This window comes from [Mycobacterium] manitobense (genome assembly GCF_025821665.1).
In the GTDB taxonomy this organism is placed as follows: domain Bacteria; phylum Actinomycetota; class Actinomycetes; order Mycobacteriales; family Mycobacteriaceae; genus Mycobacterium; species Mycobacterium arseniciresistens.
Map to the genome: position 1 here is coordinate 1 of NZ_JACKSJ010000186.1, position 55,838 is coordinate 55,838.

A 55,838-nucleotide genomic window follows, 5' to 3' on the forward strand; every position below is an offset into this window, starting at 1 on the left:
GCCGCACCTTGCCCACGATCTGGGTCCACATGTGCAGCGATCTGCGCGTCGGCTCCCAGTCGTCGACGCGTAGTGCCGGCCAGCCCTCACCCGATCGGACATCTGTCATTCGAACCTCCCTCTATGTTGTGAAACCGAACAGGTGCCCGGCATCGCCAGAGTCCGGCCAACGCGGCGTCGGCGTACGGGCTGTCGACTTCACCGAACACGAAGTCCGGCGGCAATGCTGTGCTTCACCGTTCTCGTCACGAAGTCGATGATGGCGTTCAGGGCATCAGACGCCGGCACCGCGGCGAACGGCTGGTGGTCGATGACAGCTCCTTGTGTATACGTAAAGCGTTGAGGGACAGGTCATTCAGTGCAACGGGAGCGCCCTGCCATTTCGAGGGGCGGTGGATAAAACAATACGGTCCGGTCCGGTTCGCGTCAATACGGACCGTTGAAAGCGGATTCAGGGGCACGGCTCGGCAGCGTGGAGACTCAACTGCGCACTACCGCAGGCGAACACCATAGAAGGCGATCTTCAACAGGGCGTCGACGTGGCTTGGCTCGATCGGCATCGCGTGAAACAGCCGGTACTCGATGACGCCGTAGAGCACTTCGCGCAGGGTTTCCACGTCGGTGTCGGCTCGTATCTCGCCGCGCTCCTGGGCCAGGGCGATTCGTGCGCTGAACGCCGTGACGTTGGGTTCGATGATCTGGTCGAAGAGTGCCTGCAGCAGATCGGGGTCGGACTGGCCGGCGGCGATCAGGCCTCGGTATGCCGGTCCGAACCCGGTGGTCGCGATCACCTCCACGATCCCAGTCAGCTGTGTCCGGAGATCGGCGACGAGATCCCCGGTGTCGGGGAACGCGACCACCGGGTCAAGACTCTTAGTCGCAGCTTCGAGGACCACCGCACCCTTGGAGGGCCACCACCGGTAGATCGTCTGCTTGCTCACGCACGCCCGCCTGGCGATCGCCTCGATCGAGATGTTGTCGTACCCCAGTTCGGCGATCATCGCGATGGACGCCTCGAGGATGGCGCGACGAGAGTTTTCGTTGCGGTTCGCGGGCATGTCGAAACCCTAGCGAGATACCGGTGGTTTCAATACGCAACGGACCGTATTGACGCGAAACGGACCGGACCGTACTGTTACGACCCGAGGCCTGGGGGCGTGCAGATTCCTTGGTAGCGAAACCTGTTGGTTCGCAACGCCTGGAGGAGAGCTCAGAGGGCGATCGGACCGCGCAGCCCGTCGGGTCCGCTCAGCCGTCGTCGGCGGTGCGCTTCGGCCCGCGCCCGACTCGCCCGGAAGGACCGGAATGGCATTCCTCAAGCGCATCAACGCTGTACGCGCGGCAGACGCACGTACTTCGAAAGGGCGCCCCGATACGACACGCCGACTGTCTGGCTGGCAGCCGTTGCGCATCATCCGCGAGAACACCCGCGCCTATTTCGCGATGAATGGCTGCATGTACGGACTGTTCTTCGCCGGCTTCGGTGCCGGGCTCTTGTTCCCTGCGCTCAGTGAGGCACAGCAGACGCGATTGGAGGATGACGGCACAGCCGAGTTGGTGCAATCGCTCATCGCCAATCCCTGGCTGTTCGCACTGGTGATTCTCGCGGTCAACACGGTGAAGATGTGCGTGCTGACGATCGTTCTGCCGTCGATGATCGTGCCTTTCGCCGGCATCGCACTGCTCGCGTACTGGGCCGCCTCGACGGGGGTGACCCTCGTGCCCGCGAGCGACATCGGCTGGGTGGCTCTCATTCCTCACTCCGTGACGGTGGTGATCGAGTTCCAGGCATACATTCTCGTCTTGCTCGGCGTGTACCTGCTCGGCAAGTGCTGGATCCGACCGGGAGCCGTTGGCGCCCAGAACCGTCGGGAAGGCTACGTCAAGGTCTGCGACGACTCGGTTGGTTGTCTCTACCTGCCGCCATCCTGCTCATCGTCGGCGCGGTATACGAGGCGTTCTCGCTGCGATACTTCGTACACCCGCTGGCTCAGTGGTTGTTGTGAGCCAGAGTTGCCGCCGGATCAGGTGCGGTGCTCCAACAGGCGCAGCGGGCCATTCACCACCTGAACGTCGCAATGTAGAGGAGACTGCCAGCAATGATGCCTTCCTCGAACCCCGACCTGGCAGGACGGATGGCCGAGCTGGCACGCGCGTTGGCAGGCCCCAGCGGGATCGAGGCAGTGCTTGCGGGAGTCGCCGGCGCGGCCATTGAGCTGATACCCGATGTCGATGTCGCAGCGACGCTGCTCATCGGCAAAGGGCACACCTTCGAGACACTGCCGGCAGACAGCGAGTTCGCGGACAAACTTCACGAGCTGCAGATGACGTTCGACGAGGGTCCCTGCGTGCAAGCGGCACTCGACGACGTCATCGTGCGCACCGATGACTTCCGCAACGAGACACGGTGGCCGCAGTACGCACCGGCGTGCGTGGACCTCGGCATCCTCAGCGGCCTGTCTTTCAAGCTGTACACCGCCGACCGCACCGCCGGTGCTCTGAACCTGTTCAGCTTCCGTCCACACGCCTGGACCACCGAGGCGGAGACGATCGGGACCATCCTCGCCGCCCACGCGGCCGCCGCGATTCTCGCCAACCGGCAGAGCGAACAGCTGCGGTCCGCGTTGTCGACCCGGGACCGGATCGGTCAGGCCAAGGGCATCATCATGGAGCGTTACAAGCTCGACGACGTGGCGGCCTTCGAGATGATGCGCCGGCTCTCCCAGGAGAGCAATGTGAAGCTCGCCGACATCGCGCAGCAGGTCATCGACTCTCGCGAATGACGGCACCGACGCACAGTCATCTCACAGCTGCAGCTTGTGACGACGACCACGTTGCGGGTACCCAGTCGGCATGATCGACGACTCCCGCCCCGCCGCCATCCGTGAACAGGCCCAGCAGCATGCTGAACATGCCCGCCGCAAGATGGCCGAGCGGCGCAGCGGCGACGACGGAGGAATCAGCGGCTGGCTCAGCGAGCGCGCCGGTCAGTGGGATCTGGGCGGCCAGGACGAGGCCACCATGCAGCGCCAGAAGTACCTGTGGAACTTCCTTGTTGATCACTGGTTCCGGATGGAGTTCGACGGCTGGGAGAACCTGCCCGACCCGCCGGTGCTGCTCGTGGGCATCCACTCGGGCGCCCCGTTCGTCTGGGATGCCTGGACCGTCGGGGTCCAGTGGTGGCGCCGCTTCGGTCAGGAGCGACCACTGCACGGAACTGCCCACGACGCACTGATGGCGATACCAGTGATTGGCCGGTACTTCCGCGCTATGGGGGTGCTGCCCGCCGCGCCCGACTCGATGGCCACCGCACTGGCCGAGGGTCGCGACGTGGCGGTGTGGCCCGGCGGCGAGGTGGATTCGCTGCGACCGTGGACCGAGCGTGACGTCGCGAATCTGGCGGGCCGGGCCGGGTTCGTCCGGATGGCGATCAAGGCAGGAGTGCCGATCGTGCCGATCGCGACGGTCGGCGGGGCCGATGCCATGCCGGTGCTGATTCGCGGCGATGGCCTGTCGCGGGCGCTACGGCTGGACAAACTGTTGCGCCTCAAGGTGTTTCCGGTGGCGGTGTCGTTGCCATGGGGTATCGCACCCGCGGCCCTGCCTCAGCTGCCGCTGCCGGCGAAGATCCGCACCCGGTTGATGCCCGCCGTGGAGGTCGATCACGATCCGGCCCGCGCCGAGGATGACGACTACGTCGAGCAGAAGTACCACGAGGTGGAGGACAGCATTCAGCGCGGCATGTCGGCGCTGGCACGCAAACGGGCGCTACCGCTGTTCGGCTGACGACTGGTCGGCCCACCGACCTCAGCGCCGCCTCAACAGGGTTGTGCGTCAACTACATTGGCACGACTTAGTAGACGCAGGCCTGCCGGATCAGGGCTGCCGTCTGCGCCGGCTGCGACATGTAGACGGCGTGGCTCGCGGCGACTTCGACGGCGACGGCACCGGCCCGCCGTGCCATGGCCCGCTGGGCTGACGGTGCGATCATCTGGTCGCGCGTGGCGATCAGGAACGAGCTTCGCCTGCTTCGCCAGGCAGGACTGGTGATCGGTTGTTCCATGGCTGCCAACGCGAATGGGACCTGCGCGTCGGCCAGGAAGGAGGCGTCAGCGGCGGGCAGGTCAGCGCCGAAAGACCGGTGAAAACCTGAGCGGTCCTGAAACAGAAAGCCGCCGCGATCTGACACGAGCGGCGACCCTGGCGCGTCCGGGTCGCCGTTGAGAGTCCTCACCGACTCACCCTCGTCTGGCGCGAAGGCCGCCACGTAAACCAGGGCAGCGACGTTCGGGTGGGAACCCGCCGCGGTGATCACCGCTCCGCCGTAGGAATGCCCCACCAGCAGAACCGGTCCGCTCTGCGCGTCGATGATGTGTCGCGTCGCGGCCGCGTCGCCGTCCAATGACAGCGTTGGATTCTGGACAACGGCGACGTGGAATCCGTCCTGTGTGAGGAGGTCGTACACCGGCCGCCAGGTGGATCCGTCGACGAAAGCGCCGTGCACGAGAACGACGTTCCTCAGTGCCGAGCCGGCGACCATGGCGACCTCCTGTTGCAACCGTCGTCAATGCTTCTGGTGGGGTGTCGGCCGCTCAACCGAGCGGGTCGTCGGCCTTGAGCTGCTGCCCGGACTTGGCGATGAAGACGACGAGAAGTTTCGCCTGTTCAGTCGTGCTCGTGTTCTCGGTGGCCAAGTGGTGAGCGCCCGGCTGCTCGGACCAGTTCTCTCCCTCGTGGTACACCTGCGCGGGCCCGCCCTCGAGCTGGCTGCTCACCGACCCCTCGAGCACATAGGCGTAGACGAAAGCACCGCCGTGTCGGTGAGGCACCGCGCGGGCGGCTGGCGGGAAGGTCACGATCGCCGAAGTGAAGGTCTTGCCCGCGTCGCCGGGGAGCGGTTGTTCGAAGATCGGAGCCAGTGTCTCCGACGGGTGTGCCGGAGGAGCGGCCTGAGGTGCCGCCGACGGCCCGCAGCAGGTGACCAGGGCAGCGACTGCGCCGGCGAGCGCGAGATGCACGAGATGTTTTGTCCTCATCGATGTTTCCTTCCGTCGGTCGCTATCTGGATGATCGTCCGACCGTGGGTGCGTCGACGGCGGGCGAACGCGTCGGCCGTCCCCTCGAGGGGATGGACGGCGCCCACCACGATCTCGAGCCGCGCCGTCCGCACTCGCTGGGCGAGGTCCGCCAGCTGCGCACGGTCGGGTTCGACCACGAAGAACACGGTGCGCCCTTCTGCCGGCTGCACCGTCGGCGGCGTCGCGACGGTCACGAGCGTGCCGCCGGGACGTAGCATTGCCGCCGACTTCTCGAGGACTTCGCCGCCGATGACGTCGAACACCACGTCGACGGGGCCGATGCCTTCCAGGGGTTCCGTGCCCAGGTCCAGGAACGCGTGTGCACCGAGGCGGAGCACCACATCGCGGTCGTCGGTCCGTCCGGTGCCGATCACTTGGGCACCCACCTCGCGCGCGAGTTGAATGGCGATCGAGCCCACTGCACCGCCGGCGCCGTGCACCACAACGGTCTGGCCGGCGGTGAGGCCGGCATGGACGAATAGGCCCTGGTACGCAGTCAGACCCGAGATCGGCAGAGCTGCGGCCACGGTGTGGTCGATGTCGGCAGCGAGGGGGGCGAGGTTGCGAGCCTCGACTGCCGTGTATTCGGCCAGCGTGCCGTTACGAGCCCAGTCGGTGAGGCCGAAGACCCGTTGGCCGACGGTCAGGCCGGTGGTGCCGTAGCCCAGCTCGACGACGACTCCGGACAGTTCGTGCCCGGGAACGCTGGGCGTGCGGTCACGGCCCGCCCGGTCGGTCCAGGTGCTGGGCCACTCGAGCTCGCCAGGAGTGAAGCCGGCGGCGTGGACACGCACGATGACGTCGTTCTCCGCCGCATGCGGATAGGGCAGATCGGTCAGAGTGAGCCCGCCGACGCCCGCGTCACGGTCTCCTGTCGTGATGGCTTGCATGTCGGTCCTTTCAGACAGCCTCTCGAACGTTCGCGACCGTCTCCACGGTCGTCCGCCCAGGAGGAAGCCGGTTGGTACAGCGGATAGATCGGCGATGGAGCACTGGTGGATGCCATCAGCAACACGGTTGCGGGACGAGCATGCCGAAGGAGACGCCTCGTCCGAGGCGACCCCGGCATGGGGAAACGTGGCTTCGTCATCGCCGTGGCCCCGACTGCCTGTTCTCGTCAGCTCGGCCAGGCCGAGCCGAGGATGCGCTCGACACTGCTCGTGCGCCGAAAACCGGGGATGAAGTGCTCCAGCACGTCGGAATTCACCGTGCCGTTGGTCGTCTGCGGCCGATGTTTCAACCCGTCGAAATAGGCACTCAAGAACTCGTTTTTGAAGTCCCCCCGGGGGTGAACGGCGATGATCTGGGCCACCTGGTCGGTGTTCAACGCCTCGAGGCCGAAGCCGGCGACGTCGGTCAGCACACCGAAGTGGGTGGCGGCGATTTCTGGGCCCATCCGCCCCGGGATCCCTGGTGTCGTGTGCAGTGCGATGGCCGTCCACACGGTTTCGGCAGCTGCAGTGGAGAATCCGCGTTCGAGCATGAACGCGCGCCCATGGTCGGCTCCATCGACCTCGAAACGCTGTTCCGCATTGGAGAAGGGCGTCATGAGACCGGTGTCGTGGAACACGGCGGCCAAGTAGAGCAGCTCGGGGTTCGGTGTCATTCCCAGCCGCAGAGCCTGGATTTGCCCGAAGAAGTACACCCGGAGGGAGTGGTGATAGATGAGCGGGCTGGTCGTCGACTTGAGGAAACGAGTGGCTTCGGCGACCGCGGCGGTCTCGGGCACCTCGACACCAGCGATGTTCTCTGACATGACTTCTTCCTTTCGCCGTGTGCGCTTGATTCCATGCTGGTCTCGCCATACGCTCTGCGCCGGTTCTTTCCTGCCAGGAATCCCTCAATTGCGGACGTCGAGGAAGCGGTATGCCCCGGGAGAGGGGAGGACGGCGCGGCCGCGAGTCCGAGGCTCGAGCGGCGCGGGACCCGGAGCCGATCAGGTGGCGAAGACGGTGCGCACGACGGACTCGTCGCGCCCTCGACAGCTCAAGACGCCGTGTTCGCCGTGAGGGTGGATGCCTCGCGCCACAGACGCGCCGCGTTGTCGCTGGCGAGCGCGTAGTTCGCGACCCCGCCGGCAGCGCCGAGATCCTCGGCGCGTTCGGCGACCACCTCGGCTTCGTTGTTGTTCTCGAAGTACCGTCCGCCGATGCCGTCGACGAGCGGCGACGCCGCCAGCAACACCGATGTCGACGCGCCCTGCTCGACGGTCTTCTGGAACTCCTCGGGAGTGCGCAACCCGCCGGTGTGCTTCTGCAGGCCCGTTGCGATCGCGCCCGGATTCAGTGCATTGGCGACGATTCCGTCATCCGCCCACCGCGCCGTCAGCTCCACCGCCAGCAGTACGGTGGCCGTCTTCGACTGACCGTAGGCGGTCATCGGATCGTAGGGTCGAAACCGGTAGTGCAGGTCGTCGAAGACCACCGGTGAGAACAGATGCCCGGTCGAACTGACCGACACCACACGCGCTCCGCCTGCCGAGGCGAGAGGACCCCGCAACGCCACGACGAGCGCGAAATGGCCGAGGAAATTGCTCGCGAACTGCATCTCACAGCCCAGGGCACTGCGCTGCAGCTCGGGCAGGGCCATCACGCCGGCGTTGTTCACCAGGATGTGCAGCGGACCGTTCCATGCCTGCGCGAACGACGCGACCGACGCGAGATCGGACAGGTCGAGCGGCGCCGCCTCGATGGCGTCGTTGCCTGTGGCACCTCGTAATTCTTCGGCGACTTTCCGGCCCGCGTCGAGTCGGCGGACCCCGAGCACGACCTCGGCGCCGGCCGCGGCCAAGGCGCGGGCGGTCTCCACGCCCAACCCGCTGGTCGCACCCGTGACGACCGCCCGCTTGCCGCTGAGGTCGACACCGGCAATCACGTCCGCGGTCGTCGACTCGAAACCGAATGGCGTCATTAGCTGCCGCATCTTCCGAGATCCTCCTGTGTCAGTTGCCGTCTCGATTCGCCGCCCCGGTGGCCAGCGCTCGCGGCATGAAGTCGCGGATGTACCCGCTGATCTCCTCGCCGTGGGTTTCCAGCGCGAAGTGGCCGGCGTCGAGAAGGTGGAATTCGCCGTCGGGGAAGTCGCGACGGAACGCCTCCGCGCCGGCAGCTCCGAAGATCTCGTCGTTCTTGCCCCAGGTGACCAGCAGCGGGGGTTGGTGGGTGCGGAAGTACTCCTGGAACGCCGGGTAGCCGTCGAGGTTGAACTGGTAGTCCCAGAACAGCTGCAACTGGATGGCGTCGTTGTCCTTGCGGTCCAGCCCGAGCTGGTCGAGCTGCCAGGTCTCGGGCGCGATCCGATCGAGACGGTCGACGGGTACGCCGTGGGTGTACTGCCAGTATGTGGTTTCGGGGGTGAACTTCTCGCGCACGCCGTCTTCGTTGGCGGCGCGGTCCTTGGCGTGGGCGAACAGGATGTCCCAGAACGGCGTGAAGCCCTCGACGTAGGCATTGCCGCTCTGGGTGATCAGTGCGGTGATCCGTTCGGGGCGGCGGCTGGCGATCCGCAGGCCGATCGGGGCGCCGTAGTCGTGGATGTAGAGGGCGAAGCGGTCGAGGCCGAGATGAGTGATCAAACCTTCGGTGATCTCGGTGAGGCGGTCGAAGCTGTACGTGAACTGGGTCGTCGTCGGCATCGCCGAACGGCCGAATCCGATGTGATCGGGCGCCACCAGGTGGTACGAATCTGCCAGGGAGTCGATCAGGTTGCGGAACATGTGCGAGCTGGACGGAAAGCCGTGCAGCAGAACCAATGTCGGGTTTTTCGGGTCGCCGGCCTCGCGGTAGAACACCTCGAGTCCCTCGATCGTCGCCGTGTTGTACCGGGTGGCAAAAGCAGTCAAAGGAGATCACCTGTTCGGAGGCTGCCGACGCGTGCTCACGGTCGGCAGGGCAGTGGGCATGGTGTGGGTCGGCGCTGCCGACCCACTGGAGCCGACCACGGAACCAGGCCGGCGCGAATCCGGGATGGACCCCAGTGATTTCCCACATCGCTGCCACGATCCGCTGGTCAGCTCTAGTCTTTGCCTTGAGTAGAGCGCCGCAGGAGTGGCCGTGTCATCGTCTCCACCGAGCGGTAGGCGTGGAGAAGACAGTGACCGACGATCGGATCGACCCTGCGGGCGTCACCCGTCCGAGCCTCGTCGGGCGTGCCGACGAGTGCTCGATGCTCGACAAGATCGCGACCGACGTTCTGGACGGCTTCAGCGGCTCGCTGGTGTTCATCGGCGAACCCGGCGTCGGTAAGACCCGGTTGTTGCAGTACGTGGCGGACGCAGCGACCGACGTGTCGATCCTGTGGATCGTCGGAGCGCAATCAGAACTGCGGCTGGGCTTCGCCGCCCTGCATCGGCTCGTGCTGCCCTATCTCGATCGTCTGGACCGGCTGACCGGCCCGCACCGCAATGCGCTGGAGGTGACGTTCGGCCTCACCGGCGGCCCGCCGCCGAGCCGTTTCCTGGTGAGCCTGGCCGCATTGGCGCTGCTGTCCGACGTCGCCGCCGAACACCCGGTGGTCTGCCTGATCGACGACGCCCAGTGGCTGGACCAGGAATCGCTGAATGTCCTGGGATTCATCGCGCGGCGCCTGTACGCCGACCCCATCGCGATGGTGTTCAGTGCCCGTGAGCATGCCGGAGACCTGACGCCGCTGGACGGAATGCCGACCCGGCGGATCGAGGCACTGGATCCGGCGTCGTCGCACGCCATCCTCGATGAGGCGGTGTCCGGACCGCTCGATCCACGAGTGTCGGCGCGTGTGATCGACGAGACCGGCGGCAACCCGCTGGCGATGCTGGAGCTGCTCGGGGAACTCACCGCCGAACAGCTGGCCGGGCGGTTCCCACTACCGCGTCGCCTGCCGGTCGGACGGCGGGTGGATGTGCACTTCCTGGCGCAGGTCGCCACGCTGTCACCGGAGGCACGCACCCTTCTGCTCGTCGCCGCGGCCTGCGCCGACGAGAAGCCATCGACGGTGTGGCGAGCCGGCGCGCTGCTGGGGGTGGCCGCAGCGGCAGCGAATCATGCTGTGCAGCAGGGAATCATGTCCCTTGAGCCGCGCATCGCGTTCCGTCACCCGCTCATCCGGTCGGCGGTGTATGACGGTGCGACACCCGAGGAGCGTCAGCACGTGCACAACGCGCTGGCCACGGTGGCTCATCGTGACGGTGATGACGACCAGGCGGCGTGGCACCGGGCGGCCGCCGTGACGACTCCCGACGAGGCGATAGCCGCTGATTTGCAGGCCTCGGCGGAGCGGGCGCAGCGCCGGGGTGGTTACACCATGCAGGCCGCGTTCTTGACGCGCGCCGCTGAGCTGTCACCCGACGCCCGAGGCGCTGCACTGCGCTACCTGGCCGCCGCGCAGGCCTACCTGGCGGCCGGCGACGGCCGGCTCGCCGAGGCCTTGCTGGACCTGGCGATTCCTGGGCTCGATGACGCAGGCGGAGACGTCGCGGTGCTGCGGCTGCGCGCAGCGATCTCGGTGTTCTTCTCCCGTCACAGGGACGCCCCCGCCGTGTTGTTGGACGCGGCGACGAGGGTGGAACCGGCCGACGTGTCACAGATCCGGCAGATCCTGTTCGATGCCATGCAAGCCGCGATCGTCGCCCGCCAGTACACCGTCGGCACCACTCTCGACGAGGTGGCGCGCAGGGTGCTGGGCGCCAGCCGCGACCCGCGAAGACCCCCGAGCGGCAACGACTTACTCCTCGATGGTTTCGCCACTCGAATCGCCAGAGGTTACGCCGATGCCGTCCCGTTGCTGCGGGCTGCGGTGGCGATGATGTTCACCGACGAGACGGTCGCGCACGTCGACATCCCGTCGACCATTCTGGGATGGTTCGCCGCCGACGACGTGTGGGACGAGCAAGGCCGTCAGGCGATGTTCGAACGCGCCCAGGAAATGGAGCGCCGCGCAGGCGCCTTGGGAGCGATGCGGATCACTCTGGCCGGACTCTCGACGTGCCAGGTGTGGGCAGGAGAAATGAAGGATGCCGAGAACAGCTATGGCGAGGCCGCCGAGATATCGGCGTTGATCGGTGTGCCGCCCCCCGCGACGACCGGGGTGCTCCTGGAGGTGCGCGCCTGGCAGGGCCGAGAGAGCGAGAGCCGCGCGGTGGCATCGTCGACCGCGGACTGGGGACGTCAGAAGGGCGCGGCAGTCCTGGAGATCTTCGCGTTGATGGGACTGACCATCTTGGAACTCGGGCTGGGCCGGTACCCGGAGGCGCTTGGATGGGCCTTGCAGATATTTCACGACGATCCGCCAGGATTCGGCAACCGGGTGCTGCCCGAGGTCGTGGAGGCCGGCGTGCGCGGCGGAGACCGAGCCGCCGCTGAGGCAGCGCTGGCGCGGCTGACCGAACGCGCCACCGCCTCGGCCACCCCGTGGGCTCTGGGTGTCCTGGCGCGATCGAGGGCGTTGATGGCCGGCGACGCTGACGCTGAGATGTTCTACCTCGAGGCCATCGAACAGCTGACGGGCACCGCGGTGCGCACCGAACTCGCGCGGGCGCATCTGCTCTACGGCGAGTGGCTGCGCCGCAGGAAACGTCGCCGCGACGCGGAGGTACAGCTGCGGACGGCGTACGACATGTTCACCGCGATGGGTGCCACCGCGTTCGCCGGCCGCACGGGTGCGGAGCGGCGAGCCGCCGGCCAGGCAACGGCCGACGCGCCACGAGCGCACGACCCGTTCGGTCTCACACCTCAGGAGGCTCAGGTGGCACGCCAGGCAAGTGCCGGCGCAACCAACGCCGAGATCGCCAGCCGACTGTTCGTCACGACCTCCACCGTCGAGTACCACCTCAGCAAGGTCTTCCGGAAACTGGGCGTGACGTCCCGCCGCCAACTGGCGTCCATCCTCTCCGGGGACGGGCGTCCCGGCCGGCTATGAGGTTAGGGCCTCATGTGACGGGTCAGAGGCCCAGATCGCTGAGGCCGGGGTGGCCTTCCGGTCGAGGGCCGAGAAGCGGCCAGTGGAATTTGCGGTCATCGTTCGTGATCGGCAGATCGTTGATGCTCGCGTGCCGCGTCCTCATCAGGCCGTCGGGGTCGAACTCCCAGTTCTCATTGCCGTAGGCGCGGAACCATTGACCCGTCGCGTCGTGGTGTTCGTAGGCGAACCTGACCGCGATCCTGTCGCCGTCGTACGCCCAGAGTTCCTTGATCAGACGGTATTCGAGTTCCGCGGCCCACTTCGACGTCAAGAATTCGACGATCTGCTCACGACCGCGCAGGAAGGTCGAACGGTTGCGCCACCGGCTCTCTACCGAGTATGCCTCGGCGACCAGGTGAGGATTTCGTGTGTTCCAACCGTTTTCAGCACTGCGCACCTTCTGGACGGCGCTCTCGCGATCGAACGGAGGTAGTGGGGGTCTCATCGGCTCAGGGTTTCACATCCGAATTCACGCAGCACCCACGGCGGGCAACCCTCCACACGGACGCGATACGTGTGCCGACCCCAGACGCTGCCGAGGGCATCGGCGCGCAGCGCCTCCCAGCCCAACGACAGCCTTTCTCCCTCCTCCATCCATGGGAGTCAACGCACGTGAGATCCATCGGGCAACTGATTTTCGGCATCGTCCGGCTGTCGCCCCTTCGCCGCGCGGCCTTGGCCCGATAGCATGCAGATGTGCGCCTGAGCCGAGGTGAACGTGAGCAGGTACTCGCGGCGGTCGCCGACGAGCGCCGGTCAATCGCCGGACTTCTTCACGGCCTCGATGCCGAACAACTGGCCGCACCGAGTCTGTGTGCCGGTTGGGATGTGAAAACGGTTGCTGCGCATCTTGTCAGCGACTTCAAGGACGGCTTCCGTGGGTTCTTGATCAGTGGCGTTCGCCACGGCAACCTCGACCGCGGGATCGACGCGCTGGCTCGCCGTCGAGCGCGTGCCTCGGCCGTCGACATCGCACAGACCCTCGAACGAGAGGCCGATCATCCGCTGAGCCCACCCATTGCCGGGCCGTTGTCGGGTCTGGCCGACGTGTTGGTGCACGGCGGTGACATGCGCATCCCCCTGGGTATCGAGCATCAACCAGATCCTCTGCTGGTGGCCCGCGCCATCGACTTCCTGACGGGACCAACGCAGATCGGCTTCTTCCCCCGGCGTCGCCTTCGCGGTATCGCCCTTCACGACGAGGACACCGGCCGAACCTGGGGTGACGGCGCTGCGGTCCGAGGGCCCGGCGTCGCGGTGATGCTGGCGATCTGCGGGCGAACCGTGGCATTCGACAACGTGACCGGAGCCGGCGTATCCGATCTGCGGTCGCGTCTTGACTGACCGGCGACGACTCCGGCCACGCGGGGTGGCGTGACGAGCTACCGACAGAGGGGCGCGAGAATGAGTGGCCTGCTGCTGCAGCGTGGTCGGCGGTTCGCCCGATGACGACCCCTGCACGAGAGCCGTACACGTACCTGCTCGCGCTCAATCCGGGCGGCCAGTCACTCGTCAGAGTCGATGTGTCCGACGGCTCGGTGACCGAATTGGTCGGCGGTCTGTCCGCGTTTCCCGACGGAATCGTGGTCGACCGGCGCCGTCAGCTCGTCTACTGGACGAACATGGGCGCGCCGACGCTGCCTGCCGGCCGCGCTCCATCGCAGGAGAGTGATCTCGACTTCTACGCCCGCAACGGCTCGATCGAACGGGCCGCACTGGACGGGTCCGGGCGGATGTGGCTTCTTCCGGAAGGAAGCTTCGTGACCGGCAAGCAGCTGGCCGCGGCATGGTCCCGAGGGCGCCTCTACTGGGCGGACCGGGAGGGCGCAGCGGTGCGGAGCGCCGACCTCGACGGCACCGGCATGCGTGATGAAGTCCTTACTGCGCGGACGGATTCCGAACGTCGCGTCGCACGAAATCAGTGTGTGGGGATCGCGGTCGACGAACAGCGCGGGCACCTCTACTGGACGCAGAAGGGGCCGTCCGACGGCGGCGACGGCCGCATTCTGCGAACGCGCCTGGACATGCCCTCTCAGGAGAGGGCCGTCGGTCGCGAGGTCGAGGTGCTCTTTGCCGGGTTACCCGAACCCATCGATCTCGAGATCGACTCCGGCGCTGGACTTCTCTATTGGACTGATCGCGGCGCGCCGCCGTCGGGGAACACCCTCAACAGAGCTGAACTTCCCGATGAAGGCCGGGTCGGTGGCACCGTGGATATCGTGTCCTCGGGATTCCGCGAGGCGATCGGGTTGGCGGTGGATTCCGACGCCGGCATCGCCTACGTCAGCGACCTCTACGGCGACATTCGCGCCGTTCCCCTCGGTGAGGGCGGCGAACGCTTGGTGACGCACGTCGCGGGTGGTCTCACGGGGCTGGCCGGCGTCCATGCCCCGCGCTAGTGGTTCCATACTGGACCGACTCCGGTGCAAGCACATTCGAGACTCGACCTGGCCCCGAGGGTAGAAGATGTCCCGGTGCCTGGCGCCACGACGGTCGACGAATTCGTTCGCCTCATGGTCCGAATGAGTCGCCGCACGATGGGGTCGGCGTCAGGTGAGGCCGCGTAGCATCGAACGACCCTCTCTGACGAAGGATGCATGGTGCGATACCGCGATCAGCCCACCGTCGAAGTGACACAGATCGTGTCCTGCGACCCCGAGACCGCATGGCATTACGTCACCGACATCGAACTTCCCGTGGGTCGTTCGGCTGAACTCCAGCGCGTCGAGTGGCTCGACGGTGCCGACCACGTCGAAGTCGGGGCTCGCTTCCGTGGGTGCAGCCAGCACGACGCCCTCGGCGACTGGCAGACCATCTGCGAAGTCGCCGAAGTCGAGCCCGGCCGGCGCTGGACCTGGAACGTCCACGGCGCCGAGGGTGTCACCGCCACGTGGGGCTTCGAAGTCGAGCCTTCCAGCCGGGGCGCCATCGTGCGCCAGTGGGCGAGGATGGGTCCGGGTCCTTCCGGGCTGAGTTTCGCGATTCTCGCCACGCCGGACAAAGAAGCCAGGATCGTCGCCCGCCGACTGCAGGAGTGGCAGCAGAACATGAGTGCCAACCTCGCCTGGCTCGCCGAGCAAGTCGGCACTGGCGACGACGACCAGCGCAAAGCGGCGAATTCGCTGTGAAGATCGGCCTCGCGGTCGAGCCTCGCTTGCCGGGCGCCGCGGAATTCGCGGCCGAGGTCGAGCAGCTCGGCGTGGACTCCCTGTGGGTGCCCGAAGTGTGGGGATACGACGCCCTCACCGGACTGGCCTACCTTGCCGCGCACACCGAACGCATCGGACTCGGCACCTTCGTCGTCCAGCTCGGTTCGCGCAGTCCAGCGCTGCTGGCCACCTCGGCGCTGAGCCTGCAGGAACTGTCTGCGGGCCGTTTCATGCTCGGTGTCGGAACCTCCGGGCCGCGGGTCATGGAGGGATGGCACGGCGTCCGGTTCCACAAGCCCGTCCAAACCACCCGCGAAACAATCGAAATCCTCCGGATCATCAGTCGCGGCGATCGGTTGGAACACCCCGGTGAGATCTACCCCCTGCCGCTGCCCAACAGCAGCGGCGCCGCTCTACGGCCACTCGTGGCGCCTCGTCACGTCCCCGTCTACATCGCCGCCATGGGTCCGCGGAACCTTCGGTTGACCGGTGAGGTCGCCGACGGCTGGCTCGGGAACGCTTTCATCCCCGAAGCCGCCGAAGTCTTCCTCAGGCCGCTGCGGGAGGGCGCAGACGCTGTGGGCCGCGCACTCAGTGACATCGATCTCGTGGCGCCGGTCGCCCTCGAATTCCATCGCGACACAACGGCAGTCGAAGCCGCCGCCCGCCGCCACGCCGACGGCTACGCATTCACCATCGGCGCCATGGGGGACCGCGGCCGCAACTTCTACAACGACGCGTTCAACCGCCTCGGCTACGAACGCGAGGTCACCCGCGTCATCGAACTCTGGCAGGCGGGGCGACACGACGAAGCCCGTGCTGCCGTCCCCATCGACCTCGGCCGCCTCACCAACCTCCTCGGAACACCGGAGGCCATCGCCGAGCGCATCGCCGCATACCGTGATGCATCCATCACGACCCTGTTGGTCAAGCTCGAGGGCGACCACGAACACCAGTTGTCCACGCTGAAACGTCTGATGCGGATCGTGTAGCCGGGCGGGTTAGCTGCACTAGGTATTTAACGCCAAGGGACATTGATTCGGGGCTCTGAGCTGCGTCTTCAGCTGCTCGACTCGTGAATCTGAAAATCAGAGGTTTCGCTGCCCGTCCGCGGGGAATCAATGGGTCTGCGAGCCGGGGGGCGAGCAGCACGCTCGGGGTCATAAGGCTCCACCATCAAAACAACTGGAGGAGTACGCACATGCGCAGGACGATCGTCATCGGCACCACCACTTTGACCCTTCTGTTCGGGGGGGCCGGCGTCGCCCAGGCAACTGAACTGAACTCACCGGCACCCGCGACCACCACCACGGTGGCGCAGCAGGCTGAGGAAGAGGACGGCGACAACACCGGTCTGTGGGGCCTTGCCGGGCTGCTCGGCCTGATCGGGCTCGCGGGCCTCAAGCGCCGCAAGGACGCCGACTTCCCGACCACGCGGGGAACCGTCGCCGGCCCCGGGAATCCGCGCGCATAACAAGCGGGTGGCCGCCCCCGCCGGTGCAGCACCGGCGGGGGCGCCGTCTCGTCAGTGAAATCCGTTGCGACACAGACTCGGCGAGAGCCTGAGACGCCGTGGGGCCGACCTGGTGACCGACGCGGTGGGCCGGCACGGTTACCGTCGCTGATATGGAATCAGTCTCAGTCATCACCGGCGGCGCCGGCGGCATGGGCCTGGCCACGGCCAAGCTCCTAGGACGGCAGCACCGGATCGTCCTCTGCGACGTCCGCGACAACCGCCTCGATGCTGCGACCGTCGCGCTCGACGACCTCGGCATCACCGCGACCGCGGTGCACTGCGACGTCACCGACGCGGACGCGGTGGCGGCGCTGCTGAAGAGCGCGGGCGATCTCGGTCCGATCGCTTCGGTGGTGCACACGGCAGGCGTGAGCCCCAGCATGGGCGACGCCGACTACGTCATGACGACGAACGCGATCGGCACGGTCAACGTCAACGAAGCATTCTTCGGCGTCGCCGGCGAGGGCGCTGCGATCGTCAACGTGGCGTCGATGGCCGCACACATGTTGCCCGACAGCCTGATTCCCAGCGGACATTTCCCGTTGGCGGTCGCCGACCGGGACGCGTTCCTGGCCGAGATGGAGACGGCGTGCAGCATCGCGCCCGAGGAGGCGCGGTCCGGACTGGCCTATGGGCTGAGCAAGAGCTTCGTCAAGTGGTACAGCGCCGCGCAGGCCGAACGGTTCAACGGCCGCGGGCTGCGCATCGTCTCGGTGTCTCCGGGTTCGACCGACACCGAGATGGGCAGGCTCGAGGAGAAGGCCGGCGCGGGTGCAATGGTCGCCGACGCCGCCGTCCCGCGCTGGGGCACCGCGGAGGATATGGCGGAACTGCTGGCCTTCTGTGTGAGCGACAGGGCGGGCTACCTCACCGGTACCGACATCCTCAACGACGGCGGCGTGATCGCCTCGATGACCGAGCGGGCCAGGCGGAATGCCGCATCCGGCCAGGTGTCGACGTAGCTCTGTCATTGACTTTGCGCTCAGATCGCGAAACTCGCGATATCGGCGATCTGAGGACAAAGTCGACGCCGAACAGGTCGAGCCCGCCGCCGCCGGTAGCATTCGTCCCGGCGAGGGGGTGGGCATGGCAGACGCGGACCGACCGGGCGTTCTGATGCAGATCCACGAGTACTTCATGGCGCTGACCACAGCCGGACGGCTCATCCTCCTGATATCCGTCATCGCGGCGGTGGGCCTGCTGGGCTTCTCGCTGGTGCAATGCTCGAACAAGATGGCATACGAGGACTGTGTCGACAGCCGGCGCGCCGAATACGGCATCGAGGGTGGTGGAGGCGTGATCGCGACCCTCATCGAAGAGGACTGCCGCAAGATCACCAGCTGACCGGCGACGGGCACTGTTAACGCCTCCGGGTGGCAGGGCGATAGACAGTGTGGGGGGTAACGACAGGGTCCGTACCACCCGATCTGCGGTGGTGGACCGCATTCCTGCACGACGCGTGCGTTGTCTTCACGACACGGCTTCGCGCGAAGGAAAGGAAAAAACATGCAGAAATTCAAGAGAATCGCGGTCACCTCGATCGCTGCGGGCGCCATGGGCGTCACCGCGCTGGGGCTCGGCGCGGGCCTGGCTCAGGCCGAGCACGACGACTATTGGGTGCCGGTCCCCGGTATCCCGCACGTGGACTTCAAGGCGCCACCGGGACACATCGGCCAGGTGACGGGTATCCCGCCGGGCCAGTTCAAGAAGCTGCCCGGCCCCTTCAACGGGGTCCCGCCCGGTCACTGGGACGACGTCCGTCTCCCGCACTACCCGGGATATTTCGGCCGCTAGCAGGCCATCGTCAGTTCGTCGAGGGTTCGCCCGCGTCGGGAGCGATCGTCAAGGTCACGGGCTTGCCGTCGCGGAGCACCTCGAGCGGGGCGTCCTTCCCGACCTCGAGCTGGCGCACGGCGACGATGAACGAGTTCAGGTCGGTGATCTCGCGATCGCCGAGCTTGACGGCGATGTCGTTCTGCTTCAGCCCGGCCCGCTCCGCAGCGCTGCCGGACTTCACCTTCTGTATCTGTGCGCCGCCCTCGGCCTCGTCGCCGACCGTCTTGGCTTCGACTCCGATGGTGGGGTGGGCGATGAAGCCGTCGCGCATCAGCGCCGAGGCGACGCGCGCGACCTCGTTGACCGGGATGGCGAAGCCGAGACCGCTGGAGCTGCCTGACGGCGACTTCGCGGCGGAGTTGATGCCGATCACCTCGCCGTCCATGTTGATCAGCGGTCCGCCGGAGTTGCCCTGGTTGATCGACGCGTCGGTCTGCACGGCGGCGATCACCGTGGACTCGTCGCCGGACTCGTCCCGCGGTACCGCGACGGCACGATCCAGCGCGCTGATGATGCCCTGGGTGTCGGTGCTGCGCAGACCGAGGGGCGCACCGGCGGCGATGACTTCCTGACCCACCCGCAGGGCGTCTGAATTTCCCAGCCGCGCGACGGTCAGATTGTCGACGTTGTCGACCTTCAGCACCGCCAGGTCGGTGTCGGGGTCGTGGCCGACGAGGTTCGCCGGCACCGTCTTGCCGTCGTTGAAGATCACCGTCAGCTTGGTTTCCTTGGGCTTGCGGGCGGCCTCGGCGACGACGTGGCTGTTGGTGATGATGTAACCGCGGCCGTCGACGACCACTCCCGAGCCCTGTGATCCGCGCGAGTCGCCCATCGCCTCGATGGTCACCACGGAATCGGCGACCGCCGCGGCCACTCGCGCGAAGCGGCCCTCGGGTGCCTCGTCCGGGTCGCTCTGGGACAGCTCGACCTTGGGGGTGGTGAACGCCTCGATGACCGACGTCGTCTTGCTGCCGATCCAGCCTCCGAGCAGTCCGGAGAGAATCGCCAGGACGGCGACGACGACCAGCGCGAACCGCGATACCTGCCCGCTGAACAACAGGTCCCGAACACCGAGCTTGGGCCCGCGGACCTCCGGCGGAGCCGGTGGGGGCGGCGGTGCGGCAGCGGGAGTGGCCTCGTCGTACGCAGGCTGGACCGCCACCGCCTCGGATGCATCGTCGGACCGGCCGTCATCGGCGTCGGCGCGTCCGAACGCGGCGGCCAGCACCGGCTCGGGCGACTGGTTCGTCGGGGTGTCGGGACCGTCGGCAGGCGTCCGGTCCGGACCGGCGAATGCGCCCTCGACCCCGTCGGGTCGCCCGAACACACGTCGGGTGGCCGGATCGGGGTCCGAAGGCGAGCCGGAGCGCGCCGTCGTGCCGTTCGCGGCGGACTGGTCCTCATCGGTCACGCGTGCTTCACCTTCTTCCTGAACGCGGCGCAGCCCAGCCTACCGACGTCGCGGTCCCGGCCCGGACACGCAGTTCGGCGGCGGGCCGACGGCATCGATCGTGTTAAGAAATATTGCGGACTCTGCACCCAAATTAGAATTGCTGAGGTGAACGTCGACGGCCAGCAGCTCGCCGCCCTCGCCGCCGTGGTGGAACTCGGCAGCTTCGACGCGGCCGCCCGCCGCCTGCACGTCACGCCGTCCGCGGTCAGCCAACGCATCAAGGCTCTCGAACAGCGCGTCGGCCAGGTGCTCGTCGTCCGGGAGAAGCCGTGCCGGCCCACCCCGTCGGCGGTGCCGCTGCTGCGGTTGGCGGCCCAGACGGCGATGCTGGAGGCCGAGGCGCTCAGCGAGATGGGCGGTGGTTCGCGCGCGCCGCGGGTCGCGATCGCGGTGAACGCGGACTCGATGTCGACGTGGTTCGCCGCGGCGCTCGCCCGGATGCCCGACGTCCTGCTCGACATCACGATCGAGGACCAGGACCACTCCGCGAAGCTCTTGCGCGAGGGGGCGGCGATGGGTGCGGTGACCACCGAGCGCGCCGCGGTGCCGGGGTGCCGCAGCGTGCCACTGGGGGTGATGCGCTACGTCCCGGTCGCGTCGCCGGGCTACCACGCGCGGCATCTCGGCGCCGGATTCACCGCCGAGGCTGCCGCTGCGGCGCCGTCACTGGCGTGGAATCGTGACGATGCGCTGCAGGACTTGTTGCTGCGCAAGGTGTTCCGGCGGAACATCGCCCGCCCCGTGCACTTCGTGCCGACGGCGGACGGCTTCGGTGCCGCGGTCCGCGCCGACCTCGGGTGGGGCATGTACCCGGAGCAACTGGCCGCGGCCGACCTCGCGGACGGGTCGTTCGTCCGGATCGCCGACGTGCACCTGGACGTGCCGTTGTTCTGGCAGTGCTGGAAGCTCGACAGCCCACTCGTGGCCGCGGTGACCGCCGCGGTCCGGTCAGCGGCCGATAGCCTGCGTTAGCGGGTGCTCAACCACGCGGACAGCTTGTCGTACACCCGGGGATGGTTCAGCAGGTCGAAGTGGTGCAGGCCGGTCAGGACCAGGCCGTCGTGCTCCTCGAACGGGATCCGTCGGGTCCGGCCACGCCCCGAGGCGCTCGACGGGCGCACCAGGTGGTCGCCGAGCACCGCGCCGACGGCGGCGGGAGCGACGGACGTGGCCACGAAGTGATACCTCGAGTGCGGCAGGAACGGCACCTCGGCGCAGCGGTCGCGCAGGAACTCGTCGGGATCCGCGTCGCACCAGTCGGTGTCGGTGAGGGCGCCGAAACGCAGGTCCTTGATGCCGTCGCTGCGGAGATTGAGGAACTCGGCAACGGGCCGGGTCTCCCCGAGCTTCGCCAGCAGCCAGGACGCGACATGGACGCTCTTCTCCAGGTCCGCGCCCAGGTGCGGCGAGCCAAGGCAGACCACCTGCCGCACCGCCCGCGTCCACCCGTGGTCCGCGCGGTCCCCGTAGTGGCAGGCGCTGCGCACCACCAGTCCACCCATGGAGTGGCCGACCAGACTGATGTCGCGCACCGGCACGGGCCACGCCTCGACGAGCCGGGTGAGCAGCTCGTCGAGCTGCCTGCCGTTGGTCGAGATGTGCAACCCGGTGTTGTACCGGATGTCGACCGGCGTGAAGCCGAGGTCGTCGTGCAGGCGTTCGCCGTAGGGCCGCGGGTCGGCGTCCTCGACGGGACGGGGCGGACGCCGCCACGACGCCTCGGTCTGGCACAGCCCGTGCACGAAGACCACGATGCGGTCGGTCGGCTGAGCGAATGCCGCGGCGACGTCGTCGGGTGTCGGCTCGACCCGCCGGCCGCCGGCGCGCACCGACAGCGGCGCGGCGAACTGGTTGCCGCGCTCGGCGAGCTCGTCGCCGTAGATCCCGTTGAGCGCGGCGATCAACTCGGCCACCCCCGCGCGTTCGTCGAGGGGTGGGTCGTCGTCGAAGGCGATGCCGGCCGCCGTGAAGGAGCCGATCGCCGGCGGCAGCCGATGCCACGCCGCGTCGATGGTGTTGTAGACGGCGCCCGCGATGACGTCGTGGACCGCCTCGACGGGTCGGGCCACCGGGCCGATCGAGCCGAAAACCCGCCCGGCGATGCCGGTGTGCACGCCCCGCACCACGCTGTTGAGGACCGTCAGCCCTTCGGTGACGACGCCACCGAGCGCCTCCATGTCTGCCGTACGCATGTCCTGGTTGTACCCGTCCTGTCCGGCGATGTGCGGGTGAAGCGGCGGGATGTGATGCGACGCCTCGGTCGGACCTCGGTGCGCCTCGCGGCACAGTGGGACCTCGGTGTGACCATCGGCATATCCGCTGCGTATTCGCTTCCGCCCGACCCCGATGTCCAACACACTGACAGAGGAGGGTGACGATGTCAGAGGTGGCGGAGGATGCGGCGGGGTCCGGTGAGGCCCTTGATTCCGGCGACGTGGCGGTGCTGAGGCCGGGCGACACCTGTTGGCGCACCGGCCACGCGGACCGGTTGGCCCGCATCGTCGACGGCGCCGACTACCTGCGCCACGTCAAGGCGGCCATGCTGGGTGCGCAACGCCGGATCATGGTGATCGGCTGGGATCTCGACTACCGCACCTTCTTCGAGCGGGAGCCGACGCTGCCCGGACCCAACAAGCTTGGACCCTTCCTGCACTGGCTCGTCTGGCGGCGGCCGGAGCTCGAGGTGTACCTGCTGCGGTCCAACCTGCGGCTACTGCCGGCGTTCGACGCGTTCTGGTACGGCGTGACGCCGGTGTCCCTGCTCAACAGAGTCACGTCGCGGCGCATGCACTTCGCGGTTGACGGCGCCCACCCGACCGGCGCGGTCCACCACCAGAAGATCGTGGTGGTCGACGACGCCATCTCATTCTGCGGTGGTATCGACCTGACACTCGGGCGGTGGGACACCCGGGCCCACGCCCAGGACGACCCGACGCGCTCCATGGCGGGCGACAGCTACGGGCCGCGCCACGAGGTCGCCGCCGCGGTGGACGGCGATGCCGCGGGAGTCCTCGCCGAGCAGGCCCGGCAGCGCTGGCAGGCGGCGACCGGCACGACGCTCGAACCGGTGCCGTCGGACCGGTCGATCTGGCCGGCGCAGTTGCGGCCGATGCTGCGCGACGTCGAGGTGGCCGTCGCCCGCACCCAGCCGGCACTGCCCGAGCGCGACGAGGTACGCGAGGTCGAGGCGCTCAACCTGGCCGCGATCGCCGCCGCTCGCGACGTCATCTACCTGGAGAACCAGTACCTGGCCGCCCGCAGTCTCACCGAGGCGCTGGCCGCCCGCCTGTCCGAAGCCGACGGCCCCGAAGTGGTCATCATCCTGCCGCGCAGCGCGGAGAGCCGGCTCGAACAGGAGTCGATGGACAGCGCCCGGGAACGGATGCTCCGCGTGCTGTGGGCCGCCGACGAGCACGACCGCCTCGGTGTCTACTGGCCGATGGCCCCTGGCGGCGTGTCGACCTACGTGCACTCCAAGGTGATGGTGATCGACGACCGGCTGCTGCGCATCGGGTCGTCGAACCTCAACAACCGTTCGCTGGGCTTCGACAGCGAATGCGACGTGGCGATCGAGGCGATCCCCGGTGACCCGACAGGCGATCGCATCCGCCGCGAGATCCTGTACACCCGAGACGATCTCGTGGCCGAACACCTCGGCTACTCGGTCGAGGCGTTCCGCGCCGAGCTGAGCAGGTGCGGTTCGTTCCGCGCCGCGGTCGACGCGTCGCGCACCAGCGGTCGGTCACTGCGCAGCTTCAGCCGCCTCATGGTGTCCGCCGATGTGGGCCCGTTCGCCGAGAACGATCTGATGGATCCGGACCACGTTCCGCCGTCACTCACCGAGAGTGCGCGCACGCTGGCCGGTCAGGTGGCGTTGTGGCCGTTGCGCAAGGTGCTCCGGCGCGATTGACGGCCGGCGGTCAGTGCTTCTCGCGCTTGCCGAACGGCAGCACGTGCACGATCGCGACCACGACGGCGCCGACCACGAGGCCGATCACCGCCGAGGCGGCGGTGTTGACCAGCCAGGCGAGCACACCGCCGACACCCGCGACGGCGTGGTGGACGGCCTCCTCGGCGTGGTGGACCAGTCCGTAGGGCGCGTGCCAGCCGAGCGTGTCGGTGCCGACGAGCAGGATGTGCCCACCCACCCACAGCATCGCGACCGTGCCGATCAGCGCCAGCGCACCGAGCAGTTTCGGCATGAACGCGACCAGGCCACGGCCGATGCGCTGCGCGAACTTCGACGAGCGCTGCGCCAGTGCCAGCCCGACGTCGTCCATCTTCACGATCCCGGCGACGACGCCGTACACCGCGGCGGTGATCACCACGGCGACGACGGCCAGGATGACCAGGCGCGGCCAGAACGACTGGTCGGCCACCTCGTTGAGCGCGATCACCATGATCTCGGCGGACAGGATGAAGTCGGTGCGGATCGCCCCCGTCACCATGAACTTCTCGGCGTCCTCACCGGCGGCGGCGACGGGTGCGGCGTGGTCGTCGTGTCCCCGGATGCGCCCCCAGACCTTCTCGGCGCCCTCGAAGCACAGGTAGGTCGCACCGAGCATCAGGATCGGGGTCAGCAACTGCGGCAGGAACTGGCTGAGCAGCAGCGCCGCGGGCAGGATGAACAGCAGCTTGTTGCGCAGCGACCCGATCGCGATGCGCTTGATGATCGGCAGTTCCCGCTCGGCCGCCAGACCGTGCACGTACTGCGGTGTCACCGCGGTGTCGTCGACGACGACGCCTGCGGCCTTGACGGTGGCGCGACCGGCGGCCGCGCCGATGTCGTCGATCGATGCCGCCGCGAGGCGGGCGAGCACGGCCACGTCGTCGAGGAGGGCGAACAGACCGGCGCTCATCGGGTCTCCGTCATGGTGAGCAGGTTACCGGCCACGGTCGCGTTCAACCGTCCCGATTACACACCGGCGAGATGCTCGATCCAGTCGCGGGCGAAGTACAGCAGGAATCCGGCCGCGACCACCCACAGCAGCGGGCTGACCTCGCGCGCCTTGCCGACCGCCGAGCGCAGCACCACCCAGGCGATGAAGCCGACACCGATGCCGTTCGCGATCGAGTAGCTGAACGGCATCGTCGCCACGGTCAACACCACGGGCAGTGCCACCGAGAACTCCGACAGGTCGATGTGGCGAAGGTGCGAGACCATCATCGCGCCGACGACCACCAGCGCCGCCGCGGCGACCTCGGTCGGCACGATCGAGGCCAGTGGGGTGATGAACATGGCGGCGAGGAACAGCGCGCCGGTGATCAGGTTCGCGAGCCCGGTGCGCGCGCCCTCCTCGATACCGGCGCCGGACTCGATGAACACCGTGTTCGACGATGCCGACGTCGCACCGCCGACCGCCGCGCCGGCGCCCTCGACGATCAGCGCCGACCGCAGCCGTGGGAAGGTGCCGTCCTCGTCGGCGAGGCCCGCCGCCCGGGACAGGCCGGTGAACGTGCCCATCGCGTCGAAGAAGTTGGTGAAGACCAGGGTGAACACCAGCATCAGCGCGGCGAGCACGCCGATCCGGCCGAAGCTGTCCAGGCTGAACGCGCCGACCAGCGACAGGTCGGGCAGGGCGAAGGGCGATCCTGACAGCGTCGGCACCGACAGGCTCCAGCCGCCGGGTCGCTCGGTGGCCTTGCCGAGCTCCCAGATGGCCTCGACCGCGACGGCCACCAGCGTGCCGGCGACGAGTCCGATGAGGATGCCCCCGCGCACCCGCCGGGCCACCAGCACACCGGTCACCAGCAGCGTGACCACGAAGATGACCGTCGGGACGGTGTTGATCGAGCCGACGCCGCCGAAGCCGAGGCCCACCGGCGGGGACGGCGACCCGGTGGAGCCGATGAAGCCCGCGTCGACCACACCGATGAACAGGATGAACAACCCGATGCCGGCCGTGATCGCCAGCTTGAGCTCCATTGGCACCGCGTCGAACACCAGCCTGCGCAGGCCGGTCGCGGCGAGCACCACGATGATGAGGCCGTTGATGACGACCAGGCCCATCGCCTCGGGCCAGGTGAGTTCCCCGACGACGGTGGTCGCCAGGAACGAGTTGATGCCCAGCCCGGCGGCGAAGGCGAACGGCATCCGGGCGATGACGCCGAACAGGATCGTCATCACGCCGGCGGCCAGCGACGTCGTCGCCGACACCTGGTCGAACTCCAGACTGCCGCCGGTGACGTCCTCCGAACTCGACAGGATGATCGGATTCAGCACGATGATGTAGGCCATCGCGATGAACGTGACGACACCGCCGCGGATCTCGGTGCCGACCGTGGACCCACGCTCCGAGATCTCGAAGAAGCGGTCGAGACGATTCATTGCTCGACCCTAAGGCGATCAGGCGCTGCCGTCCTGTTCATCGGGTCCCTTCGTACCGTCGGTGCAACGGTAGACCACTAGGGTGAGGGAAGACCGTTCGACGGAGAAGAGGTCCGATGATCAAGGTGATGGACGGCGTACGCGTCCTCGAGGTCGCACAGTTCACGTTCGTTCCGGCGGCCGGCGCCATCCTCGCCGACTGGGGCGCCGACGTGATCAAGGTGGAGCATCCGGTGCGCGGCGACACCCAGCGCGGTTTCATCAACATGGGCGGCTTCCAACTGGACCCCAACCGCCACCCGCTGATCGAGCACCCGAACCGCGGCAAGCGCAGCGTCGGCATCGACGTCTCCACACCGGGCGGCCAGGAGGTGCTCTACGAGATCGCCAAGACCGCCGATGTGTTCCTGACCAACTACATGCCCGCGCAGCGCCAGAAGAACAAGTTCGACATCGAGCACATCCGTTCCGCCAACCCGGACATCATCTACGCCCGCGGCAGTGCCTACGGCGACAAGGGAGCCGAACGCGACACCGGCGGCTTCGACGGCACCGCCTTCTGGACCCGCAGCGGCGTCGGACATGCCCTCACCCCCGAGGAATTGGGAGGCGCTTTGCCGCAGGGCATTCCGGCGTTCGGCGATTCCATCGGCGGGATGAACATCGCCGGCGGCATATCGGCGGCGCTGTTCCACCGCGAGCGCACCGGTGAAGCCGTCGAACTGGACGTGTCGCTGCTGAGCACCGCGTGGTGGGCCGCGGGCGCCAGCGTGACGCAGGGCATGGAGACCGGCGAGACGATGCGGTCGCTGATGCCGGGCACCACCGCGTCGGTCAATCCGTTCATGGCCAACTACCTCACCTCCGACGGCGGCACCATCAACCTGTGCATCGTGAGCCCGACCGGGTACATCCGCGACGCGTTCGAGCACCTCGGGCTGCCGGAACTGGCCGACGACCCCCGGTTCAGCGATGTCCTGCCGTTGATCGAGAATGCCGCTGCGGCAGTCGAATACATCGCCGACTCGATTCGCAGCAAGCCGTTCGACTACTGGCGAACCCACCTGAAGACGATGAGGGGGCAGTGGGCGCCGTTCCAGAGCCTCGTCGACCTCGGTGCCGACGAGCAGGCACTGGCCAACGACATGATCGTCGAGGTCGAGGCGAACGACGGCGGCGCCCCGTTCAAGGTCGTCCGCGGCCCGGTGCAGTTCAACCACGAACCTCTGGAGACCACACGGGCCCCGCAGGCTTCGGAGCACACCGAACTGGTGCTGATGGACATCGGCATGGACTGGGACCGCATCGACGCCCTCAAGGCCGCCGGCGCCATCGCCTGACCACCCAGTGATTTCGGCGTGATTGGTTGCGCTCACCGCAACGAAGCACGCCGAACCGCAGAGAACGGAGAAGGCCCATGACCGCACTGGAGGACCGCCTCGACATCACCGATGTCCTGGTGCGCTATGCGACCGGCATCGACCGGCGTGACTGGCCGCTGTTCCGCACGGTGTTCACCGATGACTGCGTCCTCGATTACGGCGAGATCGGCAGCTGGGACGGGATCGACGCCGTCGCCGACTTCATGGAGCAGACGCACGCGATGGCAGGCCACACGCTGCACCGGATGAGCAATCAGGCGATCGCCGTAGACGGTGACACGGCGTCGGCGCGCAGCTATGTGGATGCGCTGATCATGTCGGCCGACAACACTTCCGGGGTGAACGCCGTCGGCTTCTACGACGACGACCTCACCCGCACCGCCGAGGGCTGGCGCATTGCGCGGCGCCGATTCACCGTCGTGCGGGTGGTTCCGGTCGGGGGCGGGTCGTGAGCTTCGCCGACCGTTACGGACCGTGGGCGCTGGTGGCCGGTGCATCCGACGGCGTCGGCGCCGCGTTCGCGCAAGGGCTCGCGCAGCGTGGCGTCAATGTCGTCCTGCTGGCCCGGCGGGCGGCGGTGCTCGACGAGGTGGCGGAGCGGATCATGAGCGAGACCGGCGCCCAGACCCGCACTCTCGCCATCGATCTCACCGACGCGGGGGCGGCGGAGGCCGTCGCCGCCGCCACCGCCGACCTGGACGTCGGATTCCTGGTGCACTGTGCAGGAGCGGATCCGAACTTCGAACCGTTCCTCGCCAACCCGGTGTCGGCGGCCGAGGCGATGGTGCAGCGCAACTGCATGGTGCCGATGCAGTTGTGTCACCACTTCGCGCCGGCGATGGTGCAGCGCGGGCGCGGGGGCATCGTGATCTTCGGCTCGGGCGCCGGCCTCGCGGGCGCCCCCAACATGGTCGCCTACGCCGCCAGCAAGGCGTTCGACATGGTGTTCGCCGAGGCGCTGTGGACGGAGTTGCACGAAAGCGGCGTCGACGTGCTGGGGCTGATCCTCGGCAAGACGGACACGCCGGCACTGAGGAAGCTCGAGCGCGAACGTGGCTCGACGATCACGGCCGACGAACCGCTGCCCGGCGCCGCGACCGTCGAGGACGTCATCTCCGAGGCGTTCGACAACCTGACCAACGGGCCCACCTGGATGGTCGGGGAGATGATGCGCGCGGGTGCGCAGATGCTCGGGTCGATGGACCGCAACGAAGCCGTCCGCGTCATGGTGCAGGCCAGTTCAGGTGCGGTGGGCGGTCACTGACCGGTCGGAGCGGAGGCGACCAGCAGGCCTCGCTGGTGCCGGGGACTCAGCGCGGCCAACCGGATGTCGCCGCCGTAGTGCTCGATGACCCGCCAGTCCATCACCCGGCGCCACAGGGGCGGCACCGTCGCGAGGACGAGCATGGTGGCGTATCCACCGGGCAGCTGCGGCGCCTCGTCGGCATGGCGCAGCGCCTGGTAGCGACGCAGCGGGTGCGCGTGGTGGTCGGAGTGGCGCTGCAGATGGAACAGGAAGACGTTGGCCACCACGGTGTTGCTGTTCCAGCTGTGCGCGGCGCGTACCCGTTCGTACCGCCCGTCAGGGAGCTTCTGCCGCCGCAACCCGTAGTGCTCCAGGTAGTTCACCGCCTCGAGAAGGCAGAATCCGATGGCCGCCTGACCGATCAGCCACGGCAGCACGGTGATTCCGAACCAGACGATCAGCACCACGAACAGCGCCGCACTCATCAGCCAGGCGTTGAGGACGTCGTTGCGCAGCGTCCAGCGTGACCGGCCGAGGCGAGCGAACCGGGCGCTCTCGATCCGCCACGCCGAGCGCAGGCTGCCCAGCACCGAACGGGGGATGAACGCGTAGAGACTCTCCCCGAAGCGGGCGCTCGCGGGGTCCTCAGCGGTGGCGACCCGAGCGTGGTGGCCACGGTTGTGCTCGATGTAGAAGTGGCCGTACCAGGTCTGAGCCAGCGCCACCTTGCTGAGCCGCTTCTCCGCGGGTGCACGTTTGTGCCCGAGCTCGTGGGCAGTGTTGATCGCGATGCCGCCGATGATGCCGACGGTCACCATCAGGCCGACCTTGTCGGCGAACGACATCGTCAGCCACCCGCCGCCGGCCCAGAACCAGCACGCGAGCAGAAGCGACCCGTACTGGTTGGGCAGATAAAGATACGTCGCCCAGCGGTAGAGCCGGTCGTGCTCCAACCAGGCCAGCGCGCTGTCGGGCGGATTCTCGGCGTCCTCGCCCACCGCCCAGTCCAGGACGGGCACGGCGACGAACGCGAGCACCGCGGTGAACCACCAGAACAGGCCGTTGCCCGTGAGGTACACGGCCAGCCACGACGCGGCGACGTTGGCGGGTACGACCGCTCCCAGCAGCCAGAGGTAGCGCTTCGGGTCGTGCCATCGCGGGATGGGGATCTCGCCACGCTCGGTGTGCACGGTGCGAGGGCGACTGAACGACACAGTGGATCCCATGGGGTACCTATCTACCTTGCTGTTACCAACTCTGCAAATGTGGTAACACGCTCGTAACATAACACTGATTACAGTCGCGCGGGGCCGGCCAGTGATCGGCGCGCGTGAGAGGAGAGCATCAGTGGGTTCGGCGTTCTGCCCGGAATGCGGCTATCGATACGAGGAAAATGCAGGCCATGACCGTGAAGGCTTTCCGCCAGGGACACCATGGAGCGCTGTGCCGCCGGACTGGAACTGCCCGGACTGCGGCGTGCGGGACAAGTCCGACTTCGTCTTCAGGGTGTAAACCACACAAGGGATTGCATTTGTAGTTAAGTATTGTAGATTCGCTCTAGTCCGCATCGACGAATGATCGGAGAGCCGGGGATGACGGTGCTTTCGCGACGACGCTTCCTCCAGGCCGGTGCGGCCGCGGTCGCGGCGACCGCGGGGGCCGGCGGCGCCGCGGTGTGGCTCGAGTCGGGTGCCCGCCCGTCGCGCACCCGCAGCCACTACCCGGCCATCGTCGTGGGCAGCGGTTATGGCGGCGGGGTCTCGGCGCTGCGCCTCGGGCAGGCGGGAGTGCAGACGCTCATCCTGGAGATGGGACGGCTCTGGGATGCCGCCGACGACGACGGCAAGCGGTTCTCCAGGATGCTGCCCGCCGACACCCGGGCGGGCTGGTTCACCAAGACCCCGCCCAGCCTGGTGCCGTCGTTCCAGGGCATCTCGATGGAGATGGTGGCCCAGCGCACGCCGTCGGCGCAGCCGGTACAGGCCGGCATCTGCGACAAGTCGGTGCACGGCGCCCACAACGTCTTCCGGGGAATCGGTGTCGGAGGCGGATCGATGGTCAACGCGGCGATCGCGGCGATCCCCACCCCGGCGCAGGTGCGGGAGGTGTTCCCCGACATCGACCCCGCCGAGTTCCTCGGCACCTACATCGAGCGGGCCAAGTCCACGCTGCGCATCAACTATCGGGACATGGACTGGTTCGAGCGCACGCCGTATTACCAGTACGCCCGGGTGGGTCGCCAGTACGCCGCGGCCGCAGGCTACCCCGTCGACTACAACGGCAGCGCCTACTCCTTCGACTACATGAAAGATGAAGAGGCGGGCCGGGTTCCGCGGTCCGCGCTGGACTTCGAGCAGCAGTTCGGCAACAACCACGGGCGGTTCGGCAGCGTCGATCAGACCTACATCGCGGCGGCACTGGCCACCGGGAACGTCAGCCTCCGCCCCCTCACCGAGGTCACCGACATCCGGCGGGAGCGCAGCGGAGAGTATGTCGTGTCGGTGCGCGAGATCGACCGCTGGGGCACCGAGGTGGCCCGCGAGGAGATCGGCTGCGCCCAGCTGCATCTCAATGCGGGTGTGCTGGGCACGACGAAGCTGCTGCTCAAGGCCCGCGACACGGGGACGCTGCCGAACCTGAGTTCGGAGATCGGCGGCGGTTACGGCAACAACGGCGACATGATGGTCGCGCACATGCTCAGCGACAGCACACCGGCAGGCACCCAGCAGTCGATCATGGGCATGATCAACCTCGACGGCCGCGACGATCCGGACAACCCGGTGTACGCCAGCATGTTCTCCGTCCCCCTACCGGTCGAGACGTATGCGCTGGGCTACTACGTGATGGTCAAGACCGGCGACCGTGCCGCGATCACCTACGACAAGAGCTCCGACTCGATCGACATCCTGTGGCCACAGGGCCATACCGAGCACCTGACCGCCCGCACCCGCGCGGTGTTCGACCGGATCACCCAGGCCAACGGTGTCGATTACCGCGACGACATCTTCGACGGGGAAGTGTTCGCGCCCAACACCGTTCACCCGCTGGGCGGTTGTGTGCGCGGCCGCGCCACCGACGGCTACGGCCGGGTGAACGGATACGACAACCTGTACGTCAACGACGCCTCCCTGCTGCCCGGACACCTCGGGTGCAATCCGTTCATGTCCATCACCGCACTCGCCGAGCGCAACATCGAGGGTGTGCTGCAGGGACGCAGGTGAACAGGGCCGCCGAACGACGAAAGCCGCGGAGCCAGGTGGCTCCGCGGCCTTCGGGTCGACGAGAGAATCGCACCGCCGGTGACCGGCGGGGGCGATCGGATCGGTCAGTCGCCGCTACGCGGCGGCCGGATGACTCTGGTGATGCCGGCGCTTCAGCAGGAACGACAGCCAGCGGACGTCAATCAACATGGTCTTCTCGACTTTCTCTAGGCGGTCTTGGTCAGCAGCGGCAGCAACCGGCGGCGAGCCAGGATGCCCTCGCGGAAGTGATGCATGGCTTCGGGCACCGAGCCGACGATCGGGAAGTCGGACTCCGGGCCGGTGGCCCGCAGCGCCTGCAGCACCGGGGGGTCGGCGATCAGTGCCCACTCCACACCGGTGCGGTAGCAGTCGTCATCCAGATCGAACAGCAACTCGACCGCCTGCATGGAGAAGGAGGTCACGCTGCTCATGTCGATCACGAGCGGCTTCTCGGCCAGGATGTTGCGCTTGGCGTAGGCGCGGACGCAGTTCGCGTTGCGGGTGTCGATGTCTCCGCTGACCGTCACCACGGTGGCCAGCTGGCGGCAGCATGCCCGCATCCGCACCCCGTCGCAGTCGGTCGCCGGGTTGCCGTACCGAAAGGCAACACCGGGGGTTGAGTCGACGCTTCTGAGTGCCATGACCTGCCTCCCTCCGTTGGTTCGCTGTAGCGGCGTTTCGCTTGTTGCCGCTCCGAACATGACCCCAAAGGTAAGCGGCCAATCTAAGGCGGCAGGGTAGTGACCGCTAAGCCTTTGGTAAGAACCCAATTTCGGCAGGTCTCAACGGCTTTTGTTACCCACGGGTTTCACATGGAGGTCTTAGGATCCGGCCGCATATCCTTAACGTTGCGTGGGTACCGGGCCGTTTCGCCGAATACTCGACAGGTGTTCGCTCAGCGATCCCTGCTCTGGCCGCCGGAGTAGTTCTCCCACGGGTTGTAGTCGCCGAGCAGCTCTTCCTGCGGTGGCCGCTGATCCTGCGGGACGTGCTGCAGGTTGATCCGGATCCGGTACCAGATCGAGCTCGGCCCCCGCATGCCGTCCACCAGCACGTCGGCCGGCGCCAGGCGCTCGGCGACCGCGGGGTGCCGACCGCGCCAGGTGTCCAGCGCCGCCATCGCCTCGTCTTTGGTCCTGGTCCGGGCGATCTCGATCAACGGCATCGTCGACTGGCGTCGTCCGGTTCCCGCATTCGATCCGCGGGCGGCGCCCCGCGGCGCCTTCTCCGCCGGCCCCAGCCGGTCGGCCAGGTCGAGCAGCCCGTCCAGGGCGCCCGGGTGGTCGTCCATGCCCTCCCACGGGTCGCCGAGTTCGGCGAACCGGGCAGGCACGGTCGCCACGGTGAACGCCTCCGGTCGGCATCCGGCGACCTCGTCCCACCGCAGCGGCGTGGACACCCGGGCGTCGGGGAGTGCGCGCACCGAGTACGCCGAGGCCACGGTGCGGTCGAACGCGTTCTGGTTGAAGTCCACGAAGACGCCTTCGCGCTCCTCCTTCCACCACCGTGCGGTGGCGAGCTCGGGCGCTCGCCGCTCCACCTCGCGGGCGACCGCCTGCGCGGCGAGCCGGACGAACTTGAACGGCCAGCGGCGGTGGATGCGCGCGTAGATGTGGAAACCGCGCGAGCCGGACGTCTTGGGCCACGCCGTGAGGCCGTGATCCTCGAGCACCTCGCGGGCGACCTGGGCGACGGCGACGATCTGGCGCCAGTCGACGCCGGGCATCGGGTCCAGGTCGACGCGCAGCTCGTCGGGATGAGCGAGGTCGTCAGCGCGCGTCGGGTGCGGGTTGAGATCGACGCAGCCCATGTTCACCGCCCACGCCAGCCCGGCGGCGTCCCGAATCACCGCTTCCTCCGCCGAGGTGCCCGACGCGTAGCGGAGTTCGGCGACGTCGACGAAATCCGGCCGGTTCTTCGGGGCGCGCTTCTGGAAGACCGCCTCCTCGGTGATGCCCTTGACGAACCGCTTCAAGATCATCGGCCGGCCGTCGACGCCGCGCAGCGCGCCGTCGGCGACCGCGAGGTAATAGTGGATCAGGTCGAGCTTGGTGACCGCCGGACGGCCCTCGAACGCCTCGAAGACGACCTTGTCCGGATGGGTCACTTGGACCTGCCGACCGGCCACTTCGAGCGACTGACCCTTCGACGCCGATCCGGCCATGCCAGCCATGGTAGGGACTGGCGATACCGCCCTCCGGTGCGACATGGAACACATATGGTGTGGGCATGCCGAAGCTGACTGAATTCCCGTTGCAGGCTGCCGCGAAGGCCAAGCAGTACCTCGACCGGGGCTCGGCCGAACTGCACTACGCGCGCAAGATGTTCGAGGCCGGCGCATTCAAGCTCGAGCCGCCGCAGAACGTCGCCGCCATGCTGGCCGACATCCGCCGCTGGGGCGAGTTCGGAATGATCCCGGCGCTCAACGCCCGTCGCTCGCCGCACCGCGCGGCCGTCATCGACGACGACGGCGAAATGACGTTCGGAGAACTCGACGCCGCCGCGCACGCGGTCGCCAACGCACTTCTCGCCAAGGGCGTCAAGGGCGGCGACGGTGTGGCGATCCTGGCCCGCAACCACCGGTGGTTCCTCGTCGCGGTGTACGGCGCCGCCCGCACCGGGGCCCGCATCATCCTGCTCAACAGCGAGTTCTCCGGCCCTCAGGTCAAGGAGGTGTCAGAACGCGAGGGCGCCAAGATCATCATCCACGACGACGAGTACACCAAGGCGATGGCGCAGGCCGAGCCCGAACTCGGGTTCCTGCGGGCGCTCGGCACCAACCCCGACACCGACGAGCCGTCCGAGAGCTCCGCCGAGACCCTCGCCGAGATCGTCGAGCGCAGTAACAGCAATCCCGCCCCGAAGGCGTCGAAGCACTCGTCGATCATCATTCTCACCAGCGGCACCACCGGCACCCCCAAGGGCGCCAACCGCAGCACCCCACCGTCGCTCGCCCCCATCGGCGGTGTGCTGTCACACGTGCCGTTCAGGGCCGGCGAGATCACGTCGCTGCCGGCTCCGATGTTCCACGCGCTCGGCTTCCTGCACGCGACGATCGCGATGATGCTGGGCTCGACGCTGGTGCTGCGGCGCCGGTTCAAGCCGGCGACCGTGCTGGCCGACCTGGAGAAGCACGGGGTGACGGCGATGGTGGTCGTCCCGGTGATGCTGTCGCGGATCCTCGATCAGCTGGAGAAGACCGACCCCAAGCCCGATCTGTCGAAGCTGCGCATCGTGTTCGTGTCCGGTTCGCAGCTGGGCGCCGAACTGGCGACGCGCGCGATGAAGGACATCGGGCCCGTCGTCTACAACCTCTACGGGTCCACCGAGATCGCGTTCGCGTCCATCGCCCGCCCGCAGGATCTGCAGAAGAACCCCGCCACGGTCGGACCCGTCGTCAAGGGCGTCAGGGTCAAGCTCTTCGACGAGAACGGCAAGGAGGTGCCCAAGGGCGAGGTCGGTCGCATCTTCGTCGGCAACACCTTCCCGTTCGAGGGTTACACCGGCGGCGGCCACAAGCAGATCATCGACGGCCTGATGTCCTCCGGCGATGTCGGTTACTTCGACGAGCACGGACTGCTCTACGTCAGCGGTCGCGACGACGAGATGATCGTGTCCGGCGGTGAGAACGTGTTCCCCGCCGAAGTCGAAGACCTCATCAGCGGCCATCCCGAGGTCGTCGAGGCCACCGCGCTCGGGGTCGAGGACAAGGAGTGGGGGCACCGGCTGCGGGCCTTCGTCGTCAAGACCGACGGCGCCAGCGTCGACGAGGAAGCCATCAAGACCTACGTCAAGGAGAACCTCGCGCGCTACAAGGTGCCGCGCGAGGTCATCTTCCTCGACGAGCTGCCCCGAAACCCCACCGGGAAGATCCTCAAGAGGGAGCTCCGCGAGATCACCGTCGGCGGAGACGACGAATAGAGCACGTGGAGAGCTGACGGAATAGTCCGGGGGCCGAGACCGTCGTAACTCACCGTGCACATCGATCTCGGCGGTAAGACAGCCCTCGTCACCGGTTCCACCCAGGGCATCGGGCTGGCGATCGCCAGCAACCTCTCCGCGGCCGGCGCCCGCGTCGCGGTGAACGGCCGCAGCCGCGACCGGGTGGACGAGGCGGTGGCCGCGATCGACGGCGACGCTTTCGGCATCGCGGCCGACGTCAGCACCGACGAGGGGGTCGCCGCGCTGCTGCGCGAACTGCCCGCGGTCGACATCCTGGTCAACAATCTCGGCATCTTCGGGGCGGTGCCGGCCCGGGAGATCACCGACGACCAGTGGCGCACCTACTTCGAGGTGAACGTCCTCGCCGCGGTGCGGCTCATCCGCAGCTATCTGCCCGGGATGACCGACCGCGGATGGGGCCGGGCGATCCAGATCGCCAGCGACTCGGCCATCGTCATCCCCGAGGAGATGATCCACTACGGGGTGTCGAAGACGGCGCTGCTGGCGGTGTCGCGGGGCTTCGCCAAGGACGCCGCGGGCACCGGAGTCACGGTCAACTCGGTGATCGCCGGGCCGACGCACACCGCGGGTGTCGAGAAATTCGTCTACGAGTTGGTGGACGCGTCGCTGCCGTGGGACGAGGCGCAGCGCGAATTCATGCGCCTGCACCGGCCACAGTCGTTGCTGCAGCGGCTCATCGAACCCGAGGAGATCGCGAATCTGGTGACGTACCTGGCGTCCCCGCTGGCGTCGGCGACCACCGGCGCGGCGGTGCGGGTCGACGGCGGTTACGTCGACTCGATCCTGCCCTGACCGCGTAGCAGGCGTCCACGTGATTTGGGCCGCGGTCGTGCGCTGAGCGGAACGACGAGCAGCAGGGCCGCCAGGGTCAGTGCGGCCGGCATCACGCCGAGTCCGGCCATGCCCCAATGATCTAGGCCCCAGCCGCCCGCGACCGCTCCCAAGGCGATGCCGAGATTGGCCGTCGAGATGTTCAGCGTCAGTGCGAATGCCGGCGCCTCGGCACCGGCCATCGTCACCCGCACCTGGCTGAGCGTGACACCCGCCGTGTGCAGCACGCCCCAGATGAGCAGCGGAACGACGGCCGCCAGTACCGAACCCCCCGTCCATGCCGCGACGTTGACGGCGATGGCGAGCACTGCGGCGGTGACCACGGTCGCCGCAAGCGGCCGCCGGTCCGCGACACGTTCCGCAACTGAATTACCCGCGACGCCAACGGCGCCGAACAGCAGCAGTGCCAGCGCAAGGCGCTTCAGGTCCAGCCCCATGACGTCCTCGAACCAGGCGCCGAGATACGTGTAGGCCGAGAACATGGCGGCGAAGATCGCCACCGACAGCGCGAGGTGACCGAGGAACAGGGGGCGGCGCAGCAGCGCGAGTTGATCTGCGAGACCAGCCGGGGGCCCGTCGTGCATCCGCCGGCTGCGTGGAAAGAGCAGAGCCATGGCGAGGGCCACCGGCAACGGGGCGACAGCCAGCACGACGAACGACAGACGCCAGTTGCCGCCCTGCGCCAGCGCGATGCCCGCGGGCAATGCGAGCAGCACGCCGAGGACGAAGCCGAGATTGGCCTTGGCGAGGGCGCGGCCACGCGATGCCGCGGGCGCCATCCGCAGGACTTCAGCGGTTCCCAGACCCACGAACGGCGGAAGCAACGCCCCCTGAACGGCCCGCGCAAGCAGCATCGGCGTGATGTCGGTTGCCAGCGCGACGACGCCGTTGCCTGCCGCGTACACAACGAGCACCGCGGCGAGCAGAGCCCGCGGCGGCACTCGGCTCACGACGAGCGTGACGACCGGTCCCGCCGCCGCCGCGGCGATCGCGAAGACCGCAGTCAGCCGGCCGGCGATCGAGAGCGGCACGCCGAGGTCCGTGGCGATCGACGGCAGCAGGCCGACGACGATGAACTCGGTCGCCACCACCAATGCGATCGCGGGCGCGAGCAGGACGAAAACCCGACGCAGGACCTGGTCGGCATCTGCGTCAGCAGACGTCACGCGTTGGCTCCACCGTCCACGGTCAGCCCGGCTCCGTTGATCGAGCCACCCTCCGGTCCGGCCACGAACGCGACGAGGGCGGCGACGTCCGCCGGCTTGCCGTACTGCGGAATCGCCATCCTTGCGAGCTGCGCCTCGGCCTGCGGTCCGTCTGCCGGGTTCATGTCGGTGTCGGTGGAGCCGGGATGCACGACGTTGACGGTGATTCGGCGCGGTCCGAGGTCGCGGGCCAGGCCCTGCGTCCAGCCGATCAGCGCAGCCTTGCTCGCCGAGTAGAGGCTTGCCCCGGCCTCGGGTACGCGGCTTGCCAGGTTGCTGCCCGTCGAGATGATGCGCCCCCCGGCCGGCAGGTGTCGCAGGGCCGCCTGTGACGCCAGCATCACGGCACGGACGTTGACGTTCAATGTCGCGTCGACGTCGTCGAGTGTCATCTCCTCGATGGGGCCGCCACGATAGATGCCCGCGTTGTTGACCAGGATGTCGAGACCGCCGAGCGCCCCGGCTGCCTCGTCGACGGCGCGCGCGATCGAGGCCGGATCGTCGGCGGCCATCTGCACTGCGACGGCACGTCCGCCCGCGGTGGTGATCTCGTCGGCGACCGCGTTCGCGGCGTGCGCCGACCGTTCGTAACCCACCGCGACGGCGGCGCCGTCGCTCGCCAGCCTTCTCGCGATCGCCGCGCCGATTCCCCGGCTTCCGCCTGTCACGAATGCCCGTTTCCCGTCGAGTGCTGCCATTGCCGGCTCCATTTCTGTAGTGATCGCTGCAAATTTAGGCAGGCGGCTGGCGCGGCGTCAAGACATTTCTGTAGTATTCGTTGCAGAAAATGTTTGGAGGCTGAATCGCTGTGGCGGCACGTGGCAGGCCGAGGGGGTTCGATCGGACCCGCGCGCTGGAGCGGGCGATGGAGTTGTTCTGGGACAGAGGGTTCGAAGGCACCTCGATCGCCGATCTCACCTCGGCGATGGGGATTGGTTCGACCAGTCTCTACGCCGCCTTCGGCGCCAAGGACGACCTGTTCCGTGAGGCGGTGAGCCACTACACGCAGAACGTGGGCGGTGAGATCTGGTCCGCGGTCACCGACGCCGACACCGCGTTCGGCGCCGTGGAAGGCTTCCTCATGGCGACCGCCAGTTCGTTCACCCGCGGCGATTGCCCGGCCGGCTGCCTCGTGGTCCTGTCGGCGCTGCACGCCAACGGTGCGACTGATGCCGTACGTGCCGACCTCACCGAGATGCGCGAACAGAACACCCTCGACCTGGCTGCCCGGCTCACCGAGGGCGTCGAGAACGGCGAGATCCCGGCGAGCGCCGACTTATCGGCCATCGCCCGGTTCTACGTCACCGTCCAGCAGGGCATGTCCATCCAGGCCAGGGACGGTGCGGACCGGGTGACGTTGGAAGCCATTGCACGCTCGGCACTCTCGGCCTGGGACACGCTGATCTCGGCGGGCAGCTGAGCGTCAGGTGACGGCCTGCGCGCCCATGATGGCCGCACCGGGTATCGCCGGCGCCACCAGCATCAGCGACTCGCGCGCCGCAAGCGCGTAGACCGCGATCGCGATGCCCGCCACCACGACCACCACGGCGGTGTAGGTGGACATCGGCTACCCGGACCGATCGCCCCGAACCGTCTCGCGGGGCAGGCTGGAGAAATGACGGCGCTCGAGGACAGGATCCGCGCGGCGCTCGTGGCGTTCGCCGTCGGGGACGCCACGGGTGTGCCCTGGGAGGGTTACCGGCCGGCGGCCATCGACCCCGGGGCCGTGGCGGAGGTGCCGCGTCGCGCGGGGTGGCCACCGGGCGCCACCTCCGATGACACGGCACTGATGCTGCTGGTCGCCGACTACCTCGCCGACCGCGGCGCCCACGTGGACGAGCGGGACTTCCTCACTCGCCTCGTCGAGGCGGTGCCCGGCATCCGAGGGATCGGTCCGAGCACCCACGCCGCCGTCGAACGGTTCGGTGCCACCGGGGGTCTGCGTGCAAGCACCGGTGACACGAACGGCGCCGCCATGCGGGCGTTGCCGATCGGCTGGGGCATTCCGACGGCGGCGGCCGGGCTGCGGCGCCGCGTCGTGACGCGGCTGTCCCGCACCACCCATGGCGCCGCGGGGGCCGTCGGCGCCGCCTGCGTGGTGACGGCGATGGCCGCAACTGCCGTCGAAGCGGCCGCAATCGACGCTGTCCTCGAGGCGGCCGCCACCGAGGTGCGTTACGTCAGAGGCCGATTCGCCAGGGCGGACACCGTGTGGTCGCCGTTGTCGGATGCCTTCGCCGGTGACTGGCGGCCGGGCCGCGATGGAGTGTCGCTGGACGGAATCGAGACGGCGGCGGCCGTCATCACGGTGGTCCGGCGTACCGGACAGCGGCGTCGGGGCCTGGCGGACGCGGTGCGCGATGCCGTGATGCTCGGCGGTGACACCGACACCGTCGCGGCGCTTGCCTGCGGAATCCTCGGCGGGCTCGGCGACATCGACATGGACATCCCATGGTGGCCGAGGCTGGCACTGCCGGAGCCCGGCCGGCTGGATCGAAGCGCCGCGGCGCTCGCGGTGCTTCGCGCGACCCTCGCCTGACGGCGTCCGCGCTCAGTACTCGATCGCCTCGATCAGTGGGCCGGGCTCGTCCATCAGGGCCCAGAACCGGTCCCGGATCGCGACGGTCATCGGGCCGGGCGCGCCGTCGCCGATCGGTTCACCGTCGAGTGAGTTGATGGGGGTGACGCCACCGGCGGTGGTGACGGCCATCAGCTCGTCGGCGTCGTAGAGTTCGTGGCTGGTGACGTCGCGCAGGGTGGCCTCGATGCCCATCGCATCGGCGAGCTCGAACACCGTCTTGCGGGTGATGCCCGGCAACGCGTTCCTTGACGGCGACGCCAACTTGCCGTCCTTGACGACACAGACGTTGAAGCCCGGGCCTTCGGCGACACAGCTGTCCGAGTCGAGCAGGATCGCGGTGCGTGCGCCGCGGTCCTTGGCCTCGAAGCTCGCCGCCGTCAGGTCGCCCCACTGGTAGTTCTTGATCGTCGGGTCGACGGTGTTGCGCCCCGCGCGGCGTACGTGGCGCGGGACGATCGCGGTGGTGCCGAAGATCTGCTCGTGGGGCGGGAATGCCCACAGGTACGGGATCGCGTAGATGTACACCTGGTGGGTCAGCTTCGTCAGGTCCTTCTCGCCCTTGCGTTTTCCGTAACCGCGCGTGACGGTGAGGTTCACGAACGACTCACGGAGTTGCGAGAGGCTGACGCAGCGCTTGGTGATCTCGGCGAGTTCGTCCTTGGACACCCCCGGGTCGAGGCGCAGCTTGGCGGCGCCGTCGAGGAGGCGGTCCACATGGTCACCGAGCCGGAAGATGTTGCCGTGCCACACATGTGCGACGGTGTAGGTCAGGTCGGAGTGGCCGAACCCGGTGTCGAAGATCGAGATCTTCGCGTCCTCGGCGGGCATGTACTCGCCCTCGATCCACGCCACGCCCCCGGCGAACGGGCTGGACGTGTCGAGCTCGTAGTCGCTGTACTGGATCACCGAACCGGGCGGCGTGGCTTCCCGGATTGCGCCGGGTTCGACGGCGACGAGGTTGCTGGTGCCGAGAGTGCTGGTCATGATGTGTCCCTTCATGGTTGCGTCGACCCTGCGTCCACGGCGCGGACGTGCGAGTGCCCGGTGCCGTGGACGCGGAGTCAGCGGGGGTGGGTCAGATGCCGTGGGTCTTTGCGTAGGTGGCGCCGGCGGATCCGCTGCGCAGCCGCGACTTCAAGCCGGTGGCCCACCACAGGGCGGCCAGCACCACGATGCCGAGGAAGATCCACTTGTTGCTGGTGAACTGCGGGAGGAACAGCAGAGCGATCGCGACGCCGACGAACACCACCAGTGCGGTGACGTAGAGCGGCAACCGGAACCGGCCGAGGTCGAAGGTGCCCGGTTCGCCCTGCGGGATGGTGCCCTTGTGGTAGCCGACCAGCAGTCCGATGGTCTGCAGGATGTAGACGAAGAAGAACAGCAGCGAGGCGATGCCGATGATGTAGTTGAACGCCTTCTCGTTGACCAGCGCCGAGAGCAGCAGCACCGTCGACAGGCAACCCAGCCCGAGCACCGCGTAGGTGGGCGCCTTGCTCTTCGGCGAGACGTGCCGCCACACCTGGGAGAACGGCAGCATGTTGTCGCGGGCCATCGAATAGGTGAGCCGGGTGGCGACCAGGATGTTGGCCAGCAGACAGGCGAGGATGTTCGTCAGGGCGATGGCGACGACGATCTTGGTGACGACGGGCCCGGCCTGCTGGGTGATGATCTCCTCGATGGGCGCGGCGGCGTTGGCCTCGACCGCTGCGGCGTCCTTAATGGCCAGCACGTACACGACGTACATCAGCAGTTCGATGACGATCGAGGTGACCAGGGCGTAGAACATCGTCCGGGGCACGACGCGGCGGGCGTCCTTGGTCTCCTCGGCGACGTCGGCGCCGGACTCCACGCCGATCAGGCCGAAGAACGGGCCGAGCGCTGCGGCCAGCCACGCCAGCATGTACGAGTCCTTGTCGCCGGACTCGCCACCGGTGAACAGCACCGAGATCGGCTGGTGGTTCTCCGGCGCCGAGAAGGCGATGATCGCGATCAGTGCGGTGGCGCCGACGGTGATGACGAGTTCCAGGCTGACGCCGATGTTGTTGACCATCGTGGCGAACCGGACGCCGTAGATGTTGATCAGCACGCAGACGAACACGACGGCGATGGCCAGCAGGATCTGGGTGCTCTGGGTCATGCTCCAGCCGAACAGTCCGCCGAGATAGCCGGACAGGATGAAGCCGACGCCGGTCATGCCGCACACCCAGCCCATCAGCGCGATGAAGCCGGTGAACCAGGCGAGGTCCGGGCCGTTGATACGGCTGATCCACTGGTAGGAGTAACCGGCCAGCGGCAGTTTGGCGGTGAGGTCCGCGGCGATGAACGTCCACAGCGCGAACACCGCGCCGGCCAGCAGCAGCGTCCACACGAACGGTGCGCCCGCGGTGAAGTAGCCGGCGCCGAAGCCGGTGAACACCGCGGTGGTGGCGCTGATCGTCGCGAAGCCGATGGCGAACGAGGCCAGCGTGCCGACCGAGCGGTCGAGCTTCTGCGTGTAGCCGAGTTCGGCGAGCTTGGCGTCCTCGGCGTCCGGCGTCGGAGGTCGCTGTTCTGAATGAGTAGGTGATGTCATTGCGTCAGTCATGGTCGCTCCAGGTCAAACCGATGGGAAGAACACCTGAAGACAGAAAAGCGTCATCGGCCGGACACCGGAAGTTCGAGGTATTGATGTACTCATAACGACGGCTTATGAATGATCGGCGTCGTGCGCCGCCTCGCCGAAGCTCCACTGCGACTGCACGTGCCTGACCAGCGCATCCGCCTGGGGTGAGAGCTTCTGCGGGTGCCACGCCAGCGCGGTGTAGCTGGGCGGCCGGTCCGTTATCGGCACGTAAACGATGCCCGGCCGGTCATAGAACCGGGCCACCGACGAGGTGGTGAAGCTGATGCCGAGACCGCGCGCGATCGACGTCGTCTCGGCCTCGTAGGTCGCCGCCACGGCGGCGATCGCCGGCGGCCGGTTGCCGCGGGCGTCCATCGCCAGCCAGTAGTCGCGCCAGGTGCCCGCCGTCAGCGGAGCGCACACGATGGGGTCGTCGAGCAGTTCGGCGATCTCGACCTCGCGGCGGTCGGCGAGCGGGTGATCCCGCGGCAGGCACGCCATCCACGACTCGGAGTCGAGCACGAGCATCCGGTGCTCCGGCAGGTCGACCGGTGGCCGGATGATCGCGACCTCGGTGCTCCCGTCGGCCAGACCCGCTGTCGGATCGGAGAAGTCGTACTCGATGGGCTCGACGCTGACCTCGGGATAGGCCGCCTCGAAGTGGCGGACCACGCGGAACAGCAGGTCCGCGCCGGTGCCGATGAGGTACCCGACCCGCAGCACGCCCTGCCGGGTGCCCGACAGGATGACCAGGTTGTCGACGACGGCGTCGACCCCGGAGATCGCCTGCTGCACCTGCGGCAGCCACGCCGCCCCCAGGTCGGTCAGCGCGACCTCGCGCGTACTCCTGTTGAACAGCAGGACGCCGAACTGGTGCTCGAGCTGTTTGATCGCCGTCGACAGTGCGGGCTGCGTGATGAAGAGGCGTTCGGCGGCGCGCCGGTAGTTCAGTTCCTCGCCGAGCACGACGAAGTACCGCAGCTGTCTCAGCGTGACGTCGGCGCTCGTGGTGGCCCCTCCTGCGAGTGTGAACTCCACGACGAGTCTGGCACCGAAACCGTCGCCAGGTTCACACTCGCGGACGGGCGGCGGGCTACGGGTCGCGCGGCAGCCCGAGCAGCCGTTCGGCGATGATGTTCAGCTGCACCTCGGTGGTGCCGCCGTAGATGGTGGTCGCCCGGCTGCCCAGGAGGTACTCGACCCACTTGCCCGGCAGCGTCTTCGGGTCCCCGATCACGCCGTCGGTGCCGAAGGACGAGACCGCGAACTCGGCGTAACCCTGACCGGTGCGCATCGAGAGCAGCTTGGAGATGGCCGCCGAGGGCATCGCGTCGCCGCCGGCGAGGGTGAGCAGCGTCGAGCGCAGGTTGAGCAGCTTGGCGGCGTGGCCCTCGGCGATCAGCTGACCGGCACGGTGCTGCGCGATCTGGTCGAACTGCCCGTCGCGCACGAACTCCACGAAGCCCTCGAGATTGGCCAGGAACGGCGGCTCACTGCTGCCGATCGACACCCGCTCATTGGTCAGCGTGTTGCGGCTGACCTCCCACCCGCGGTCGACCTCACCGAGCACCAGATCGTCGGGCACGAACACGTCGTCGATGAAGACGGTGTTGAACATCGCGTTGCCGGTCAGCTCGCGCAGCGGCTTGACCTCGACGCCGTCACTCGCCATGTCGAGCAGGAAGTAGGTGATGCCATTGTGTTTCGGCGCGCTCGGGTCGGTGCGCGCCAGCAAGGCGCCCCACTGCGAGTACTGCGCTCCGGTGGTCCAGATCTTCTGGCCGGTGATGCGCCACCCGCCGTCGACCTTGGTGGCCTTGGTGGTGAGGCTGGCCAGGTCGGAACCCGCGCCCGGCTCGGAGAACAGCTGGCACCAGATCATCTCGCCGCGGAAGGTCGGCGGCAGGAAGCGCTGCTTCTGCTCGTCGGTGCCGAACGCGACGATCGACGGGATCAGCCAGGCGGCGATGCCCATCTGCGGACGCTTCACCCGCCCGGAGGCGAACTCCTGGGCGATGATGATCTGTTCGACGGGGGCGGCCGCGCGGCCCCACGGCCTCGGCAGGTGTGGTTGCACCCAGCCGCCCTCGACGATCGCGGTGATGCGCTCGCCGCGCTCCATGTCCTTGAGCGCGGCGACCTCCGAGCGGATCTCCTCGCGCAGCTTCTCGGTGTCGGGATCCAGGTCGATGTCGATGCTGCGCATGCCGGTGGCAGTCGCGGTGTCGACGACCTGCTGGGTGTAGTCGGCGGACCGGCCGAAGCTCGCCGCGAGCGCCAGCGCGCGCCGGTAGTACACGTTGGTGTCGTGTTCCCAGGTGAAGCCGATGCCGCCGTGCACCTGGATGCACTCCTGCGCGCAGTGCTGACCCGCGGCGGGCGCGAGGGTGGCCGCCACCGCGGCGGCGAATTCATAACTGTTGTCTGTCTTTATCCCCGAGTCGCTGCGCTCCTGCCCGCCGGAGTTCTCCCGCGCCTCGTCGATCGCGCGGGCGGCATCCCACACCGCGGCGGTGGCCCGCTCGGTGTCGGCGACCATCTCGGCGCACTTGTGCTTGATCGCCTGGAACTGACCGATCGGCCTGCCGAACTGCTCGCGGATCTTGGCGTAGCCGGTGGCGGTGTCGGTGGCCCACCGCGCGACGCCGACGGCTTCGGCGGACAGCAGGGTGGAGATCAGCGCGCGGGCCAGGGTGCGGCTGACGTTCGCCAGCACCCGGTCCTCGGACACCTCGACGGCGTTGGCGCGCACGTCGGCGACCGGGCGCAACGGGTCCACGCTCTGGACGGGTTCGATCTCGAGCGCCTCGGCGTCGAGAACCACCCACTCCTCGCCGCTCTCGATGGCGACGGGCAGCACCAGCACCGAGGCCTGGGCGGCCGCCGGGACGGCGCGCACCTCGCCGCGGATGACCAGGCCGTCACCGTGGCGGGTGGCGGTGAGGCCGGAGTCGATGGCGTACGAGGCGATCACCTCGCCCGATGCCAGTCCGCTCAGCACGTCGGCCCCGGCGTCGTGCGCAGCGACGAGCGCACTGGCGATCGCCGACGGCACGAACGGCCCCGGCACCGCGCCGTAGCCGAACTCGGCGACCACGACGGCCAGCTCGAGGATCCCGAACCCCTGACCTCCGACGCCTTCGGCCAGGTGCACCCCGTGCAGGCCCTGCTCGGCGGCGGCCTTCCAGAACGGCGGCGGGTTGGGGATCGGGTTCTCGAGCGCCTCGTGCAGCACCTCCGAGGGCGCAACCCGCGCCACCAGGGACCGCACCGATTCGGCGAGGTCGGTGTGTTCGGGGGTGATCGCGATGGGCATGCCGTGCCTCCTGAGGGCCGTCCCTATTAACCGGTCGGTTGGGGGCCAGGTTACCCCGCCTGGTTCACCACGTTCACCAGGTCCCGGCCGTCCAACAGGCGACGGCAGTTCTCGACTCCCTCGGCCAGGTAGCGGCGCATGGTGTCCGCGGTGCACCAGGCCACGTGCGGGGTCACGACCACGTTCGGCAGGCCGAACAGCGGATGGTCCGGGGGTGCGGGCTCCTCGCCGAACACGTCGAGTCCCGCCGCCGCCAGTCGGCCGGAGCGCAGCGCATCCGCCAGGGCCGACTCGTCGACGATCGGGCCGCGCGAGGTGTTGACGAGCACCGCGTCGGGCCGCATGCGGGCCAGAGCCGCCCGGTCGAGCAGTCCGGCGGTGCCCGGCGTGAGCGGAAGATGCAGCGAGACGATGTCGCTGGCGGCCAGCAGGTCGGGCAGCGCCCGCCAGCCCGGACGTCCGTCGTCGCGAGTGCTGGTGTGCAGAACCGTCGCACCCATCGCACCGACGATCGTCGCCACCCGCTGCGCGACATTGCCGTAGCCGACCAGCCCGACGGTTCCGCCGCCGATGTCGCGGACGATCTCGCCGAGACGGGGATCCGTCGGCCAGCCCTCGCCGGCGCGGGTGGCGCGGTCGAGCTCGGGAAGCCGACGAAGCGCGGCGAGCATGAGCAGGACGGTGCCCTCGGCCACCGAAGGGGCGTTCGCGCCGGGCATGTTGGCGACCGCGATGCCGCGTTCGGACGCCGCGTCGACGTCGATGGTGTTGACCCCGGCGCCGAGTTTGTGGATCAGCCTGCAGCGGGTGGCCCGCCGGACATCGTCTCCTGACAGCGGACGCAGCACATGCCAGATCACCTCGGCGTCGGGCAGCTCCCGGTGCAGCGTTGCGTCGTCGTCTTCGGCGCAGAACCGTACGTCGAGCCAGTCGGACTCGGCGGCCAGCAGATCGAGCACCTTGCCCCCGGGGGTGAAGTGCGCCAGCACCCTCAGCGCCAACGCTTACCGATCCACTTCGCGACGAGATCGGCCAGCTCGCTTCGCGCGCCCGGAGTGGTGAAGTAGTGGTCGGAGTCGATGGAGCGCATCGTCTTGTCCTCACTCGCCAGCGCGCCGCAGATGCGCTGGGCGTCGGACGGGAACACGCCGGTGTCCTGCTCGGCGTTGATGATCAGGGCGGGGCAGGTGATGCGGGCAAGGTGCGGTTCTGCGCGCGTCTGGGAGTGCCGCAAGCTCCACATACTGATCCAGTTGCGCAATGTGCATGCCGAGGCGACGCCGTGCGCCGAGCGGTTGGCCTTCGCCGGCGGTCCGACATAACACATGTTCGGTGGGCGCCTGTTGGCATCGAGGGTGGGATCCACCATGCGTGGATCCGCCCAGGTGCGCATCACGTTGAACGGGCGGTCGGAGAAACCGGCGGCCTGCACCCGTTTCAGTTCGGCCTCGGCCCAGTCGGTGATCGCCTCGTTGCGTGCGACCTGCGCCGCCCGGTAGCGCTTCACGAACTCGGCCGAGTAGGGCGGCCCGTTGCCCATGTCGAACAGGTCGAGATCGGGATCGGTTGACACCGGGTCGTTCTCGTCGGTCACGGCGGCGTCCATCCAGGCGGTGAGCACGTCGGGCCTGCCGGGATGTGCCGCGCTGGCGATGTAGCCGTCGGCGGGCGGCAGGTCCATGAAGCCGGCCGCGGGGCGCATACCTTCCAGCGGCGTGATGTGGCGGTCCAGCGCCTGCGCCTGGTACGCGGCCATCAGTGATCCGCCGCCTGAGTTCCCGAGCAGCACAACTGTTTCGATGTTCTGCACCTCGCGCAGATATCGGACGCCGACGCCGACGTCGACCAGTGCGTGGTCGAGCAGGAAACTGCTCTCGAAGCCGCGGAACCGGGTGTTCCAGCCGAGGAAGCCGATGCCGCGGGTGGCCATGTACTCCGCGAGGTAGTGCTCGGAGAAGTCGATCTGGTAGTGGGCGGCGATCATCGCCACCTTGGGTTTGCGGCCCACGCCCCGGTAGTAGATGCCCTGGCAAGGGTGCCCGCCCGAACCGGCCCGTCGCGCAGTGGGCGAGTCGAGCCCAACGAATTCGCGGGTGACCCCCGGTGTGCCTGCTGTCCTCGTCATGTTCCCCCAGCCCCCCGGCCGTAGATCGTCCGACAGAAGATGTCGGCGGGGGTCGGGACGCACGCGTCGTCGTCGACGAGCCGCGCGGCCCTGCCCCCCGTCCATCGTGTGTAGCAGAAGTGGTCAAGCATCGACAGCACCGCCACGGCACATCGGAGTTGACGCATCTCGGAACGGCATTCGGCGATATCGAGGTCGACTGAGGACACCCTGGCCTCGTGGGTGAGTGCCGCACGCGCAGAAGAGCTGGCGGCCGCACGGGTATGCCGGCGGCGGGCGTGGCGGGGCGCAGTCGTCACAGCCGGTGAACCCCTCTCCGGGCATTGAGCGGGTCTGAAACCGATGTTAGATTCAGTTCTGCCGCTTGACCGGTTTTTCGCCATAACCACAGGAGCCGAGCATGATCAAGCCGCACAATCCGAACCGCGAGTTCGAACTCGGTGGCATCAACCATGTGGCACTGGTTTGTTCGGACATGGCGAAGACCGTCGACTTCTACAGCAACGTGCTGGGGATGCCGCTGATCAAGTCGCTCGACCTGCCGGGTGGCGTCGGCCAGCACTTCTTCTTCGACGCCGGAAACGGTGACTGTGTCGCGTTCTTCTGGTTCCGCGACGCGCCGGACGGGGTGCCGGGGGTGTCCTCGCCCGCGGCGATCCCGGGCATCGGCGAGATCGTCAGTGCCACCGGCTCGATGAACCACCTCGCCTTCCATGTGCCCGCCGAGAAGTTCGACGAGTACCGCCGGAAATTGAAGGAGAAGGGCGTCCGCGTCGGGCCCATCCTCAATCACGACGAGAGCGAGATGCAGGTGTCGGCCACGGTCCATCCGGGCGTCTACGTGCGATCGTTCTACTTCTTCGATCCCGATGGCGTTACGCTCGAATTCGCCTGCTGGACACGCGAATTCACTGACGAGGAAGCGCAGACTCCGCCGAAGACGCAGGCTGACCGGACGCTCAGTCGCGGAACAGCCGCGGTTCGCTGAGGTCGTCGATGATCGCGGTCAGCTGGTCGACGAGCTGATCCGGAGCCAGTGCCAGTTCGCCGTCCAGCCAGGCGCTGATGGTCTGCCCGACGCCGCCGACGACGAAATGTGCTGTCGCCTTGATGCGTTCGTTCTCGTCGCGGCGTAGCGCGGCACTGACGTGCCGGCCGGACAGCATCGCGAACAGGGCGCCTGATTCCGCACGCTTGCGCACCACCACGGCGTTGGACAGCTGCGAATTGAACAGCAGCCGGCCGATGCGGGCGTCGCCGTCGACCGTGCGAACGATCTCGGTCATCACCGCCCGCGTCTGGTCCTTCGGCGCCGCCGCGGCCGCGGCGGCCTGGGTGGTGGCCGCGATGTCGGCGATCACCCAGTCGAACACCGCACCGACGAAGTCGTCCTTGTCGGTGAAGCCCTCGTAGAAGTACCGGACGCCGACACCGGCCTCCCGGCAGATCGCCCGCACGGTCAGGTCCGCCAGGTCGTCGCCGGCGGAGCCGAGCAGGGCGAGGCCGGCCTCGAGGAACCGGCGTCTGCGCTGGGCCAGCCGCTCGGGCGCCTCGACGCCGCGGTACGGCCGGACCTGTGCCATCCGCCCATCTTGACACCCGTCAGCGGCGCAGGGCAATATCAGGAAACATTCGTTATCACTTTTATCGACGAGGAGTGCCCGATGACGGTCACCGAGCCGGTCCCGCACGTCGAGCGCGCGGTCAGCGAGCCGGCACGGCCGCGACCCGCTGCGCGCCGGTCACTGCTCGCCGGCCGCCGAGCCACCCGGGACGACGGCCTGATGGGCGTCGCGCTGCTGGCAGGCCCGGCCAACGTGATCATGCAGCTGGCCCGGCCGGGCGTCGGCTACGGCGTGTACGAGAGCCGTGTCGACAGCGGCCGCATCGACCTGCACCCGATCAAGCGCGCCCGCACCACGTTCACCTACCTGGCCGTCGCGACCCGCGGCACCGACGCGCAGAAGGCGGCCTACCGGCGCGCGGTGAACACGGCCCACGCGCAGGTGTACTCGACCGACGAGAGCCCGGTGAAGTACCACGCGTTCGACAAGGATCTTCAGCTGTGGGTGGCCGCGTGCCTGTACAAGGGCGGCGTCGACATCCAGCGCATCTTCATCGGCGAGATGGACGACGAGACCGCCGACGAGCACTACCGCGACAGTGCGACGCTGGGCACGACGCTGCAGGTGCCACTGGAGATGTGGCCGGCCGACCGTGCGGCGTTCGACAAGTACTGGCAGGAGTCGCTCGACCAGGTCCACATCGATGACACGGTGCGCGAGTACCTGTTCCCCATCGCCGCGGGCCGCATCCGTGGCGTCCGGCTGCCGCCCGCCGTCCAGCGCCGCCTCGACGCGGCCAACCTGCTGATCACCACCGGCTTTCTGCCGCAACGGTTCCGCGAGGAGATGCGATTGCCGTGGGACGCCGGACACCAGCGCCGGTTCGACCGCCTGATGACCGTGCTGCGGACAGCGAACGACCTGGCGCCGGGCTTCATCCGGCAGTTCCCGTTCAACGTGCTGCTCAAGGACCTCGACCGGCGCATCCGCACCGGCAAGCCGCTGGTCTAGTCGGGCTCACCCCTCGGCTCCAGTCGTTGAGAGACAACATGTCTGAGAATCGCCTACGCTGAGGCCGGTAAGCGGCCGGTGATCAGACCGGTCGCGGACGCAAGTGCGCATGACCGGTCCGGAGGTCGGGATGTGGAGGACGGGATCCACCGAAGTCGGCTGTCCGGCCGGGGTCGTGGAGGTCAACCGGCTCCCTCCGCACCGCGCGGGCGGGTTCACCTCGCGCAGTGAACCGTTCGGATTCGGGGTGTCGTTCACCGGCCACCGCGCGGCGGAGATCCGCGTGGGATCGGGGGCGTCGCACGTCCGGTCCTTCGCTGCGGGCACGGTCGGGTTGACCGGGCCGCGCAGCATCACCTGGCTCGACGTCGCCGAACCCTCCGAGAGCGTGGACATCCGTCCGGCCCCGGCGTTGCTCGTGGAGGTGGGCGCGCGCACCGGCTGCCGCTGGGCTGACCTGGAGGAGTACCGCCAGCTGCCCGACGACGACGTCATCTGGGGCACGTGTGTCGCGTTCCGCACGGCAGTCCTTCGCGGCGCCGCGGTGGCGCCGTCGGCCGCGTCAGCACTGATCGCCAATGTTGCGGTGCACGTGGCAGTGACCCATCTCGGCGGTCGGCGGCCTCGTGGGCACGGCGGCCGGCTCGACCCCGCCACGCTGAGGCGGGTGGGCGTCCACCTGCGCGCCCATCACCGCCGGGTGGTGACGCTCGACGAGATGGCCGCCGTTGCGTTGATGAGCCCGTACCACTTTCACCGAGCATTCCGGCGGACCGCCGGTGTCACACCGGCGACCTATGCGATGGCCGTCCGGATGGAGCGTGCGCACCGTTCGCTCACCGCCGGCACCACGGTGCGCGCGACCGCCGACGAGATCGGTATCGCCGACCTGTCGCAGTTCCGCAGGACGTACCGCCGGTTCTTCGGCGATCTCGCTCCAGCGTTCTGAGGCTGGCCCCGTGGTGTCCACCGGACCGATCTTGCTCATTTCGCGTTCGCCCGGTGCCCGGTGCCGGCCGCCGTACTAGCGTCGGTCCGGTCACGGCCGAGAAGCGCTGCTCGCGGAGGGACCCTGATGAAGACCGTGCTGGCGACTGCAGCAGTGCTGATGTCGACGTTCGGGATGACGGCCGTTCCCGGCGCGGCGCATACCGGCTCGTTGACCACCGAGGATCGGTCGGCGATCACCGACACGGTCACGGGTGTCGGGCTGTTCGCGGATCTGCGCCAGTGGGAGCGGGTGGGCACACTGCTGGCCGACGAGGTGACCACCGACTACGTCAGTGTGTTCGGCGGTGAGGCGGCCACAGTGACGCGCGCGGCCCTGCTGGAGCAGTGGCGCGCCACGCTCGGCGGTCTGGACGCCACCCAGCACCAGATCACCAACGTCGTGGTCTCTCCGGAGGGCGCTGGAGCGATCGCGCTCTCACACGTACGAGCCTCGCACTGGTTCGACGGCCGATCCTGGACGCTTGGCGGGGTCTACACCCACCGTCTGCAACTCGGGCCCGCCGGCTGGCAGGTCACCGACATGGCGATACAGCGGCTCTACGAGGAAGGCGACCGCGGCGTACTGCAAGCCGCGGCACGGTCATAGGACTCCTCATGCGGTATCGACTCCTGGGCAACAGTGGCCTGCGTGTCTCCGAGATAGCATTGGGCACAATGACGTTCGGTGCGCAGGGGTGGGGGACCGGGGAGGACGAGGCAGGCGCCATCTACTCGGCCTTCCGCGACGCCGGCGGCAACCTCGTCGACACGGCGAACGAGATCTACGCCGAGGGCCGTTCGGAGGAGTACCTCGGCCGGCTGATCACCGGGCACCGCCACGAGGTGGTCATCGCCACCAAGTACACCGACGCGCCGCCGGGCACCGACCCGAACGCCGCAGGCAACAGCCGCAAGTCCATGGTGCAATCGGTCGAACGGTCGCTGCGGCGGCTGGGAACCGACTACGTCGATCTGTTGTGGGTGCACGCCTGGGACTTCCTCACGCCGGAGGCCGAGGTGATGCGCGCGCTCGACGACCTGGTCCGCTCCGGCAAGGTCCTGTACGTCGGGATCTCGGACGCGCCGGCATGGGTGGTGGCGCGCTGTCACACCATCGCGGAACTGCGTGGCTGGTCGCCGTTCGTCGGCCTGCAGATCGAGTACAACCTGATCGAGCGCACTCCGGAGCGCGAACTCCTTCCCATGGCCCGCGCACTCGACATCACCGTGGTGGCGTGGTCACCGCTGGCTTCGGGCATCCTCAGCGGCAAGTACGCCGGCGGCGGGGCAAGCCAGGGCGGCCGGCGCCTGGATACCGTCAGCTTCCGAGAACTCGACGAGAGAAGCCTGGCGATCGCCCGCGCCGTCGGCGACGTCGCCGCCCAGCTGGGATCTTCGTCGCCGCAGGTGGCGCTGGCGTGGTTGCGTCAACGGCAGCCCGCACAGGTCATCCCGATCATCGGCGCCCGCACGGTGGCGCAGTTCGAGGACAACGCCGGATGTCTGCTGGTGACGCTCGACGCTGACACGATGACGCGCCTCGACGAGGTCAGCGCCGTGTCGATGGGTTTCCCGACCGACTTCCTGGCCACGACGAGTCAACCCACCTACGGCGGCATGCTCGATCGCATCGACTCCCACCGCGATCGCGGAATGTGGCCCGCGCCGGAGTGAACGGGCGAGCCGAGCGCGTCACGACGGCGCCCGCCAGAAGATCAACACCCGACCCATCATCAGCAGCCGCACCGTCGCCCCTGGTAGTTCCTCGGCGACGTGGCGCCTGAGCGTGTGCACGTCGTCGCGCGGCGGCCACACGATCGGTGCGGTGTGCTCCCACTTCGTGCGGACCAGGAGCATCGCGCCCGTCGCCACGAAACTCCGGGTCGCCCAGGGCAGGTGACGCCAACCGGGTCGGGCCAGCGCCCCGACGGCAAGGGTCCCGCCCGGCGCCACCAACGACCGCAGTCGCCGCAGTGCGGCCCGGGTGTCCGGGAGGTGGTGCAGCGCGGCGTTGGACACCACCGCGTCGAAGCGGCCGAGCTCGTCCATGGTGAGCACGTCGCCGCGCAGCCATTCGACGGGTGCGTCGGGAAAGCGCTCACGGGCTCGCTGCAGTACCGGGGCGTCGACGTCCACCGCTACCACCCGCGGCACCCGCCGAGCCAACCGGGCGGCGAGGAACCCGTCGCCGCAACCCACGTCGAGCACCGACGCCGCGTCGAGCGGCACACACCGGTCGATGGTCGCGTCGTAGTGGATGTTGACGTTCCACGGAGCAGCCACGTGCGCCGAGACTACGGTTGTTGACGGGAATCGGCGGAAAACGTGTCAACAACCGTAGTCTCGGCGGGCTCGGCGGTCAGGAAGCTGTCAGCGAAGCGGCGTAGCCTCGCCCGCGTGCGCACCGACGACGACTCCTGGGACATCACCACCTCCGTCGGCTCCACGGCGCTGTTCGTCGCCGCGTCGCGGGCGCTGGAGGCGCAGAAGGCGGAACCGCTCGCCGTCGATCCCTACGCCTCGGTGTTCTGCCGCGCGGCGGGCGGTGACTGGACCGCCCTGCTGGACGGCAAGGCACCCGACCACCCGCTCGCCTCGGAGTTCGGCGCGGCGTTCGTCGACTTCCAGGGCGCGCGCACCCGCTACTTCGACACCTACTTCATCGCCGCCGCCGAAGCCGGTGTGCGACAAGTGGTCCTGGTCGCGGCGGGCCTGGACTCGCGGGCCTACCGGCTGCCGTGGCGGGACGGCACCGTCGTCTACGAGCTCGACCAGCCGCAGGTGTTGCAGTTCAAGCGGGAGGTCCTCGCCGCCCACGGTGACGCCCCGCGCGCCGACCGCCGCGAGGTGGCGGTCGACCTGCGCGGCGACTGGCCTGCCGCGCTGACCGACGGCGGGTTCGACCCCGCGGCGCCGTCGGCGTGGCTCGCCGAAGGGCTGCTGATGTACCTGCCCGCAACGGCGCAGGACCAGTTGTTCTCCGGCATCGACACGCTCGCCGCGGCGGGCAGCCGCGTCGCGGTCGAGGAGGCGACGCCGATGCCGCCGGCGGTGTTCGAGGCAAAGCGCGCCGAGGAGCGGGCAGCGGGCGGGGACAACGCGTTCTTCACGCTGATCTACAACGAACAGCACGCGGCCGCCCAGGACTGGTTCACGGCCCGCGGATGGACCGCCGACACCACCCGCCTCGCCGACTACCTGCGGCAAGTCGGCCGACCGGTTCCGGCGGCCGACACCGAGGCGGGTCCGATGTTCCAGACAATCTCCCTGGTCAGCGCCGTCAAACGGTGACCGGGCTCACGTTTGCGGGCGAGACCGTGAGTCTCGACAGTGAGGCTAGGTAATGCTAACTTCAGCAAAAGTTAGCTTTGCCTACATAAGGGGAGAAAACGGGGGCTGCCCGGTGACGGGGTTCGCTTCCCGTGCACAGACATGGGTAATGACACGCTTGCTGCTCTCTCGCACGGAGCGCCCCGAATCGAC

The 55,838-nt window shown here is 68.2% G+C and carries 56 protein-coding genes and 1 pseudogene (1 of these 57 running past the window's edge); 30 read left to right on the top strand and 27 right to left on the bottom strand.

Translation table 11 applies throughout. The features are described from left to right. On the bottom strand, positions 1-109 hold a 109-nt coding region (locus H7I41_RS21565; protein ID WP_264014719.1), incomplete at its 3' end, for a DUF5996 family protein. A 382-nt stretch (positions 110-491) separates the two neighbouring features. Beyond that, positions 492-1,058 carry a TetR/AcrR family transcriptional regulator gene (locus tag H7I41_RS21570; protein ID WP_264014663.1) on the bottom strand — a complete coding sequence of 189 codons (567 nt, stop codon included), beginning with the start codon at positions 1,056-1,058 and terminating at the stop codon, positions 492-494. A gap of 247 nt (positions 1,059-1,305) precedes the next feature. Between H7I41_RS21570 and H7I41_RS21575 the strand changes: the two genes are divergently transcribed. From H7I41_RS21575 to H7I41_RS21585, 3 genes are all read left to right on the top strand, one after another. Beyond that, the gene (locus H7I41_RS21575; RefSeq protein WP_264014664.1) at positions 1,306-2,070 is read left to right on the top strand and encodes a hypothetical protein; all 765 of its coding nucleotides are present in this window, start codon (positions 1,306-1,308) and stop codon (positions 2,068-2,070) included. A 29-nt stretch (positions 2,071-2,099) separates the two neighbouring features. Next, complete coding sequence (locus H7I41_RS21580) at positions 2,100-2,783, top strand: ANTAR domain-containing protein (protein WP_264014665.1); 684 nt, start codon at positions 2,100-2,102, stop codon at positions 2,781-2,783. 70 nt (positions 2,784-2,853) lie between these two features. Continuing rightward, positions 2,854-3,786 carry a lysophospholipid acyltransferase family protein gene (locus tag H7I41_RS21585; RefSeq protein WP_264014666.1) on the top strand — a complete coding sequence of 311 codons (933 nt, stop codon included), beginning with the start codon at positions 2,854-2,856 and terminating at the stop codon, positions 3,784-3,786. Positions 3,787-3,853: 67 nt separating this feature from the next. On the opposite strand, the gene H7I41_RS21590 is transcribed toward H7I41_RS21585, so the two are convergent. From H7I41_RS21590 to H7I41_RS21615, 6 genes are all read right to left on the bottom strand, one after another. Next, complete coding sequence (locus H7I41_RS21590) at positions 3,854-4,540, bottom strand: alpha/beta fold hydrolase (RefSeq protein ID WP_264014667.1); 687 nt, start codon at positions 4,538-4,540, stop codon at positions 3,854-3,856. Positions 4,541-4,592: 52 nt separating this feature from the next. Then, positions 4,593-5,036, bottom strand: coding sequence for a cupin domain-containing protein (locus H7I41_RS21595; RefSeq protein ID WP_264014668.1), 444 nt, complete (start codon positions 5,034-5,036; stop codon positions 4,593-4,595). Beyond that, positions 5,033-5,968 carry an NADP-dependent oxidoreductase gene (locus H7I41_RS21600; RefSeq protein WP_264014669.1) on the bottom strand — a complete coding sequence of 312 codons (936 nt, stop codon included), beginning with the start codon at positions 5,966-5,968 and terminating at the stop codon, positions 5,033-5,035. Before H7I41_RS21600 ends, H7I41_RS21595 begins: the two co-directional genes overlap by 4 nt. 227 nt (positions 5,969-6,195) lie before the next feature. After that, positions 6,196-6,834, bottom strand: a complete 639-nt coding sequence (locus H7I41_RS21605; protein WP_264014670.1) for an HD domain-containing protein — start codon at positions 6,832-6,834, stop codon at positions 6,196-6,198. 230 nt (positions 6,835-7,064) lie between these two features. Next, on the bottom strand, positions 7,065-7,988 hold the full coding sequence (locus H7I41_RS21610) for an SDR family NAD(P)-dependent oxidoreductase (protein ID WP_264014671.1): 924 nt from the start codon (positions 7,986-7,988) through the stop codon (positions 7,065-7,067). Between the two features lie 31 nt (positions 7,989-8,019). Further along, entirely contained in the window at positions 8,020-8,919 is a 900-nt protein-coding gene (locus tag H7I41_RS21615; RefSeq protein WP_264014672.1) for an alpha/beta fold hydrolase, read from the bottom strand. 251 nt (positions 8,920-9,170) lie between these two features. On the opposite strand from H7I41_RS21615, the gene H7I41_RS21620 reads away from it, so the two are divergent. Further along, entirely contained in the window at positions 9,171-11,972 is a 2,802-nt protein-coding gene (locus tag H7I41_RS21620) for a helix-turn-helix transcriptional regulator (protein WP_264014673.1), read from the top strand. A gap of 22 nt (positions 11,973-11,994) precedes the next feature. Here the strand turns inward: H7I41_RS21620 and H7I41_RS21625 are convergent, their stop codons facing one another. After that, complete coding sequence (locus tag H7I41_RS21625) at positions 11,995-12,459, bottom strand: nuclear transport factor 2 family protein (RefSeq protein ID WP_264014674.1); 465 nt, start codon at positions 12,457-12,459, stop codon at positions 11,995-11,997. Between the two features lie 251 nt (positions 12,460-12,710). Between H7I41_RS21625 and H7I41_RS21630 the strand changes: the two genes are divergently transcribed. From H7I41_RS21630 to H7I41_RS21665, 8 genes are all read left to right on the top strand, one after another. Further along, a complete protein-coding gene (locus H7I41_RS21630) occupies positions 12,711-13,358 on the top strand; it encodes a maleylpyruvate isomerase family mycothiol-dependent enzyme (protein ID WP_264014675.1) in 648 nt (215 codons plus the stop codon). A gap of 101 nt (positions 13,359-13,459) precedes the next feature. Next, positions 13,460-14,413: a hypothetical protein gene (locus H7I41_RS21635; RefSeq protein WP_276009349.1), complete on the top strand. Its 954-nt coding sequence runs from the start codon at positions 13,460-13,462 to the stop codon at positions 14,411-14,413. 198 nt (positions 14,414-14,611) lie between these two features. After that, on the top strand, positions 14,612-15,142 hold the full coding sequence (locus tag H7I41_RS21640) for an SRPBCC family protein (protein WP_276009351.1): 531 nt from the start codon (positions 14,612-14,614) through the stop codon (positions 15,140-15,142). Beyond that, positions 15,139-16,155, top strand: coding sequence for an LLM class flavin-dependent oxidoreductase (locus tag H7I41_RS21645; RefSeq protein WP_264014677.1), 1,017 nt, complete (start codon positions 15,139-15,141; stop codon positions 16,153-16,155). The genes H7I41_RS21640 and H7I41_RS21645 overlap by 4 nt, the downstream gene beginning before the upstream one ends. Positions 16,156-16,364: 209 nt before the next feature. Next, positions 16,365-16,637 (top strand): WGxxGxxG family protein, encoded by a 273-nt coding sequence (locus H7I41_RS21650; protein WP_264014678.1) that lies wholly within the window; start codon positions 16,365-16,367, stop codon positions 16,635-16,637. Positions 16,638-16,789: 152 nt separating this feature from the next. After that, positions 16,790-17,641 carry an SDR family oxidoreductase gene (locus H7I41_RS21655; RefSeq protein WP_264014679.1) on the top strand — a complete coding sequence of 284 codons (852 nt, stop codon included), beginning with the start codon at positions 16,790-16,792 and terminating at the stop codon, positions 17,639-17,641. A gap of 124 nt (positions 17,642-17,765) precedes the next feature. Next, positions 17,766-18,023, top strand: coding sequence for a hypothetical protein (locus H7I41_RS21660; RefSeq protein ID WP_264014680.1), 258 nt, complete (start codon positions 17,766-17,768; stop codon positions 18,021-18,023). Positions 18,024-18,185: 162 nt separating this feature from the next. After that, positions 18,186-18,473 (top strand): hypothetical protein, encoded by a 288-nt coding sequence (locus H7I41_RS21665; protein WP_264014681.1) that lies wholly within the window; start codon positions 18,186-18,188, stop codon positions 18,471-18,473. Positions 18,474-18,483: 10 nt separating this feature from the next. On the opposite strand, the gene H7I41_RS21670 is transcribed toward H7I41_RS21665, so the two are convergent. Next, positions 18,484-19,926 carry a S1C family serine protease gene (locus H7I41_RS21670; RefSeq protein WP_264014682.1) on the bottom strand — a complete coding sequence of 481 codons (1,443 nt, stop codon included), beginning with the start codon at positions 19,924-19,926 and terminating at the stop codon, positions 18,484-18,486. Between the two features lie 147 nt (positions 19,927-20,073). Between H7I41_RS21670 and H7I41_RS21675 the strand changes: the two genes are divergently transcribed. Beyond that, positions 20,074-20,940 carry a LysR family transcriptional regulator ArgP gene (locus H7I41_RS21675; protein ID WP_372503783.1) on the top strand — a complete coding sequence of 289 codons (867 nt, stop codon included), beginning with the start codon at positions 20,074-20,076 and terminating at the stop codon, positions 20,938-20,940. On the opposite strand, the gene H7I41_RS21680 is transcribed toward H7I41_RS21675, so the two are convergent. Next, entirely contained in the window at positions 20,937-22,160 is a 1,224-nt protein-coding gene (locus tag H7I41_RS21680; protein WP_264014683.1) for an esterase/lipase family protein, read from the bottom strand. The genes H7I41_RS21675 and H7I41_RS21680 overlap by 4 nt on opposite strands. A 185-nt stretch (positions 22,161-22,345) precedes the next feature. On the opposite strand from H7I41_RS21680, the gene H7I41_RS21685 reads away from it, so the two are divergent. Beyond that, positions 22,346-23,878 (top strand): phospholipase D-like domain-containing protein, encoded by a 1,533-nt coding sequence (locus tag H7I41_RS21685; RefSeq protein WP_264014684.1) that lies wholly within the window; start codon positions 22,346-22,348, stop codon positions 23,876-23,878. Positions 23,879-23,888: 10 nt separating this feature from the next. Here H7I41_RS21685 and H7I41_RS21690 read toward each other — a convergent pair whose 3' ends face one another. Together H7I41_RS21690 and H7I41_RS21695 are read right to left on the bottom strand one after the other, a co-directional pair. Further along, a complete protein-coding gene (locus H7I41_RS21690; RefSeq protein WP_264014685.1) occupies positions 23,889-24,827 on the bottom strand; it encodes a DUF808 domain-containing protein in 939 nt (312 codons plus the stop codon). 56 nt (positions 24,828-24,883) lie between these two features. Continuing rightward, positions 24,884-26,296, bottom strand: coding sequence for an NCS2 family permease (locus H7I41_RS21695; protein ID WP_264014686.1), 1,413 nt, complete (start codon positions 26,294-26,296; stop codon positions 24,884-24,886). Between the two features lie 116 nt (positions 26,297-26,412). Here H7I41_RS21695 and H7I41_RS21700 point away from each other — a divergent pair, with 116 nt between their 5' ends. From H7I41_RS21700 to H7I41_RS21710, 3 genes are all read left to right on the top strand, one after another. Next, positions 26,413-27,636 carry a CaiB/BaiF CoA transferase family protein gene (locus tag H7I41_RS21700; protein WP_264014687.1) on the top strand — a complete coding sequence of 408 codons (1,224 nt, stop codon included), beginning with the start codon at positions 26,413-26,415 and terminating at the stop codon, positions 27,634-27,636. A gap of 77 nt (positions 27,637-27,713) precedes the next feature. Beyond that, the gene (locus H7I41_RS21705; RefSeq protein WP_264014688.1) at positions 27,714-28,130 is read left to right on the top strand and encodes a nuclear transport factor 2 family protein; all 417 of its coding nucleotides are present in this window, start codon (positions 27,714-27,716) and stop codon (positions 28,128-28,130) included. Further along, positions 28,127-28,942, top strand: coding sequence for an SDR family NAD(P)-dependent oxidoreductase (locus H7I41_RS21710; protein WP_264014689.1), 816 nt, complete (start codon positions 28,127-28,129; stop codon positions 28,940-28,942). The genes H7I41_RS21705 and H7I41_RS21710 overlap by 4 nt, the downstream gene beginning before the upstream one ends. Here H7I41_RS21710 and H7I41_RS21715 read toward each other — a convergent pair. Further along, on the bottom strand, positions 28,936-30,150 hold the full coding sequence (locus H7I41_RS21715; protein WP_443735563.1) for an alkane 1-monooxygenase: 1,215 nt from the start codon (positions 30,148-30,150) through the stop codon (positions 28,936-28,938). The two genes, H7I41_RS21710 and H7I41_RS21715, sit on opposite strands and share 7 nt — an antisense overlap. Before the next feature lie 121 nt (positions 30,151-30,271). Between H7I41_RS21715 and H7I41_RS21720 the strand changes: the two genes are divergently transcribed. Both H7I41_RS21720 and H7I41_RS21725 read left to right on the top strand, forming a co-directional pair. Next, positions 30,272-30,436, top strand: coding sequence for a rubredoxin (locus tag H7I41_RS21720; RefSeq protein WP_264014691.1), 165 nt, complete (start codon positions 30,272-30,274; stop codon positions 30,434-30,436). Between the two features lie 80 nt (positions 30,437-30,516). Continuing rightward, the gene (locus H7I41_RS21725; protein WP_264014692.1) at positions 30,517-32,145 is read left to right on the top strand and encodes a GMC oxidoreductase; all 1,629 of its coding nucleotides are present in this window, start codon (positions 30,517-30,519) and stop codon (positions 32,143-32,145) included. A gap of 206 nt (positions 32,146-32,351) precedes the next feature. On the opposite strand, the gene H7I41_RS21730 is transcribed toward H7I41_RS21725, so the two are convergent. Both H7I41_RS21730 and H7I41_RS21735 read right to left on the bottom strand, forming a co-directional pair. Next, entirely contained in the window at positions 32,352-32,807 is a 456-nt protein-coding gene (locus H7I41_RS21730; RefSeq protein WP_264014693.1) for an STAS domain-containing protein, read from the bottom strand. Positions 32,808-33,061: 254 nt separating this feature from the next. Further along, the gene (locus tag H7I41_RS21735; protein WP_302471822.1) at positions 33,062-34,339 is read right to left on the bottom strand and encodes a DNA polymerase domain-containing protein; all 1,278 of its coding nucleotides are present in this window, start codon (positions 34,337-34,339) and stop codon (positions 33,062-33,064) included. Positions 34,340-34,395: 56 nt separating this feature from the next. On the opposite strand from H7I41_RS21735, the gene fadD2 reads away from it, so the two are divergent. Further along, on the top strand, positions 34,396-36,087 hold the full coding sequence (gene fadD2, locus H7I41_RS21740) for a long-chain-fatty-acid--CoA ligase FadD2 (protein ID WP_264014695.1): 1,692 nt from the start codon (positions 34,396-34,398) through the stop codon (positions 36,085-36,087). 54 nt (positions 36,088-36,141) lie between these two features. Continuing rightward, positions 36,142-36,921 carry an SDR family NAD(P)-dependent oxidoreductase gene (locus H7I41_RS21745; protein WP_264014696.1) on the top strand — a complete coding sequence of 260 codons (780 nt, stop codon included), beginning with the start codon at positions 36,142-36,144 and terminating at the stop codon, positions 36,919-36,921. Here H7I41_RS21745 and H7I41_RS21750 read toward each other — a convergent pair. Together H7I41_RS21750 and H7I41_RS21755 are read right to left on the bottom strand one after the other, a co-directional pair. After that, complete coding sequence (locus H7I41_RS21750) at positions 36,897-38,126, bottom strand: MFS transporter (RefSeq protein WP_264014697.1); 1,230 nt, start codon at positions 38,124-38,126, stop codon at positions 36,897-36,899. The two genes, H7I41_RS21745 and H7I41_RS21750, sit on opposite strands and share 25 nt — an antisense overlap. Further along, a complete protein-coding gene (locus H7I41_RS21755; protein WP_264014698.1) occupies positions 38,123-38,863 on the bottom strand; it encodes an SDR family NAD(P)-dependent oxidoreductase in 741 nt (246 codons plus the stop codon). Before H7I41_RS21755 ends, H7I41_RS21750 begins: the two co-directional genes overlap by 4 nt. A 167-nt stretch (positions 38,864-39,030) precedes the next feature. Here H7I41_RS21755 and H7I41_RS21760 point away from each other — a divergent pair, with 167 nt between their 5' ends. Next, positions 39,031-39,585: a TetR/AcrR family transcriptional regulator gene (locus H7I41_RS21760; protein WP_264014699.1), complete on the top strand. Its 555-nt coding sequence runs from the start codon at positions 39,031-39,033 to the stop codon at positions 39,583-39,585. A gap of 3 nt (positions 39,586-39,588) precedes the next feature. Here H7I41_RS21760 and H7I41_RS21765 read toward each other — a convergent pair whose 3' ends face one another. Next, a complete protein-coding gene (locus H7I41_RS21765) occupies positions 39,589-39,729 on the bottom strand; it encodes a hypothetical protein (protein ID WP_264014700.1) in 141 nt (46 codons plus the stop codon). 51 nt (positions 39,730-39,780) lie between these two features. Between H7I41_RS21765 and H7I41_RS21770 the strand changes: the two genes are divergently transcribed. Then, positions 39,781-40,704, top strand: coding sequence for an ADP-ribosylglycohydrolase family protein (locus tag H7I41_RS21770; protein ID WP_264014701.1), 924 nt, complete (start codon positions 39,781-39,783; stop codon positions 40,702-40,704). 12 nt (positions 40,705-40,716) lie between these two features. On the opposite strand, the gene H7I41_RS21775 is transcribed toward H7I41_RS21770, so the two are convergent. The 6 genes from H7I41_RS21775 to H7I41_RS21800 all read right to left on the bottom strand — a co-directional run bounded on the left by H7I41_RS21775 (position 40,717) and on the right by H7I41_RS21800 (position 48,789). Further along, on the bottom strand, positions 40,717-41,730 hold the full coding sequence (locus H7I41_RS21775) for an aminotransferase class IV (protein WP_264014702.1): 1,014 nt from the start codon (positions 41,728-41,730) through the stop codon (positions 40,717-40,719). Positions 41,731-41,821: 91 nt separating this feature from the next. Beyond that, positions 41,822-43,330 carry an APC family permease gene (locus tag H7I41_RS21780; RefSeq protein WP_264014703.1) on the bottom strand — a complete coding sequence of 503 codons (1,509 nt, stop codon included), beginning with the start codon at positions 43,328-43,330 and terminating at the stop codon, positions 41,822-41,824. A gap of 102 nt (positions 43,331-43,432) precedes the next feature. After that, a complete protein-coding gene (locus H7I41_RS21785) occupies positions 43,433-44,386 on the bottom strand; it encodes a LysR family transcriptional regulator (protein ID WP_264014704.1) in 954 nt (317 codons plus the stop codon). Between the two features lie 55 nt (positions 44,387-44,441). Then, positions 44,442-46,664 (bottom strand): acyl-CoA dehydrogenase family protein, encoded by a 2,223-nt coding sequence (locus H7I41_RS21790; protein ID WP_264014705.1) that lies wholly within the window; start codon positions 46,662-46,664, stop codon positions 44,442-44,444. A gap of 50 nt (positions 46,665-46,714) precedes the next feature. Then, on the bottom strand, positions 46,715-47,659 hold the full coding sequence (locus H7I41_RS21795; RefSeq protein ID WP_264014722.1) for a 2-hydroxyacid dehydrogenase: 945 nt from the start codon (positions 47,657-47,659) through the stop codon (positions 46,715-46,717). Beyond that, positions 47,656-48,789: an alpha/beta hydrolase gene (locus H7I41_RS21800; RefSeq protein WP_264014706.1), complete on the bottom strand. Its 1,134-nt coding sequence runs from the start codon at positions 48,787-48,789 to the stop codon at positions 47,656-47,658. The genes H7I41_RS21795 and H7I41_RS21800 overlap by 4 nt, the downstream gene beginning before the upstream one ends. 400 nt (positions 48,790-49,189) lie before the next feature. Here H7I41_RS21800 and H7I41_RS21805 point away from each other — a divergent pair, with 400 nt between their 5' ends. Continuing rightward, positions 49,190-49,777, top strand: coding sequence for a VOC family protein (locus H7I41_RS21805; RefSeq protein WP_264014707.1), 588 nt, complete (start codon positions 49,190-49,192; stop codon positions 49,775-49,777). Here the strand turns inward: H7I41_RS21805 and H7I41_RS21810 are convergent. Continuing rightward, the gene (locus tag H7I41_RS21810; RefSeq protein ID WP_264014708.1) at positions 49,749-50,372 is read right to left on the bottom strand and encodes a TetR/AcrR family transcriptional regulator; all 624 of its coding nucleotides are present in this window, start codon (positions 50,370-50,372) and stop codon (positions 49,749-49,751) included. The genes H7I41_RS21805 and H7I41_RS21810 overlap by 29 nt on opposite strands. Positions 50,373-50,453: 81 nt before the next feature. Here H7I41_RS21810 and H7I41_RS21815 point away from each other — a divergent pair, with 81 nt between their 5' ends. The 4 genes from H7I41_RS21815 to H7I41_RS21830 all read left to right on the top strand — a co-directional run bounded on the left by H7I41_RS21815 (position 50,454) and on the right by H7I41_RS21830 (position 54,029). Next, the gene (locus tag H7I41_RS21815) at positions 50,454-51,365 is read left to right on the top strand and encodes an oxygenase MpaB family protein (protein ID WP_264014709.1); all 912 of its coding nucleotides are present in this window, start codon (positions 50,454-50,456) and stop codon (positions 51,363-51,365) included. A gap of 109 nt (positions 51,366-51,474) precedes the next feature. Then, the gene (locus H7I41_RS21820) at positions 51,475-52,314 is read left to right on the top strand and encodes a helix-turn-helix transcriptional regulator (protein ID WP_264014710.1); all 840 of its coding nucleotides are present in this window, start codon (positions 51,475-51,477) and stop codon (positions 52,312-52,314) included. A gap of 126 nt (positions 52,315-52,440) precedes the next feature. Then, positions 52,441-52,962 carry a nuclear transport factor 2 family protein gene (locus H7I41_RS21825; RefSeq protein ID WP_264014711.1) on the top strand — a complete coding sequence of 174 codons (522 nt, stop codon included), beginning with the start codon at positions 52,441-52,443 and terminating at the stop codon, positions 52,960-52,962. Between the two features lie 8 nt (positions 52,963-52,970). Continuing rightward, entirely contained in the window at positions 52,971-54,029 is a 1,059-nt protein-coding gene (locus H7I41_RS21830; protein WP_264014712.1) for an aldo/keto reductase, read from the top strand. Positions 54,030-54,047: 18 nt separating this feature from the next. On the opposite strand, the pseudogene H7I41_RS21835 reads toward H7I41_RS21830, so the two are convergent. Further along, positions 54,048-54,641: pseudogene (locus tag H7I41_RS21835) on the bottom strand (class I SAM-dependent methyltransferase); the annotation flags it as partial. Between the two features lie 111 nt (positions 54,642-54,752). On the opposite strand from H7I41_RS21835, the gene H7I41_RS21840 reads away from it, so the two are divergent. Further along, positions 54,753-55,646, top strand: coding sequence for a class I SAM-dependent methyltransferase (locus H7I41_RS21840; RefSeq protein ID WP_264014713.1), 894 nt, complete (start codon positions 54,753-54,755; stop codon positions 55,644-55,646). A 141-nt stretch (positions 55,647-55,787) separates the two neighbouring features. Next, positions 55,788-55,838, top strand: the 5' end (the start) of a protein-coding gene (eccA, locus tag H7I41_RS21845; RefSeq protein ID WP_264014714.1) for a type VII secretion AAA-ATPase EccA. Its footprint extends 1,791 nt past the window's final position; only the first 51 of its 1,842 coding nucleotides appear in the window; it begins with the start codon at positions 55,788-55,790; its stop codon lies off the right edge, out of view.

Bases quoted from the DNA above. Each gene is read 5' to 3' on its own strand.
- H7I41_RS21650 (WP_264014678.1), top strand. From the start codon at position 16,365: ATGCGCAGGACGATCGTCATCGGCACCACCACTTTGACCCTTCTGTTC.
- H7I41_RS21775 (WP_264014702.1), bottom strand. From the start codon at position 41,730: ATGACCAGCACTCTCGGCACCAGCAACCTCGTCGCCGTCGAACCCGGC.
- H7I41_RS21830 (WP_264014712.1), top strand. From the start codon at position 52,971: ATGCGGTATCGACTCCTGGGCAACAGTGGCCTGCGTGTCTCCGAGATA.
- H7I41_RS21700 (WP_264014687.1), top strand. From the start codon at position 26,413: ATGATCAAGGTGATGGACGGCGTACGCGTCCTCGAGGTCGCACAGTTC.
- H7I41_RS21735 (WP_302471822.1), bottom strand. From the start codon at position 34,339: ATGGCTGGCATGGCCGGATCGGCGTCGAAGGGTCAGTCGCTCGAAGTG.
- H7I41_RS21755 (WP_264014698.1), bottom strand. From the start codon at position 38,863: ATGGCAGCACTCGACGGGAAACGGGCATTCGTGACAGGCGGAAGCCGG.
- H7I41_RS21660 (WP_264014680.1), top strand. From the start codon at position 17,766: ATGGCAGACGCGGACCGACCGGGCGTTCTGATGCAGATCCACGAGTAC.
- H7I41_RS21580 (WP_264014665.1), top strand. From the start codon at position 2,100: ATGATGCCTTCCTCGAACCCCGACCTGGCAGGACGGATGGCCGAGCTG.
- H7I41_RS21605 (WP_264014670.1), bottom strand. From the start codon at position 6,834: ATGTCAGAGAACATCGCTGGTGTCGAGGTGCCCGAGACCGCCGCGGTC.
- H7I41_RS21780 (WP_264014703.1), bottom strand. From the start codon at position 43,330: ATGACTGACGCAATGACATCACCTACTCATTCAGAACAGCGACCTCCG.
- H7I41_RS21570 (WP_264014663.1), bottom strand. From the start codon at position 1,058: ATGCCCGCGAACCGCAACGAAAACTCTCGTCGCGCCATCCTCGAGGCG.
- H7I41_RS21790 (WP_264014705.1), bottom strand. From the start codon at position 46,664: ATGCCCATCGCGATCACCCCCGAACACACCGACCTCGCCGAATCGGTG.
- H7I41_RS21705 (WP_264014688.1), top strand. From the start codon at position 27,714: ATGACCGCACTGGAGGACCGCCTCGACATCACCGATGTCCTGGTGCGC.
- H7I41_RS21815 (WP_264014709.1), top strand. From the start codon at position 50,454: ATGACGGTCACCGAGCCGGTCCCGCACGTCGAGCGCGCGGTCAGCGAG.
- H7I41_RS21585 (WP_264014666.1), top strand. From the start codon at position 2,854: ATGATCGACGACTCCCGCCCCGCCGCCATCCGTGAACAGGCCCAGCAG.
- H7I41_RS21770 (WP_264014701.1), top strand. From the start codon at position 39,781: ATGACGGCGCTCGAGGACAGGATCCGCGCGGCGCTCGTGGCGTTCGCC.
- H7I41_RS21715 (WP_443735563.1), bottom strand. From the start codon at position 30,150: ATGGGATCCACTGTGTCGTTCAGTCGCCCTCGCACCGTGCACACCGAG.
- H7I41_RS21610 (WP_264014671.1), bottom strand. From the start codon at position 7,988: ATGACGCCATTCGGTTTCGAGTCGACGACCGCGGACGTGATTGCCGGT.
- H7I41_RS21760 (WP_264014699.1), top strand. From the start codon at position 39,031: ATGGAGTTGTTCTGGGACAGAGGGTTCGAAGGCACCTCGATCGCCGAT.
- H7I41_RS21800 (WP_264014706.1), bottom strand. From the start codon at position 48,789: ATGACGAGGACAGCAGGCACACCGGGGGTCACCCGCGAATTCGTTGGG.
- H7I41_RS21640 (WP_276009351.1), top strand. From the start codon at position 14,612: ATGGTGCGATACCGCGATCAGCCCACCGTCGAAGTGACACAGATCGTG.
- H7I41_RS21575 (WP_264014664.1), top strand. From the start codon at position 1,306: ATGGCATTCCTCAAGCGCATCAACGCTGTACGCGCGGCAGACGCACGT.
- H7I41_RS21695 (WP_264014686.1), bottom strand. From the start codon at position 26,296: ATGAATCGTCTCGACCGCTTCTTCGAGATCTCGGAGCGTGGGTCCACG.
- H7I41_RS21805 (WP_264014707.1), top strand. From the start codon at position 49,190: ATGATCAAGCCGCACAATCCGAACCGCGAGTTCGAACTCGGTGGCATC.
- H7I41_RS21685 (WP_264014684.1), top strand. From the start codon at position 22,346: ATGTCAGAGGTGGCGGAGGATGCGGCGGGGTCCGGTGAGGCCCTTGAT.
- H7I41_RS21765 (WP_264014700.1), bottom strand. From the start codon at position 39,729: ATGTCCACCTACACCGCCGTGGTGGTCGTGGTGGCGGGCATCGCGATC.
- H7I41_RS21725 (WP_264014692.1), top strand. From the start codon at position 30,517: ATGACGGTGCTTTCGCGACGACGCTTCCTCCAGGCCGGTGCGGCCGCG.
- H7I41_RS21810 (WP_264014708.1), bottom strand. From the start codon at position 50,372: ATGGCACAGGTCCGGCCGTACCGCGGCGTCGAGGCGCCCGAGCGGCTG.
- H7I41_RS21825 (WP_264014711.1), top strand. From the start codon at position 52,441: ATGAAGACCGTGCTGGCGACTGCAGCAGTGCTGATGTCGACGTTCGGG.
- H7I41_RS21655 (WP_264014679.1), top strand. From the start codon at position 16,790: ATGGAATCAGTCTCAGTCATCACCGGCGGCGCCGGCGGCATGGGCCTG.
- H7I41_RS21600 (WP_264014669.1), bottom strand. From the start codon at position 5,968: ATGCAAGCCATCACGACAGGAGACCGTGACGCGGGCGTCGGCGGGCTC.
- H7I41_RS21665 (WP_264014681.1), top strand. From the start codon at position 18,186: ATGCAGAAATTCAAGAGAATCGCGGTCACCTCGATCGCTGCGGGCGCC.
- H7I41_RS21590 (WP_264014667.1), bottom strand. From the start codon at position 4,540: ATGGTCGCCGGCTCGGCACTGAGGAACGTCGTTCTCGTGCACGGCGCT.
- H7I41_RS21625 (WP_264014674.1), bottom strand. From the start codon at position 12,459: ATGAGACCCCCACTACCTCCGTTCGATCGCGAGAGCGCCGTCCAGAAG.
- H7I41_RS21820 (WP_264014710.1), top strand. From the start codon at position 51,475: ATGACCGGTCCGGAGGTCGGGATGTGGAGGACGGGATCCACCGAAGTC.
- H7I41_RS21595 (WP_264014668.1), bottom strand. From the start codon at position 5,036: ATGAGGACAAAACATCTCGTGCATCTCGCGCTCGCCGGCGCAGTCGCT.
- H7I41_RS21690 (WP_264014685.1), bottom strand. From the start codon at position 24,827: ATGAGCGCCGGTCTGTTCGCCCTCCTCGACGACGTGGCCGTGCTCGCC.
- fadD2 (WP_264014695.1), top strand. From the start codon at position 34,396: ATGCCGAAGCTGACTGAATTCCCGTTGCAGGCTGCCGCGAAGGCCAAG.
- H7I41_RS21680 (WP_264014683.1), bottom strand. From the start codon at position 22,160: ATGCGTACGGCAGACATGGAGGCGCTCGGTGGCGTCGTCACCGAAGGG.
- H7I41_RS21635 (WP_276009349.1), top strand. From the start codon at position 13,460: ATGACGACCCCTGCACGAGAGCCGTACACGTACCTGCTCGCGCTCAAT.
- H7I41_RS21730 (WP_264014693.1), bottom strand. From the start codon at position 32,807: ATGGCACTCAGAAGCGTCGACTCAACCCCCGGTGTTGCCTTTCGGTAC.